The sequence below is a fragment of the Streptomyces sp. M-16 genome (assembly GCF_052114405.1).
Taxonomy (GTDB): Bacteria; Actinomycetota; Actinomycetes; order Streptomycetales; family Streptomycetaceae; genus Streptomyces.
Genome location: NZ_JBFRER010000001.1, coordinates 114,909 through 172,345, shown reverse-complemented (window position 1 = coordinate 172,345; position 57,437 = coordinate 114,909). Strand labels below are relative to the sequence as shown.

Below are 57,437 nucleotides of genomic sequence, written 5' to 3'. Positions count from 1 at the left end.
GGTGTTGCGGATGCGCGACCGCAGCCGTTGCTCGGGGTCGGCGCCTTCGGCCTCGACGAGCGGCATCATGCTCACCCCCGTCTCGAAGCCCGAGAGGCCGAGGACGAGCAGGGGGAAGGCCAGCAGGGCCGGGCCCACGACGTCACCGAGGCCGCCTCCGCCCTCGACGAGCGCGTCCGTCCACGCGGACCAGGCGCCGGGGGTGGTGAACACCTCGACCGTACCGATTCCGATGACCACCGCGTTGAGCAGCAGGAAGACCGCGACGAGGGGAATCGCCACGCTCACCGCCTCGCTGAAGCCCAGCAGGAAGACCCCGCCCAGCAACAGGAGCAGGGCCACGGTGATGGCGACCTCGTGGCCGTGCAGGGCGTGCGGGAAGAAGGGGTTCTCCACGATGTGCACGGAAGCGTCCGCCGCGGACAGGGTGATCGTGATGATCCAGGAGGTGGCCACGAAGCCGAGGAGGACCAGGACGAACACCTTGCCGCGCCAGAACGGCAGGAGGTCCTCCAGCATCGCCACCGATCCGGCGCCGTGGGGGCTCTCACCCGTCACCCGCCGGTACATGGGCAGCATGCCGAGCAGCGTGAGACCCACGATCAGGAGGGTCGCGAGGGGTGACACGGCGCCCGCCGCGAGCGCGGCGATGGCCGGCACGTAGGCGAGGCTGGAGAAGTAGTCGACGCCCGTGAGGCACATCACCTTCCACCAGGCGTGCGATTCGCCGTGTCCTTCGCCTGACGCCGACCCGACGGGCTGCACCCGGTGGCGGAGCATCCACCGTCCCAGGCCGCCGTCGGCCTGCGGCCGGAGTGCCGGACTGTCCACCACTTCCGGTATGAGCAGTTCGTCTGTGTCCTTCATGTCCCCCAACAACCTTTCCCGCCCGGCGTTCCGGGCCCGACCGTCGCTGCGCTCGCGGTTCGGCAGCGATCAACGAGTATGAGGGCTGCCGCAGGCCCTCCGAGCCATGATCCGGTCAAGGGCGTCCCATGGTGGCGACCGCGCCGGAACCCCGGCGGGTGACGACGTGCCGGCTGGCGTAGTCTCGGGGGTTTCCACGGCTCCCCACTCGAACGGCCCGTCACCTGTGAGCACCTCCCCCGGCACCGAGCACGCGACGGTACGGCCCCCGGGCCGTGGCGGTGGCGGTGGAGCGGGCGGGGACGACGGCCCGGCCCGGAGGCCGGCCGGATTCCTGGCTCCGCGGGGGGTCGTCGATCTGCGGGGCCGCAACGGCCGGGACGTCACGCTGTCCTACCCGTCCGACGCGGCGGTCGTCGTGGCCGGGCTCCCCGGCAGCGGGAAGAGCACCCTGCTGCGCGCCTGGTCCTCGGCCGCCCTCGTCGTCGATCCCCGTGCCACCCGTACCTCCTACGAGGCGCGGCTGCCCGGCTGGCTCCCGTACGCGGTGTACCGGCCGTGGGCGCGGCTGGGTCACCTGCGCCGGCTGCGTTCGGAGATACGGGGCGGCGGGCCCCTCCTCGTCCACGACTGCGGCAGCAGGCCCTGGATGCGTCGATGGCTGGCCCGGACGGCCCTGCGGGCCGGGCGTCCCCTGCACATGGTGGTGCTCGACGTCGGGCCCCGGGAGGCGCTGCTCGGCCAGCACTCCCGCCGGCGCGTGACCTCGCGGAGGGTCTTCGGAGTCCATCGGCGGGGACTTGCGAGGCTGCTGGCCCGCGTCGAGCGCGAGGGCCTGCCCGCGGCTTCCGGCATCGGTTCCATGGTCCTGTTCGACCGCGGGCTGAGGGACCGCGTCACCGAGGTGCGGTTCGGGGGCGGCCGGACCTGACGGTTCCGGGGCGGCCGGACCTGACGGTCCGGAAGTCCGTTCCGGTGACGCCCCGATCACCCTCCCGCGGCCCTCCTGACCACCTCGTGGAGGTCCTGCACGGCATCGGCGGTGCACAGAGCGGCGGCCGCGACGCAGGCGGTGGCCGCGGCCCCGCGCCAACCGCCGCCCTTCGGCGGGGGTGCGAGCAGTGCGGCCACGCGCCGGGGGACGGGCCCCGGCGTCCCGCGCCGCGGGGAGCGGCCGAGCAGCCCCAGGGCCGCCGCGGGCAGTCGGCGCCGACCGCCCGAGTTCTTGGCCGCCAGCGCGGCCTTCCCCACGGTGACGGCGACCCGGCGCCGGTCCCCGGTCGCCTCGGCGGCGGCCTCGTCGGCCCAGCGTTCCAGCGTGTACGCGACCTGTTCCGCGAGCGGTCGCAGCAACGGGTTCAGGGTGACGGCCAGCTGGACGGCCGCGGTGTACAGGTAGTGGTGGGCGCGCAGGTGGGCGCGCTCGTGGGCGAGGAGGACCTCGCGCTCGGCGGCGTCGAGGGRCGCCAGCATGCCCGTGGACACCACGATCCGGCCGGGCAGCCCCGGCATCGCGAACGCGTCCGCGGCCGGCTCCTCCAGGACGACGAGCGGGTCCTGCCCGGGAAAACAGGCTGCCTCCAGGACGGCCGCGCACACCGCCCGCACCCGCCGGTACACGAAGCGGGAACCCGCCACCACGACGACCGGTAGGAGCAGTGCGGCGACGACGGCGACGGCGACCGAGGCGGGATCGTCGCGCTGGAGCACGGCCGGTGACAGCTCGGCCAGTCGGGCGACGACCGGGATGCGGACCAGGCCCGCCAGGGCCAGGAGCCCGAGCACGGTGGTACTGCCCGTGGCGAACACCAACGCGCCCCCCGCCAGGAGCAGCGTGGCCGGACGCGGGTGCAGGCGGTCGTCCAGCCACCGGGCCCCGGGAGCGGCGAGCAGCGGGAGGAGCAGGGGGAGGTAGACGGCGAGGTGCACGGCGGGACCCGCGCCTACCGGTCCGCGTCGAGGTCGCCGCCCAGCAGGCGGCGCAGCAAGGCCTCGTCCCCGCTGGAGAGGTCGTCGACGAAGCGCGTGAGCACCCGCTCGCGGTCGGGCACCTCTTCCATGGCCTGGTGCATCTTCCGGGCGGCGAATCCCGGTTCGTCCGTGGCGGGGGCGTAGGCGTAGGCGCGGCCGTGCGCCCGCCGGGTGAGCACGTGCTTGTCGTACAGGCGGGTCAGGATCGTCACCACCGTGCTGTACGCCAGGTCACCGCCCATGCCCTCCAGCACCTGACGGGGCGTGAGCGGACCGGGGGCCGACCTGAGTACGGCCACGACCTCGGCCTCGCGTTTGCCGTTGGCCAGGCGACGGTCCCCCTCGTGCGCGGTACCGGCGTGTTCGTGCCCGTCCAATGTTGGCCGCCTCCTCGGTCATCCTCTACAGTCACCCTCGTCTTCTACGCGCGCGTAGAAGACGAGGGTCTTCCCCGAGTGTGCCACGAGCTCCCTTCACCCATGACCCCCGCCGTCCCCTGCGGCGTGACGACAGGAATCCCGTGCACTCACCACCAGGACGCCCCCGGCGACCCGCGCAGGCCGCGCGGTCCGCCCACGGCATCGGGCACCGGCCCTCTCCAGCCTCCGCCGCTCCATCCAGCCAACCCCAGGGACGGACCAATTGAGCACCATCGGCATCGGTCAGGCAGCCATCCTCGGCGTCGTCGAGGGGGTGACCGAGTTCCTGCCGGTCTCCTCCACCGGGCATCTGAAGATCACCGAAGGCCTGATGGGCATTCCGGTGGACGACAAGGCCGTCGTCGCGTTCACCGCCGTCATCCAGGTCGGGGCCATCGCCGCGGTGCTGGTGTACTTCTTCAAGGACATCGTGCGGATCGTGAGCGCGTGGGGGCGCGGCCTGACCAACCGGGAGGAGCGCTACCACCACGACTACAAGTTCGCCTGGTGGGTGATCTTCGCCACCGTCCCCATCGTGGTCGTGGGCCTGGCCGCCAAACCGCTCATCGAGAGCACCCTGGCCTCCCTGTGGGTGGTGGCCGGCTCCCTGATCGTGGGCAGCGGCCTGATGTGGGCGGCCGACCAGATGGGCCGGCACAAGCGCGGCGAGGACGACACCGGCTTCAAGGACGCCATGCTGGTGGGCTGCTCCCAGATCCTCGCCCTCCTCTTCCCCGGCTTCTCCCGCTCCGGCGCCACCATGTCGACCGGCCTGATCCTCGACCTCGAACGCGTCGCCGCGACCCGCCTCTCCTTCTTCCTCGGCATCCCCGCCCTGACCGGCGCGGGTCTGTACGAGCTCAAGGACGCCGTCGGCGCCGGCGTCGACATGCTCCCGCTGGCCGTCGGGACCGTGGTGTCCTTCGCGGTCGCCTACGCCTCGATCGCCTGGCTGCTGAAGTTCGTGGCCAAGCACTCCTTCAACGCCTTCGTCGTCTACCGGATCGTCATCGGCGTCCTGCTCTTCGGCCTCCTCGGCACCGGCGTCCTGGCCGCCTGACGGCGTGCGCCGCTGGTCGGCCCGGCTCTCGCTCCCGATCCGGGCGGCCTACTCCCCCTGGGCGGTCTCGACGCCCCGGTGCAGCCAGACGGCACCGGAGAGGGCGGACGTCCCGGCCGTCGTGCACAGCATGGCCACGGCCAGGAGCACCGGGGCGACCCACCGGACGGGCGCGTGGCCGAGCAGGGCCCTCACCCGGGCGGGGACCGGCCCGGTGACCGCTCCCGCGGCGAGTACGGATCCCCCGGGGCGCCGGCCGCCACGGGTGGCGGCCAGGGCCGCGCGCCCCACCGCGCGCGCCGTGAGCGTGCGGCTGCCGGTGACCCGGGCGGCGCACTCGTCGGCGGCGCGTTCGGCCGCGAACCGCACCTGGGGCACGACGGCGGCCAGTGCCGGGTGGCACCATCCGGCCAGCTGGGCGACGGCGAGGAAGAGGTGGTGGCGCGCGGCGAGGTGGGCGCGTTCGTGGGCCAGGAGCGCTTCGCGCTCGCGCGGGTCCAGGGAGCGCAGCATGCCGCTGGTGACCACGATCCGGCCCGGACCCGTCAGGCCCGGAAGGGCGTAGGCGTCCGGGCGGGAGTCCTCCAGTACGCACAGCCCTCCGACCTGCGGAAGGTGCGCGACGTCCCCGTGGGCGCCGCGCAGGCGCTTCGCCTCGGACAGCCCGCGCCGGACCACGGTCACGCCGGTGACCGCGACGATCCCGGCGGACAGCGCCGAGAGGCCGAGGGCCAGGGGCGCGGGACCGGCCTGGAGCGGCCGGATCAGGTGCAGGAGGGCGGCCAGGGGCGCGATCGCCAGGGCGAGGGGCAGCAGCAGGACGCCCAGGCAGGCCACGACCGCGACGGCGAGCGCGGCGGTGGCCGCGGTGACCGTCCAGAGCGCCGCCTCGGGCCTCACCCGGGCCGCCGCCCGCCGGGCGAGCGGCGGCAGGATCCAGGGCAGTACGAGGGGGACGAGAAGGAGGACGATCACTGTCCGCCTCCCTCCAGCAGCCGCCTGAGCTCCGCCTCGTCGTCGGAGCTGAGCCCTTCGACGAACCGGGCCAGGACGACGCTGCGGTCGCCGTCCTGATCGAGCTCGCGGTGCATCCGGCGAGCCGTCATGCCGTGCGCGTCCTCCAGCGGGAAGTACAGGAAGCCCCGCCCGCCCGGACTGCGGTCGATGACGCCCTTCTCGTACAGCCGGGCGAGCAGCGTCGCCACCGTGGTCCGGGCCAGGGGCTGCGGTATCGCCGCCCTGACCTGCGCCGCCGACTGCGGTTGACCCGCGGCCCACAGGGCGGCCAGAACGCTTGACTCCAGCTCGCCGGCCGGCCGGCGTTCGCTCGCGCTGTCCACCACGGAAGTTTCCTCTCACGGAGTCGTCTACGGCAGGGTAGACCGACTACTGTTCTGTAGACGTCGAGATGGGCCGGCCGCCCCCTCGGCGGTCCGGAAACCTTTCGCCCACGGCGGTGAGCCCCACCCCGACCACCATTATCGATGGGACCGTGCCGATGCCCCTCACCCAGCTCGCCGCACCCGCGCCGGTGCACCTCGCCGTGAACCTCCTCGACGCCCAGTCCCTGCTCGCCGCGTTCGGGACGGTCGGCATCGCGGTCGTCCTGTTCGCCGAGACCGGCCTGCTGATCGGGTTCTTCCTGCCCGGCGACTCGCTGCTCTTCACGGCCGGGCTGCTGTGCGCCGGCTCGGCCACCACCACCGGGCACCTCTCGCTGCCCTGGGTCCTGCTCGCCTCGGCCGCCGGCGCCCTCGCGGGCGCCCAGACCGGCTACCTGCTGGGCCGGAAGGCGGGCCCCGCCTTCCTGACCCGGACCGGGTCCCGCAAGATCGGCGAGGGCGCCGCCCGTGCGGCCGAGATCCTCCAGCGCTACGGGTACGCGAAGGCCATCGTGCTGGCCCGGTTCCTGCCCATCGTGCGGACCGTGCTGAACCCCCTGGCCGGGATCCTGAACGTACCGGCGCGCACCTTCGCCGTCTGGCAGGTCCTGGGAGGTCTGCTGTGGACGACCGGCCTCGTCCTGGCCGGGTACGCGCTCGGCTCCTCCGTACCCGACGTGGACCGCTACCTCCTGCCGATCATCGCGCTCATCGTCGCCGTCTCCCTCGTCCCCGTCGGCCTGGAGCTGCGGCGCTCCCGCCGCGCGGGCCGCGCCGGCGGAAGCGTGTGACACCCGCCCGACGGAAGGAGCGGCGATGCGGATCGTCATAGAGGACGTCCCGGACCAGCTCGGCGGCGAGATCGCCCTCGGCATCGTCGAGCTCGTCGCCCGCCACACCCCTGTCACGCACGGCAGCCAGGGCATCACCGTCCACATGCAGTGCGACTGGACCCCCGAACGCGCGGCCCACCTGCTGCGGGACCTGCCCCTGCGGGCCATCGGGGTCGTGCGGCACGTCGTCGAGGGCTCGGGCTGGGCCGACGTCGAAACGCTGCGCGGCCAGGACGGCGACGGCCTCTGGAAGGGCTTCACCACCACGCTCACGAGCGCGGTCGCCCGCGGCGCCCGCCGAGGGCTGTGGCCCTCCGGCATCCGGATCCCGCTGACCCCGACCACCCACCCCGACGGCGACCGGCGCATCCGGGGCTACGCGATGCCGTGCGAGGCCGTCACCGTGTTCGCCCGGGCCCTGGAGTCCACGGAGCCGACGACCGCCCGGGGCGACGTGCCGTAGGGGACGCACCGGGCGGACAGCACGCCTCCGCCCGCGGGGGGGCCGCAGGACCGGGGCGTCCCCCGTCACCGGGCCGAGGGTTTGTAGACGAATCCGGACAACGGTGAGTGGAGCTTCCAGCCGAGCGCTTCGTAGAGCGCCCGGCCCTGGACGGTCGCGCCCAGGATGCCCACGGTCGCTCCGCTCTCGACGGCCGCGTCGGTGAGGGTGGCCATCACCACCGTCCCGAGGCCGAGGCGCTGGTGAGCCGGTTCGGTGACGATCTGGTCGAAGACGCAGGCGGTACCGGCCAGACCCGTCCGGCCGCACGCGGCGAGTTCCCCGTCGGCGCTCAGGACGCGCACCAGGGTGACGCCGTCGGCGGTCTCGACGGTGACGGCGTACCCGTCCGGCGCACGCACGGGCGACGGGCGCAGGTCGACGGTCATCAGGAAGCAGGGATCGGTGGGCTCCCATTCGGACGGGAACCAGGGTTCCATGTCGCCCGGTGGGAGAAACGCCTTGACGCACGTGCCGGGCTCGGTGATCGTGCCGATGAGCCCGCGGGCGGCTGCGGCGTCGGCGTCGAACAGGACGTGACGGACCGTCCGGGCCGGCTGACCGATCTCCATCCGCAGCCCCCAGGGCACGTCCACCGGCTTGGACGCCCGCCGGGCCACGGCCCACCCTTCTACCCACGACCGTGCGGTCTCCCACTGATCGCCCGCCACCGCCGACCCCTTGGACCCGGCCACCGAGGGCCCGGCCGGCTCCGCGAGCATGTCGTCGACGATCCGCAGGCGGGTCTCCGGGAAGCGCTCCGCGATCGCCCCGCTCATCATGGCCACGCCCTCCGGATCGGGCACCGCGCACCGTTCGCGGCTCTCCGCGTCCGGCCATCGCGCGTAGGCCACCCACGTACCGTCGTCCGCCCGGTGCAGGCGCGAGCCGTAACTGCCGCACCGGGCGTGGATCGCGGCCGTCACCCGCCGCCAACCGTCCACGAACTGCTGCTCCTTGCCCTCGTGGAGCCGCCACCGGTAGACCACTGCGAACATGCGGAATCCCCCCTCGTCCCGTAACACTTCGTCACGTTTCGGCAGACCATATGCGATCGTCCGCACCGCGGGACCCGGGAGCAGCGCCGCCCCGGTGATCATCGACGGCGACGGGTGAGGCAGAATCCGGAGCGCCGGACGAGCCGGCCGAACGACGAACAGGAGCGGGTCCGTTGACCGAGGGCGGGCGTGAACAGGCCGAGGCGTTCCTGCGACCCGGGGAGCGGCTCATCGCCTGGTGCTCCTACGAACTGGGGCCGGGCGTGCCGGCCCCTCCCGCGTCGCTGCTCCCGCCGCCCGAGCCCTCCGAACTCCAGCGGCGGATCGAGGGAAGGCTGCCCGGGCCCCTGAAGCAGCTGGTCAAGGCGCGCGTGCTCGATCCCCGCCGGTCGAGGCCGGCCGCGGCGGCGGACGCGATCGACCGGATGCCGGACGCGGTGGACAACCTCGGCAACCGGTTGATGCACGGAACGAGCATGGAGGGCGGCTGGCAGAGCGCCGCCGGACGCTTCGTCATCTCCCGGGCCGCCGCGCGCGGCTCGGTCACGGGCGTGCTGGCCGTCACGGACCGGCGCTGGTACGCCCTGAGCGACGTCTCACAGCTGTGGCAGATGACGCCGGTGATGAAGCAGTACTGGGAAACGCCCCGATCGGCCGTCTCCGCCCTGCGCGCCAAGCCGACGGGCGTGCTCCAGAAGGGACGCATGGACATCGAGTTCACGGACGGCTCCTGGGTCGCCCTCGTCGCCTCGGTGTCCCGCGACGCGGCACCCTTCGTCGCGGCCTCCGCCCGCTATCCGGGCTGAGCGAGCCTCTGGTCCCGGGCCTGCCGGACGGGCCTGGTGGTGGTCCCGGCGGCCGTTGCGACCCGGCTGGTGATCCGTGCTTGGACCGGCTCCGGAGCAGCCCGTGGGGTCCCGACGGTGCGGGAGGGCGGAGCACCGTTCACGCGGACGCCGGGGGCGGCGCGGGCGTCGGGGCGGGCCGCGGGGCGGGGGCGAGTCTGAGTGTGAGGACGTAGGAGACCACCACCGCGACGATCACGAGCGGCATCACGGTGATCCCCTCGGTTCCCATCAGGATGGTGGCCAGCAGCACGGAGGTCATCGGCAGTTTCAGCATCGCCACGCACATCGCCCCGACGCCCATCGCGAAACCTGACGTCACGTCCAGCCCGGGGAGGTGGGCCAGGGCCAGACCGACCACCGCTCCCAAGAACATCGACGGGAAGATCGGGCCGCCGCGGAAGGCCCCGAGGGCGAGGCCGTAGGCGACGGCCTTGCACACGAGCAGGACCACCAGGGTCACCGCCGCGTATCCGGCCTGGTCCGACAGCAGCGGGCCGAGGGCGCTCTGCCCCGAGTAGAGCACCTCGGAGGCCTCCCGGCCGGTCGTCTCGGCGTACACCAGGGCGGCCACGCCCATGAGCGCACCGGCCAGCACGGTGAGCGGCAGCCGTCGGCGCTCGACCCGGGCCTCCAGGAGCAGGGACGTCCGGTGGAGCGCCGCGCCGAGCAGGGCCCCGGCCACCCCGATGGCCAGTGCCCAGCCGAAGCCCGCGAGATCGGGCCGGGCGGCCCGCGGTACGTGACCGAGGACCAGCGAGAAGGTGCCGAGGCCGGTCCACGACCCCAGGCCGGTGAAGATCAGTGCGCCCACGCCGGCCGCGAGCAGGCCCGGTACCAGGACGATCCCCATCATCGCGCCGCCGATGCCGGACACCTCCATCAGGAGGAACGCCCCGAGCAGGGGCGAGCCCAGCAGCGTGCTGACGGCCGCGAAACTCCCCGCGGCCCCCAGGACGGCGGTGGTGCCGGCGTCGAGGCCGCGCTTCACGGCGCGGACGGCGAACACCGCCAGGCCGCCGCCGAGCGCGATGAGCGGCGCCTCGGGCCCCAGCACCACGCCCGCGCCCAGCGACAGGATCGCCGCGAGCGCGATGCCGGGCAGCTCCGCCGCCGTGGGCGGCCCCTTCGTGACCAGGCCCTCGGCCGGCCTGTGGCCGCCCTCCCCCGGCAGGCAGCGGATGGTCAGGGCCACCAGCAGGCCGCCCACGGCGAGGAGCGGGATCGGCCACCACGAGGGCGTTCCGTCGAAGCCCAGCCCCCTCGGCAGGTCGGTGTAGGTCAGCGACTGCAGCGCGGACACGAGCGCGAGGAACCCGAAGGCCACCGCGGAGACCGGGATGCCGAGGAGCGCCGTCATGACCAGCAGCACCACGTACCCGCGGGTGCGGACCAGGGCGTAGGCGTCCGGCGGTGGCGCGGGGGGCGGCCCGGCGGGTACGGTCGACATGCGCATCGTCTCCTCAGCTCAGGGATCCACCCGGACACGTCGGGCGACAGGCCTCCCGGTGGTCGTATCACGGCACCGGGTCGTGTCGGGCGCGTACGGTCCGCGACGTCCCGGCGAGTCACCGAACGTCATTCCGACGGCACGCTCCGGCCCCGCGCGCGCCGGGTGTGCGGGGCCCGCGCGCACCGCCGCGGACCAGGGCCGAAGCCCGCCGGTCCCCGGCTCGCCGGGCGCGCCGGGTGGCGCTGACCGATAGTGAATCCAAAGGACCACCCTGACCCGGGGATGCTCATGGACCGCTATCCGCCCATCGCCGAGCACGGTCTCATAGGTGATCTTCAGACCGCCGCGCTCGTGACCTCAAGCGGCGTCGTCGACTGGTTCGCGGCGCCCCGCTTCGACTCCCCCAGCATCTTCGCCGCCCTGCTGGACCACGATCGCGGCGGCTACTTCCGGATCTCTTCGGCGGACCCGGAGGCCCGCTGCAAACAGCTGTACTACCCGGACACCGCCGTCCTGGTCACCCGCTTCATGTCCCCCGACGGGGTGGGTGAGGTGCTCGACTGGATGCCGCCGCACACCGGCCGCTCCCCGGCGGTCCGGCACACCCTGATCCGCACCGTCCGCACCGTGCGCGGCACCGTCCGCTTCGACATGGAGTGCCGCCCCCGGTTCGACTACGGCCGGGCCTCCCACCGGCTGGAGCTGGGCCCCGATGCCGCCGCCTTCCGGGCCCCGGGCGTCTGCGCGCACCTCCAGAGCACCTTCCCGGTGGAGCGTGACGGCGACGACGTACGGGGTTCCGTCACGCTGGAGGTGGGCGAAGCTGCAGCGGTCGTCCTCACCGTCCGCGGAGCCGACGCGCAGACCCCGCCGCCGCTCTCCGTCGACGGGATCACCCACCAGCTCTGGGAGGCCGCCGACTTCTGGCAGAGCTGGGTCCGCGGGTCCAACTACCGCGGCCGGTGGCCCGACATGGTCAACCGCTCCGCCATCACCCTCAAGCTCCTCACGTACGCGCCCAGCGGCGCCCCGGTCGCCGCCGCCACCATGGGCCTGCCCGAACAGGTCGGCGGCGAACGCAACTGGGACTACCGCTACACCTGGGTCCGCGACGGCTCGCTCTCCGTACGCGCCCTGCTCGACCTCGGGTTCGTCGAGGAGGCCACCGACTTCACGCACTGGCTCGGTGACCGGCTGCGCGAGTCCGCCGGCAAGAACGGCGAACCGCTCCAGATCATGTACCGGGTCGACGGCGAACCGCTGTTGACCGAGGAGGTCCTCGGTCACCTGGAGGGTTACCGGGGCTCGGCGCCGGTACGGCTGGGCAACGCGGCCGCCGACCAGTTGCAGCTGGACATCTACGGAGAGGCGCTCTACGCCCTGTCCGAGGGACACGAGATCGCCGTGCAGGCCGGCTACCAGGGCTGGAAGGTGCTCTCCCGGACGCTGGACTGGCTGGCCGGTTCCTGGGACCGCCCCGACGAGGGGATCTGGGAGACGCGCGGCGGCCGCCAGGACTTCACCTACAGCCGGATCATGTGCTGGGCCGCCTTCGACCGGGGCCTGCGGCTGGCGGAGGAGTTCCGCCGGCCCGCCGACACCGAGCGCTGGACGCGGACCCGCGACGACATCCTGTACCAGGTCATGGAGCGCGGCTGGAACGACTCCACTCGGGCCTACGTCCAGCACTACGGCAGCGATGCCGTCCTGGACGCCTCCCTCCTGCTCATGCCCCGGGTCGGCTTCGTGGCGCCCAGGGACCCGTCCTGGCTCTCCACCCTGGACGCCATGGACCGCACCCTGGTCTCCGACAGCCTCGTCTACCGCTACGACCCGGCCGCTTCCCCGGACGGCCTGCGCGGCTCCGAGGGCACCTTCAGCCTTTGCACCTTCCTGTACGTGGACGCGCTCGCCCGCGCCGGCCGCCTGCGGCCCGCCCGGTACACGTTCGAGAAGATGCACACCTACGCCAACCACATCGGTCTCTTCGCCGAGGAGGTGGGCCCCAGCGGTGAGCAACTGGGCAACTTCCCACAGGCGTTCACCCACCTGTCGCTCATCATGGCGGCGAGCACCCTCGACGAGGCGCTGGACCGCCGGCGCGGCTGAGACCACGGCGGGGACTACGCCCGGGACCGCGGCGGGGACGGCGCGGCGGGGGTAAGGAGGATCGCGGTGTCACCGTCGCCCGGCGTCGGCGGTCCGGCCTCCGTGGCGGCGGCGAGCCGTCCGTCCGGTCGCACCAGGAACAGCGTGTCGTGTCCGGCCGGGACGCCCCTGTCGGCCGGCACGACGACGATGCGGGCGCCGTCGGCGAACCGGTGGGCCACTTCCGGCCGGTTGAGGCCGGGTCCGAACAGCGCCCGGCTGCCCGCGTACGGGGCGATGACGCCGTGGCTGCGGGTGGGCGGTGCCAGGCGGTGGACGGGTCCCTCCACTGTCTCCTTGAGCGTCATGAACGCGAGGGCGTTGAAGTCGTCCTCGTCGGTGAGCAGCAGGACGTCCGTGATGCCTTCGAGTGCGGCGCCGGAGCCGGTGGCGGCGGCGAGCAGTTCGCCCGGGGCCAGGTCGAGGCCGGCGTCGGTGATGCCGCGCCGCTGGCCTTCGAGGCCGGCCCACATGAGCACGTCCAGGCCCGCGGAGCGCAGCGCGCGCCCGAGCTCGATCACCCAGGGGTCGCCGCCGACCAGGAGCGGCCGGGAGCGGGCCGGGCGGCGGACGTCGAGCCGGCGGGCCGCGGGAACCGCCGTCAGGCCGTACACCGTGACGGTGGCGACGATCACCACGAAGGTCGCGGGAAGGATCTTCTGTGCGCCGCCGATACCGGCCCCGACGAGGGCGACGGAGAAGGTGGAGGCGGTGGCCGCGGCGACGATGCCGCGGGGGGCCATCCAGCCGATGAACCAGCGCTCGCGGTAGGGGACGTCGGTGCGGGCGGTGGAGAGCAGCGCCACCAGCGGCCGGACGACGAGGACGAGCGCGGCGACCAGGCCCAGGGCGGGCAGCGCCACGTGGCGCAGGGACTGCGGGGTGACGGTGGCCGAGATGGAGATGAACAGCAGGCCGATGATGAGCGAGACCAGGGTCTCGAAGAAGGACCGGCGGGCGGGCATGTCCAGGCCGGGCAGGTTGGCCAGTGCGATCCCCATGACCACGGCGGCGATCAGGCCGGTGTCGTCCCGGTAGGCGTCGCAGGCCGCGGCCACCGAGACCACGGCGGCGAGCTGCACCGTGGTGGCGAGCACCTCGTCGAGGGTGAGGCGGCGCAGGAGCAGCCAGAGCAGGACCGTTCCGACGGCGCCGCCCGCGAGCCCGACCGCGACGCTGCCGCAGAACATGGCGAGCTGGTGGGGGAAGCCGTACTGTCCGCTGGCCAGGACGCCGTGGAAGACCAGCGCTCCGAGGATGCCCCCGAGCGGGTCGATCAGGGAGCCCTCCCAGACGAGGACGCGCTGCAGGCGCTCCGTCGGGCGGACGAACCTCAGCAGGGGCCCGACGACGGTCGGCCCGCTCACGACGAGGATCGCGCCCAGCATCACGGCGGCGCCCGCCGACATGCCGAGGACGGGGACGGCGATCAGGGCCGCGGCCACCGCGGTGACGAGGGCGCCGAGCCAGACCAGCCGGACCACGACCGTGCGGGTGTGGCCCTTGAGGTGGCGGAGGTCGAGTCCCAGGCCGGCGTCGTAGAGGATGACCGCGACGGCGAGGGAGACGAGCGGTGAGAACGCGGGCCCGAGCAGCTTCTCGGGGTTGACGTCGTCGGTCAGCGTGCCCGCGATGAACCCGGTCGGCAGCAGCAGGAGGATCGCCGGGAGGCGCAGCAGGCTCGCGACCACCTGGCAGCCCACGGCGAGGGCCAGGACCAGTCCGATGCCGAGCAGGATCTGACTCGTTGTCATGACGGGCCTTCCGCGGAGGCGTTCACAGCCGAGGAGCGCGCGGGCGTTCCCACCCCGCGCGGTACACGTGCGCCGAGGTGCGGTCCCACCACGTCGCGGGCCATTGTGACGTGCCGCGACGGCGGGAACGGCTCGGTGGGGAAGTGGGCGGGGAGCGTGTCGGTCACCTCGCCACACCTTCACCCCGTTCTACGGTAGGACCCGCGATCCCGGCTCCCCCGCGTCGGGTGACCGCGGCGGCCGGTGCGCTCCCGCCCGCCCGCCCCGCCCCCCGGCAGCAGTCCGCCCCTGCCGGGACACACCCCCTCGGATGCGAACCGTATGAGCGACCCGCACGAGCCGGAGCCCGCACCGCGACCGGCGGTGCACCCCGAGACCCGCTGGCCGATGGCCGCGGCCGTCATCGTCTCGGCGGTACTGACCCTCCTGCTGCCCGACGATCTGAGACTGGGACCCCGGTGGGCGATTCCCCTGGCCGAGGGGCTGCTCCTGGTGGCGCTGGTCTCGGCCGACCCCGTCCGGATCAGCCGCCGCTCGGACGCCCTGCGCGCGGTGTCGATCGCCCTGGTCGTCGTGATGGCGTGCGGGGCCTCGTGGTCGACCGTCCAGCTGATCGACGATCTCATCCACGGCGGGAAGGAGACCTCGTCCGCCTCGGCCCTCCTCCTGGCCGGCGGCATCGTCTGGGTCACCACCGTGCTCGCGTTCTCCCTGCTGTACTTCGAACTCGACAGCGGCGGGCCCTCCGCCCGGGCCCACCGCATGCCCGGCACCCCGGCACTCGCCTTTCCCCAGCACCTCAGCCCCGAGGTGCGCGCGGCGGACTGGCGCCCCCGGTACATCGACTACCTCTACCTCGGTTTCACCAACTCGACCGCGTTCAGCCCCACCGACGTCATGCCGCTCGCCCCCTGGGCCAAGAGCGTCATGACCGTCCAGTCCGTCATCTCCCTGGCCATCCTGGGTCTCGTCATCGCCCGCGCGGTCAACGTCCTCGTCTGACGGACGGCCGGACCCCCGCGGCCGGGCGCCGTCCGCGTGTCCGGGCGTCAGCCGCCACCGGCCGTCCCACCCGGCTCGGGGCCGCCGCGCCGCAGGTCGGCGTCGGTGAGTTCCTCCAGCTCGCCGTGGGTGTCCAGCCAGTACAGGAGGAAGACGGCCGGGCCGACGAGCACCAGGGCCACCAGCGTCACGAACACGAGCCACGTCAGGGTGGAGGGGGCGCCCGCCGCGTCGGAGACGGTCAGCGAGGTGGGGACGAGGTACGGGCGCTGGGCCAGGCCCCAGGCGATGACGGCTCCCGCGACGACCGCCACCGCCGTGAACCGGACCCGGATGTCCGGCGTGCGGGTCAGCAGCCACGCGGTGGCGCAGGTGGCCGCCCCGGCCACGAGGGTGAAGACGAGCCCCGCGCCGTGGGTGAGGCCGTGCCACACGTACGGGGCGTCCGTGCGGGTGACGAACAGCGTGATCACGGCCAGTACGGCGACCGCGGCGAGTGCCGCCAGGGCCCGCGCCCGGAAGTAGCCGACCAGCTCGGGCGCGTCGAAGCGGCGCGCGTCACCGGCGAGGAACACCGCGCCGAGGAAGGCCGTGGCGGTGACCGCCAGCAGTCCGAACAGGAGGGAGGTCGGGTTGACCCAGACGTGCGCCTCGGCTTCCGTGCCGGGCGCCGCCCGCCCGGAGGCGATCCCGCCGGCGGCCGCGCCGAGGAAGAAGGGCGTGACGAGCGAGGACAGGGCGAACAGGGCTCCGAGCAGCCGCTGTCGGCTGAGCCGCCGGGCGGCCTTGCGGAAGGCGAAGGAGGCGCCGCGCAGGACCATGCCGACGGCGGACAGGGCGAGCGGGAGCCACATCGCCGAGAACACGGTCTGGAAGAACGTCGGGAATCCCGTCCACATGATGACGAGGACGAAGATCAGCCAGACGTTGTTGACCTCCCACACCGGGGACATCGCGTGGTCGATGAGCCACCGCGGCCGCTTGCCGCGTTCGGCCCCTCCTGCGACCAGGTCCCAGAAGCCGGCCCCGTAGTCGGTGCCGCCCGCGCACGCGTACGCCGCCACGGCGAGCAGCAGGACGAGGGCGATGAGCCCGGCGGTCACGACCGGCCGTCCTCGGACGGGGCGGATCCTGCGGCGGGGGGCGGGCCGCCCGCCGGGACGGAGGGACGGGGCCCGTACGGGGTGTCCGTCTCCGGCGCCCCCGCCGGGCCCCCGGCCGCCTGCCGCGCGTCGGCGAGCCGCCATCGGGTGCGCATTTTCAGGAGGACGGCGAGGAAGGAGCCGAAGACGAACACGTACACCGCGACCACCAGGCCGAACATGATCCACAAACTGGTTGAGCGGGTCGCGGTCACCGCCTCGGCGACCCGCATGTTCTGGTACACGATCCAGGGCTGGCGCCCCACCTCGGTGGCGACCCAGCCGCATTCCACGGCCACCACCGACGCGACGCCCGCGCAGGCGGCGCCGCGGTAGAACCACGGGGAGGCCGGCAGGCGGCGGTGCCTGAACCAGACCAGCGCGTACCAGAGGGCGAGCAGGACCAGCACGGATCCGATCACGACCATGAGGTCGAAGGCCCAGTGGGCGATGGTCGCCTGGGTGGCCGTGGGCCGGTCGCTCTCGGGGACGGAGGAGAGTCCGATCACCTTGGTGGCCGGGCTGAAGCCGGCCAGGATGGAGTCGAGCTGGGGGATCTTGATGCCGCCGGAGACCGATCCGTCCGGGTGCAGGCGGCCGAACATGTACTCGGGCACGTGGGTGCCGGTCTCCCAGACGATCTCCAGGGCGGCGAACTTCACGGGCTGCTTGTGGAACACCGACCGGGCGATGGAGTCGCCCAGCACGAACTGGATCGGAGTGGCCACGGCGGCGATGGTGAAGGGGACGGCGAAGCCGAGCCGGTGGTAGTGGTCCCGGCGGCCGCGCAGCCAGCCGACCGCGTAGACCCCGGCCACCACGTACCCGGCGGTCAGCAGCATGGCCACGACGAAGTGCCAGTACTGCGGCCCGAACATCGGGGTGAAGACGGCCTTCCAGATGTTGACGTCGACCGGGTTGCCCTCGGGGTCGAGGGAGAAGCCCTGCGGCGTGTTCATCCAGGAGTTGGCGGCCAGGATGCCGAACGCCCCCATCAGCGCGGCGGCCGGGAGCGGAAGCCCGAGCAGGAAGTGCGTACGGGGCTTCAGCCGGCGCCAGCCGTAGAGGTAGATGGCGATGAGCACCGCTTCGAGGAAGAACGCCCACGCCTCGACACCGAACCCGATGCCGAACACGTCACCCCACCTGCCCATCAGGCCGGGCCAGAGCAGGCCGAACTCGAAGGAGAGGACGGTGCCGGTGACGATGCCGACGGCGAACTGCACCGCCATGACGGCCGACCAGCGCCGGGCCAGCAACAGGGCGGTGGGGTCGTTGTGGCGCAGGCCGCGGTAGTGCATCACCAGGGTGATGAACGGCAGGGCCACGCCCATGGGCACCAGGATGATGTGGGAGGCGAGGGTGAAGGCCATGAGTTCCCTGGCCGGGAGCAGCTGGGCCGGGGCGTCGGCGAGCAGGTGGACCGTGGTGTGCATGCGTGCCTTCGCTGCTAGTGCCGTGACCGGCGCACGGGCGAGGGAGGATCAGCCGCCGGTGGCGAATCCGGGGAACAGGGTCATTCCGCCGTCGACGTAGAGGGTGGCGCCGACCACGTAGTCCATGAGGTCGGACGAGAGGGCGACGACGGCGTGCGCGATGTCCTCGGGGTCGCCGATGCGCTTGTACGGGATCAGTTTCAGCAGCTCCTCGCGCGCCTGCGGGGTCTCCCAGGCGTCGCGGTTGATGGGCGTCCTGATGGCCCCGGGGGCGACCGCGTTCACCCGGATCCGGTGCGGTGCGAGCTCCTGGGCCAGGGTCTCCATCATCATCTGCACGCCGCCCTTGGAGGAGGCGTAGTTGACGTGTCCGGCCCACGGGATGATCTGGTGCACCGAACTCATGCAGATGATCTTCCCGGCCGCGCAGGACACCTCGGGAACCACGCCGCGCCGCATGAACTCCTTCGTCGCCTCGCGGGCGCACAGGAACTGGCCGGTGAGGTTGACGTCCAGCACCTTCTGCCACTGGGCGAGGGTCATCTCGGTGAACGGGGCGTCCCGTTGCAGGCCGGCGTTGGCGACCATGATGTCGATCGTGCCGAACTCCCGCACCATCCGGTCCACCATGGCGACGACCTGGTCCTCCTGGGACACGTCCGCCTCGTAGGCCTCCGCGCGCACCCCGTACGAGGCGATCTCGCGGACGACCTCCTCCGCGGAGTCGCGGTCGGCCACGTAGTTCACTACCACGTCGGCACCGGCCTTGCCGAGCCCGATGGCCGTCGCCTTGCCGATGCCCGAGTTGGCGCCGGTGACCAGCGCCTTCTGTCCCTTGAGCAGATGGGGCGGAATCACACCCTGCGGTGCGCCCACGGTGGAATCCACGTCGTGCTGCCTCCTCGATGCGCGGCTCCGGGCGACCGGACCGACCGATGGCCCACACAAGCAGCGGCAGCGGCAGCGGGCCCGCCCGGCGGGCCCCGGTTGGGCCGTTCGGCCGAGGATCTTCCTCCGGTCGGCCCAGGAGGCGTGGGGGTCAGTTCAGCCGGGCCAGGAGGTGGTCGCCGACCCGCAGCGCGTTGGCGATGGCCGTCAGGGACGGGTTGACCGCGCCGATGCTCGGGAAGAAGCTCGTGTCGACCACGTAGAGGTTGTCGAGGTCGTGGGCCTTGCAGTCGGTGTCCAGGGCGGAGGCGGCCGGGTCCGTGCCGAACCGGACGGTGCCCGCCTGGTGCGCGGTGGCCCCGATCGGCATGCCCTTGTGGAGGTAGATGCTGTGCGGCAGCAGGTGCCGCTCGTGCATGCCCAGGTGCCCGAGCATGCCCTGGAGCTTGTGCCGCAGCCGCTCCAGCCCCTCCGTGTTGTTCTTCTCGTCGAGTGCGAGGTGGATGGCGCCGTCGCGGTCCAGGGTGACCCGGTTGTCGGGCATCGGGAGGTCCTCGCCGCACAGCCAGAAGTCGACGGCGTGGTGCGCCAGCACCTCGAACGGCATGTCCGGGATGACCGCTCCGGCCCAGCGCGGGGCTTCGCCGTGGATCTGCTCGGCGTCCGACTTGCCCAGCATCTGGATGCCGCCCAGCGGGTGGTCCCAGTCGTCCGCGCCCAGGTACCAGTCGTGCAGCGCGAGGGTCTTCTGGAACTGCGTGTCGTTGGGTTCCTTCGACACCGCCATCAGGGCCAGGTTGTTGTGCCGCATGTAGTGGCGGCCCACGACGTCGGAGCTGTTGGCCAGTCCCCGTGGGTGGCGGTCGTTGGCCGAGGCCAGGAGCAGGGCCGCGGAATTGACCGCCCCGCAGGAGACGACCACGATGTCCGCGGAGAACCGGGTCTCGGAGCCGTCGGCGCCCCTGACGACGACGGAGGTAACGCTGCGGCCGGCGGCGTCGGTCTCCAGCCGGACCACGTGGGCGTGGGTGAGCAGTTCGACGTTGGAGTACTCCAGGGCGGGCTCCACGCAGATCACCTGGGCGTCGGACTTGCCGCGCACCAGACAGGGGAAGCCGTCCACCCGGTTGCAGCGGATGCAGACGCTGGAGGGAACGGCCCGCCCGTCGGCGTCCTGAACGAGGTCGACCCCGATGGGCAGGTGGAAGGGGTGCAGCCCCTTCCTCTCCAGGTCGTCGTTCAACTGCTGGATGCGCGGCTCGTGTTCGACGGGCGGATAGGCGTACTGCGCGCTCACCGGCCCCTCTCCGGGATCCTCCCCGTGCCGCCCGTGCACGCGGTAGAGGTGCTCGGCCTGCGTGTAGTACGGCTCCAGGTCCTCGTACCGCAGGGGCCAGGCGGGCGACATGCCACCGTGGTGGCGGAGCTCGCCGAAGTCCTCGGGCCGCAGCCGGAAGAGGGCGGCTCCGTAGAACTTCGTGTTCCCGCCGACGTAGTAGTTGACCTCGGGAGGGAACGCTTCGCCGTGCTGGTCGAACCAGAACTCCGGGGCCCGGTACTTGCCCTTGACGAACACCGCGGTGGAATCCCAGTTGTCCCGCTCCCGGGGCAGGTAGCCGCCGCGTTCGAGGAGCAGGACGCGTTTGCCGGACGGCGCCAGCCGGTGGGCGAGGGTACCGCCGCCCGCGCCGGTCCCGATGATGATGACGTCGTAGTGGGGAGAGTCGCCCACGTCGACCACCGTCCTTGGGGTCGCGGCCCTGCCATCGCGCCAGAACCTGTCGCTCCGCGGTGCGGAGTCCGGGCGTGTCCGCCCATTCGAACGTAGCCGCCCTTCCCCCGCACGGCGACCCGGCCGGGCGGGCACCGGCGCGCGCCGCGGTCACAGCACGGCGATCGGGTTCACGGGGGACCCGGTGGCGCCCGGCAGCCGCAGCGGGGCGACCACGCACAGGAAGCTCCAGCGGCCGGCCCGTTCACAGGCCGTGACCAGCTCCTCGAAGCTCAGGTAGTCCATCAGGTGCATGCCCATCGCCTGCACCGCCAGGACGTGCACGGGGAAGGCGACGTCCGCCACCGCGCCGGGGGCGGTGTCGTTGTTGCCGTCGCCCCCCAGGACGGCGACCTCGCGCTCCGCCAGGAACGACAGGGCATCCGGGTGCAGGCCCGCCCTCGCCCGCGCCGCCTCCCACGCCCCGAGTTCCGCGCGGCGGCGCCGGTGCCCCACCCGGACGAGCAGCAGGTCCCCGGGGCCGACCCGGACGCCCTGGGCGGCCTCGGCGGCCGTCAGGTCCCCGGCCGTCACGTTCTCCCCCGGCTCCAGCCAGGGCACGCCCCGCGACCGGGGGACGTCCAGCAGCACGCCCCGTCCCACGATGCCGTCGCGGACCGCGTCGAGGGAGAGCGAGCGGGCGCCCGCCGCCGCCGTGTCCCCGGCCGGGACCCCGTCGTACAGCTCGCCGTCGAAGATCACGTGGTTGAGCGCGTCGAGGTGGCTGTCCGCGTCCCCGTGGACGTTCATGGCGAAGCGGTCGAGGGCGAAGTGCAGACCGTCCGCGGTGGCCTCCCCGGGGGCGGGCCCGGTCACCCGGTACTCGGCGGGCTCGGGATCGTCCGGACCCGGCCGGGTCTCGATCGGCGCGGCGAGGGACACCGTGTGACCGAGCCGGACCTCGGCGGCGGCCGCCGCGACGCGTGCGGGGGTCAGGTGGCGCAGGGCCCCGCGCCGGCCGTCCGGATCCCGGCCCGCCGGATCCCGGCCGGCCGGGTCCGCCGCGCGCAGCCGCTCGTACAGTGCCCGGAAGTCCTGCGCGCTCATGCGCCGGCCGGCCGGGGGTTCGTGGTGCCGGGCCATCGGATCGCCGCCTTCCCGCCGACGCTGGGGGTGTGCCGGGTACGTCGCCGCCGTCGGTCCCGTTCAGCCGGCGCTCCCCCAGGGGCTCAGGCCCCAGCGGAGCTCGTGCCGGGCCCCCGGTTCCAGGACCGTCAGGTCGGTGCCGGTGCGGAAGGCGTCCGCCGGGCAGGACATGGCMTCCACGGCGACACCGCGGCGCCGCTCGGGCTCCGGCAGGGTGTCACCGGTGTACACCTGCACGCACCGGGTGCCCTCGCCGAGCCATACATCGGTGCCGTGCCGCCCCGAGGGGTGTGCCAGCCGGACCACGGCCCGGCCGTCCCCGTCGCGGTCGAGTCCGGTGAAGGCGGTGTCCAGGTGCTGCGGGCCGATGGGGCGGGGGGTGCGGAAGTCGTACTCCGTACCCTCGACGGGCTCCTCGCCGATCGGCAGACCCACGTCGTCGGTGCGCAGCCGGAAGCGGGCGGGCACGGTGAGCAGCGCCGCGTCGACCAGGCCGGTGCCGACCGTCAGGTAGGGGTGCTGCCCCACCCCGTACGGCGCTCTCGTGGTGCCGGTGTTGGTGGCGCGGACCAGGACCTCCAGCCCGTCGTCCGTGAGCCGGTAGTCGGCGGTCACCTCCAGCAGGAAGGGGTACCCGGGCTGGGGGTGGAGCGTGGTGCCGGCCCGCAGCGCGTCGCCGGAGCGGTCGAGCAGGCGCCAGGGGGTCCAGCGCAGCAGTCCGTGGATCGCGTTGTGGTGCTCCGGTTCGCTGAGCGGGAGTTGCAGGTCCTTGCCGTCGAACCGGTAGCGGCCGCCGCCCACCCGGTTGGGCCAGGGCACCAGCAGCTGCCCGCGCCCGGCGGTGACCGGGGCGTCGGCGGCGAACCCGTCCAGCAGGGGCCGGCCGTCCGCCTCGTAGTGGCGCAGGGCGCCGCCGAGTTCGGCCACGACGGCGCTCTGGCCGCCGTGGCGCAGCTCCCACTGCTCACCTGTCGGGCCAGAGGCCCCGGGGGTCTGCGCGGACACGGGCGGCTCCTCGGCGGGTGGATCGGATACTTCCAATCTCGGTCAGCGGCCCACGCCGCGCACGTCGGGGCCCTCGGCACGGGCCGGCCGCCGGCCCCTCCCCGGGCCCGGAGCCCCGCGGTACCTGCGCGGATGCGAGCGGACCGAATCAAGGAGGGGAAAACCCTGTCTGACTCCCGCTCCCGATGGCAGTCTCTACTCCTCGGAAGCGTCGTCCTGGGGGGATCACACGTGATGGAGCCGGGCACGGGCATGGGCCTGCGGGGCCGGAGCGGCATCCTGTCGCTCGTCGACGCGTGCCTGAAGGAGGACCCGGCCGCCGAACGGCCCCTGACCATGCTCCTCGGGCCGGCGGGCAGCGGAGCCAGCGAGGCGCACAGCGCGCTCATGGAGCACTTCGGGCCCGACTACCCCTTCGCCTTCGTCAATTTCGGCGGGGCCCAGTCCCTGCTGCCGCGCTACGCCCTCGGGCTCCTGGCCCGCCAGCTCGAACGCAAGCTGCCCCGCTACGGGCGCTCCCACTTCCCGCTGCTCAGCCTGGGTCTGCTCGCCTCCGACCAGGAGCTGCGCATGCGCAGCCTCGCCGAGGGCCGGCGCGCGGTGCAGCGCCAGCTCGACCGGTTCCAGGAGGAGAACGAGGCCCGGCACGGCGACTACCTGGCCGCCTTCTTCGAGGTGGGGATGGGTGCGGTCGGGATGCCCGAAGGCGCCTCGACCGCCGCCCTCGCCCTCTTCCAGGACGCCCTGCGGCGCGGCCGCCGCACCGTGCCCGGCCTGTTCGGCGGCAGGCTGGGCAGCCGGCTGACCTCCGGGGCCCACTGGTACGGACGCCACCCCATGACCCGCAGCGCGGACCCGATGGAAGCCCTCGTGGAGCTCAATCTCTGGCGTCACGAGGGCGACGAGAACGAGCAGGAGCGGCTCGACCTCGTCCTGTTCTCCGCGTTCCTGGAGGACCTCAGACGCAACTCGGCCCGCAGTTTCATGCCCCGCTCCTACCTGCTGCTCCTCGACAACTCCCACACCGGGTACGGCCGCCGCTTCCTCGATCTGCTGCTGCGCTCCCGGCACGACGAGACGGTCGTGGCCGGCCATGCCAGCGACCCGCTGACCGTCGTCGCCAGCTCCAACCGCTGGCTGCCCCGCTGGGGCCCGGCCACCGGCGACTCCTGGCCCTGGCAGCTGCGCGGTCCCGACCGGGCGTCCCTGTCCGACTGGAACGCCCACCGGCCCACCCGCGACAGCGAGGACACCTGGTGGTACCCGTTGCGCCTGCGCGACCTCAACCTGGACGAGGTGCGGATCCGGATAGAGCTCCAGCTCGGCGGGAACGGCGACCTGGCCCCGCTGACCCGCCTCACCTCCTTCGTGCACCGGCTGACCGGAGGGCTGCCGCGCGCCGTCCACCAGGTACTGGACGTACTGCGCCAGGCCGGGCCGCCCCCCGACTCGGGGCCCGGGCAGGACCGCTGGCTGCGCACCCTGCCCGACCGGCCCTTGCGCTCCGGGGAGGAGTCCGCCACCCTCGCCGACACGGCCCTCGGCCACCTCCTGCGCGATTTCGACGACACCCAGCGCGCCGCGCTCGCCGAATGCGCCGCCGCCCGGGACTTCTCCGTCGCCACGCGGCTGCTCAGCCCCGACGACTCCCTGTTCGGGGAGGTCCGCTCCCGCTGGCTGCTGACCGGGCCCGTCGCCGTCGTCCCCGTACTGCACCCGTGGCTGCGCCGGCTGCTCCTGTGGCGGCTGGCCGCGCGCCCCGACGGGTGGGACGCGGCGCACGAACTCCTCGCCGAGTACTACCGCGGCGAGGGGAAGCCGGTGCAGCAGATGTACCACCAGCTGGCCCGCGGGCGGACCGAGGAGGTCGCCGCGCACCTGACGCGGCGCTTCACCGCCGTACCGGCCGCGCAGTGGATCTCCGAGTTCGACGCGATCACCGCCGCGCCGAACCGCCTCCCCACCGGCAGCGGCCCCGTGGAGCTCCTCGCCGGACTCGTCCCGCGCCGGCCCGGACGGGTGATGGACACCGAGTCGGTGATCCACACCCTGGTGACCACCCGCTGGGTGTGGAGCGATCCGCTCGCCGACCCGGCCATGCGCCTCAACGATCTGATCGCCGACGGCTGCGCGCAGCTGTCCCAACTGCGGAGGAACGACATCGTGGCCCTCTACGACGAGGCGGAGCGCTACCGTCACTGGCGCGATCCCCAGACCGCGGGCTGGGAGGGCTGAGCGCGTGCCCAGACTCGAATGGCCCCTGCACGTCGTGCGCCGCGTCGCCCTCGCCACCGCCGCCGCGGTCGCGCTGGTCGCGGCGCTCTGGCTGGGGGTCGGCTGGCTCCAGGAGCACCAGGCCCGATGCGCCGACGGGGTCGTCGAACAGGGCCCGGACGACGAATGCGTCGGAGTGACCGACGGCGCCTACGTGTTCGCCCCGCACCTCGACGCGGTCACCCGCAAGATCGAGGAGGAGAACCGCCGGATCCTCGCCAACGCGGACAAGGAACCGTACGTCAGCGTCGCCTACTTCACCTCCTTCACCAGCACGCCCGACGACAGCAACTCGGCCGAGGGCGTCCGGCACGAGCTCCAGGGCGCCTACCTCGCCCAGTTCCGCCACAACCAGGGCGACCTCGCGGCCACTCCCAAGATCCGTCTGCTGATCGCCAATCCGGGCAGCAAGTCCACCCAGTGGAAGCACACGGTCGACGAGCTGATCGCCCGTAAGGACTCCCCGGACCGGCTCGTCGCGGTGGCCGGCCTCGGCCCCAGCAACAACGAGAACCTCGCGGCCATAAGGCGTCTGTCCGAACACGGCATCGCCATGGTCGGCGCCACCCTGACCGCGACGAACATCCAGGGGATCAACGGCTTCGTCCGGATCGCGCCCACGAACGAGGACGAGGCGTACGCGGCAGCGGGCTACCTCAAGCGGCGCGGCGTCGCCACCGCGGTCGTGATCCAGGACGTGGCGGAGGGGGACCTCTACGCCTCCACCCTCGGCACGGCCTTCACCAAGGCCTTCCAGGACGGCGACAAGCACCGGCTCGTCGCCGAGCGGATGACCTACGACTCCTCCGTCAACAGCGCCTGGCAGAACGAACTGCGCTACATGCCCGGCCAGTTGTGCCAGCAGCGCCCCCAGCTGGTGTACTTCGCGGGCCGCGGACAGCACCTCACCCACTTCCTCGACGCGCTCGCCAACCGCAGCTGCACCGATCAGCAGTTCACGGTGTTCACGGGGGACGACACGACCAACCTGAGCGCCGAACAGCTCGCCCACGCCGCCGACACGCACATCGAGGTGCTCTACACCGGCCTCTCCCACCCCGACATGTACCGTTCGGCGCCCCAGGCGGTGTCCGCGCCGTCCGCGAGGAACTTCCAGCCGGGCGGGCTGCTCGACCAGTGGTTCCCGCGCGACACCCGGGACGACGGCGGGGCCCTGATGGGGCACGACGCGGTGCTCGCCGCGGCGCACGGCATCCAGATGGCGGCCCGCTGGCAGGGTCAGGTCGTCGGCGACGCGGTGGCCCGGATGTTCCACCAGATGGACGGCACCCAGCAGGTGGCCGGGGCCGGCGGGTTCATCTCCTTCCAGAACAACGGCAATCCGCGCAACAAGGCCGTCCCCGTCCTGCGCCTCGACGGCAAGGGGCACGTGGAGTTCGTCGAGGTCTCCGCGGCGGACGGCAAACCACCGCAGGAGCAGTGAGGAAGGGGACCCCCCTGCCCCCCTGCGGCAGGTCAGGATGGGGAAAATTGCTCCTTCGGGGTAGTTTGGGATCATAGGTGGTGGTTACCGTGGTCAGCATTCCCCGGGTCGATCCCTCCAACGCCGAACAGGCCCGCGCCTGGGACGGGCAGGAGGGCGCGTACTGGGCGGAGCACGCCGACCGTTTCGACCGCGCGGTGCGCGCCTACCGCCCGGACTTCCTCGCCGCGGCCGACGTGTCCGCCGCCGACCACGTGCTGGACGTCGGCTGCGGCACCGGTGAGATCACCCGTGACGCCGCGCGGATGGCACCCGGCGGCCGGGCCCTGGGCGTGGACCTGTCGGCCGCGATGCTGCGGGTGGCACGGGAGCGAGCGGCGGCCGAAGGGCTGCACAACGCCGACTTCGTCCGGGCCGACGCCCAGGTCCATCCCTTCCCCGCCGCCGCCTTCGACGTGGCCGTGAGCCGCTCGGGGACGATGTTCTTCGCCGATCCGGTCGCCGCGTTCCGCAACATCGGCGGCGCGCTGCGCCCCGCGGGGCGCTTCGTGCAGTCGGTCTGGCAACCCCTGAGCCGCAACGAGTGGTTCCTCTCCTTCACCCGGGCACTGGCCGCGGGACGCCCGTTGCCCGCGCCCGCTCCCGGTTCCCCCGGGCCGTTCGCGCTGTCGGACCCGGACCGGATCCGGACCGTCCTCGGCGCCGCCGGCTTCACGGAGGTCCGGCTGGAAGCCCACGAAGAGCCGATGTGGTTCGGCGAAGACGCCGACGATGCGGAGCGGTTCACGCTCGGCATGCTCGGCTGGATGCTCGAAGACCTCGACGCCGAAGACCGCAGGCGCGCCGTCGACGGCTTGAGGGCCACCCTCGCCGCCCACGCGACCGACGACGGCGTCCTCTACGCCTCGGCGGCCTGGACCGTCCGGGCGGTCCGCCCGTGACGGTCCCGCTCAGCCCTGCGGCGCACCGGAAGCGCACGCGGGGCACAGCCCGCGATAGGTGACCTCGGCCCCGGACACCGTGAAGCCGAACCGCTGCTCCCGCGGGAGGCCCGCCAGCGGATCGACGGTCATGTGGACGTCACGGATGGTGCCGCAGCCCGAACACACCAGGTGCTGGTGCGGGTGGTGGGCATTGGGGTCGTACCGCTTGGCCCGGCCGTCGGTGGAGACCTCCGCGACCTCGCCGAGGGCGACCAGCTCGCCCAGGGTGTTGTAGACGGTCGCGCGGGCGATCTCGGGCAGCCGCCGGGCGGCGCGGGCGTGCACCTCGTCGGCCGTGAGGTGCACGTGCTCGCCGTCGAGGACCTCCGCGACGACGCGCCGCTGGGACGTCATCCGCCAGCCACGCCCGCGCAGTCGCTCCAGCAGGTCACTCATATCGATTCACCTGTTCAGGCTCGGGGGAAGCAGCAGTTTACCGATCCGCATGTCCGGATTCCGTCTTTCGGCTTCGCGTGCTCGTTGTGCGGGGCCCCTGCGTGTTCCCGTGCGGCGCGGTCTGTGGTGCGCGACCATACGGACGCAGCCAGCGGGGGGAAACACCGACACAGGAAAGAAGGACGGACGTGTCCGGCAGCGAAAGCGAGAACCCAGTCATCCCCGCCCCGACCCCTTCCCCGACCCGCCCACGGTCGAACCGGGACTGGTGGCCGGACCAACTGGACCTCCAGGTTCTCCATCAGAACTCGCCCCTGTCCGATCCGATGGGTGAGGAATTCGACTACGCACGCGAGTTCTCGACCCTGGACGTCGACGCGCTGAAGCGGGACGTCTTCGAGGTGATGACGGACTCGCAGGACTGGTGGCCCGCCGACTACGGCCACTACGGACCGCTCTTCATCCGGATGAGCTGGCACTCCGCCGGCACGTACCGCATCGAGGACGGCAGGGGCGGGGGCGGGGCCGGGGCCCAGCGCTTCGCCCCCCTCAACAGCTGGCCGRACAACGCGAGCCTCGACAAGGCGCGGCGCCTGCTCTGGCCGGTCAAGCAGAAATACGGCCGAAAGATCTCGTGGGCCGACCTCCTGGTGTTCGCCGGAAACTGCGCCATCGAATCCATGGGACTCAAGACGTTCGGTTTCGGATTCGGCCGGGAGGACATCTGGGAACCCGAGGAGGTCTTCTGGGGACCCGAGGACACCTGGCTCGGAGACGAGCGTTACAGCGGCGACAGGCAACTCTCCGGTCCTTTCGGCGCCGTACAGATGGGACTGATCTACGTCAATCCGGAAGGGCCCGACGGCAACCCGGATCCGATCGCCGCCGCCCGGGACATCCGCGAGACGTTCAAGCGCATGGCCATGAACGACGAGGAGACGGCCGCGCTCATCATCGGCGGCCACACCTTCGGCAAGTGCCACGGTGCGGTCGACCCCGGGTGCATCGGCCCGGAACCCGAGGCCGGCCCCCTGGAGCAGCAGGGCCTCGGGTGGCGGAACACCTGCGGCAGCGGCAAGGGCGCCGACGCGATCACCAGCGGGCTGGAGGGCGCGTGGACCACCGCGCCGACGAAGTGGGACAACGGGTACCTCGACAACCTGTTCCGGTACGACTGGGAGCTGACGAGGAGCCCGGCCGGGGCCCATCAGTGGACGCCCACGGATCCGGCGGCCCGGGACACCGTGCCCGACGCCCATGACCCGTCGAAGCGGCACGCCCCGATGATGCTGACGACGGACCTCTCGCTGAAGCTGGATCCGGTCTACGGGCCGATCGCGAAGCGCTTCCACGAGAACCCGGAGCAGCTCGCGGACGCGTTCGCCAAGGCCTGGTACAAGCTGCTGCACCGCGACATGGGGCCGCTGTCCCGCTACCTCGGCCCCTGGATTCCCGAGCCGCAGCTGTGGCAGGACCCGGTCCCCGAGGTCGACCACGAGCTGGTCTCGGACGCCGACGTCGCCGCCCTCAAGGAGAGGATCCTCGCCTCGGGACTCTCCCTCCCCCAACTGGTCACCACCGCTTGGGCGTCGGCGGCCAGCTTCCGCGGCACCGACAAGCGCGGCGGGGCCAACGGCGCGCGGATCCGGCTCGCGCCGCAGAAGGACTGGGAGGTCAACGACCTGCCCGAGGTGGCCGAGGTGGTGCGGACCCTCGACGGTATCCGGCAGGACTTCAACGGTGGGCAGGCCGGCGGGAAGAAGGTCTCGCTCGCCGACCTGATCGTCCTGGGCGGGTGCGCGGCCGTCGAGCGGGCGGCGAAGAACGCCGGGCACGACATCACGGTGCCGTTCGCACCGGGACGCACGGACGCCTCGCAGGAGCAGACCGACGTGGAGTCGTTCGGTGTGCTCGAACCGAGGGCGGACGGGTTCCGCAACTACCTCCGGGCGGGAGAGAAGCTGTCGCCGGAGACGCTCCTGCTGGACCGCGCCGCCCTGTTGACCCTGACCGCACCCGAGATGACGGTCCTGACCGGCGGCATGCGGGTCCTGAACACCGGCTTCAAGGGGTCCGCGCACGGCGTCCTCACCGACCGGCCGGAGGCGCTGACCAACGACTTCTTCGTCAACCTGCTGGACATGGGTACGGAATGGAAGGTGTCGGACTCGACGGAGAACGTGTTCGAAGGGCGCAATCGCGCCACGGGCGAGGTCAAGTGGACCGCCACCGCCGTCGACCTCGTCTTCGGTTCGCACGCCCAGCTCCGGGCCGTCGCGGAGGTCTACGCGTCCGCGGACGCCGGAGAGAAGTTCGTGCGTGACTTCGTGGCGGCGTGGGACAAGGTGATGAACCTCGACCGGTTCGACCTCGCCTGAGCCCCGTGCCCGAGGCCGGCGCCCGAGCCCGGACGACACCCCCGGGCTCGGGCACCCGCCGGGACGGGCCGCGTACAACTCGGTGACGCCGCCGCTGTGCCCTGCCGCGCGTGCGCCCCTCGCCCGTACGCGGCAGGCGACACTGGGTCCATGAGTGATCACCGCTTCACCCCCGACGACACCGGCTCCCCCAGCGCCCCGGCCGCTGCCCGGACCCCGCACCACCTCCGCTACGAGAGGCCGCCCGGGGCCGCCCGGACCGGCCCCGAGGGCCACGGTACGGGCGCTCCGCGCGAGCTCACCGTGGTGACCTGTGCCTGCGGCCTGACGACCCCGGCGATGCCGGACGCCGACGCCCGACTCCTCTACGAGGAGCACCGCAACGTGATCCGTGACAGGACGAGCTGAGCACCGGTTCGGCGACCGACTGCGCCTGACGGGACAGGGGTCGAGGTGGCGGGGGGCAGACGCGGCCGCGGGCAAGGCCGCTGACCCCACGTCATCTTCCATCGCAAGACCGGTCTGTCCATCATCCGGTCGCACCCTTGCCCGGACGGCGACTTCGGGTGAGTATCCCTATCAATCCGATGGGAAAGGTGGGGATTCGGCGACCGGCCGATACCGCCCGACAACGTTCCGGAGTAGCCGACATGACCACCGCCATCTCCCCTGGCACCGCTGTCCTCCCAGCCCCCGCGCCACGCGGCGGCATCCCGGCCTGCCGGTGACGCCCGTGCCGACGACACCGGGTACCGCGGGCCGGCGGTCAGCCGACGAGCGGCGCCGCGCACTCCTGCGTACCGCCCGCGACGTGGCGGACGACCTCTCCGCGGACGCCATCACCCGCGACCAGGCGGGCAAGCCGCCGCACGACGAGGTGGCCCGGCTGCGCGAGGCCGGGCTGCCGGCGGCCCTCACCCCGCACGCGTCGGACCACGGGGCGGACTGGCGTACCGGATGCACCGTCATACGGAAGATCTCCACCGCGGACAGCTCCGTCGGCGAGGTGCTCGCCCGCCACTACGTCCACGCGTGGAGCGGACGCTTCTACGCGAGTCACCAGCACGCGACCACCCTCGAAGAGGAGTCGGTTCGCGAGCGCTGGCTGTGGACCGGCGCGGTACGCACTCCCGTGCCCGGCGACGACACCGATGGAACCGACCTCACACTGAGGCCGCGCGACACCGGCTACGTGCTGAGCGGGCGCCGGTTCGTGGAGACGGCGGTGGCCGTCGCCGACCAGATCGTGCTCGACGCCACCTGCCCCGTGACCGGTGACGTCCTGGTCGTACGGGTCCCGTCCCACGCGCGGGGCATGACCCTCGAACCCGCCCACGACCGCCTCGGGCAGCGCGTGGGCGGCGCCGGTGAGGTCGTCCTCGACCGGGTCGCCGTCACACCGGGACAGGTGCTGGGCCGCCGGCCGCACGACGAGGAGTCGGCCCCGCCCTTCACCGCGCTCGCCGAGCCGGCGCTCCGGCTCGCCCTGTGCCACGTCGGCCTCGGCATCGTCGAGGGTGCGCTCACGGAAGCACGCGACCTCAGCAGGGGCGGTCGCGCGTACCGGCTGCCCGGTGCGGACCCGGACCTCTTCCTGACGTACGGGGAACTCGCCTCCGCCGCCCAGACGGCGACCGCCGTGGTCGACCGGGCGACGGAGGTGATGGCCCGGGCCCTCGACCCGGGCGCGCAGCTCGATGCCGAGGAGCCCGCGGGGGTCTGCGCCCTGGTCGCCACGGCCGAGACGGTGACGTCGAAGGCCGCCCTGCACGTCACCGCGCGCGTGCTGGAGCTCGCGGACGCCCCCGGCCTGGACCGCTTCTGGCGCAACGCACGCGTACTGACCGCGCACCATCCCGCCGCGCACCGCCTGCGCTCCATCGGCGAGCACTACCTCAACGGCTCCCACCGCGCGGTGGCGGCCGCCTTCCACTGACGGCGGGGACCTCCAGACACGGACCCACCCGGTCCCCGGCCGCCGGGCACGAGCACCCACCGGCAGCCGGGGGCGGCCCGCCCGCGGCGGACGTCGGCCCAAGCCGTACGGGATAATGGCCGCATGCGGATCTCAGCCAGGGCGGACTACGCGGTACGTGCCGCGCTGCAGCTCGCCGCGTCACAGGACGGCGGGCCGGTGAAGGCCGAAGCCATCGCCGACGCCCAGGACATCCCGCACAAGTTCCTCGAAGGCATCCTCAACGACATGCGCCGAGGTGGTCTGGTGGTCAGCCGGCGCGGCGGCAACGGCGGCTACCGGCTGGCCAGGTCCGCCCGGTCCATCAGCATCGCGGATGTCATCCGCGTCGTGGACGGACCGCTCGTCTCGGTACGCGGGGTCCGCCCCCCGGACCTCTCCTACACCGGCCCGGCCGAGGCGCTGCTCCCCCTGTGGATCGCGCTCCGGGCCAATGTGCGCGAGATCCTCGACGGTGTGTCGCTCGCCGACGTCGCGTCCTGCGACCTGCCGGCCGACGTATCCGCGCTGACCCGGGCCCCCGACGCCTGGACCAATCCCTGATCCTCCCGGCCATCCGCCCCACCCCGAGGTTTCTCGCACCGCGAGCGGGCATCGGCGCGGCCGCCATCGAACAGGGCTCCGCGGCGCTCACGGGGTCCGCCGCCTCGGCCGGGCGGGGTACGACCCCGCGTGCCGGCCGATGACGTCCCGAGCAGGTCCACACCGATGACGCCCGGGTCGCCGAGCGGGTCGCCCGCCGGCGGGGCCGCCGGCTCACCCACGCCGGCCCGGTCGGTCCAGGTGCCGCGCCAGGACCGGAACGACGTGTGGGCGCGCGGCGTGAACGCGCCGCTGGGACTCAAGGCCGCCGAGATGTACACGCGTTCGCCGGGTGGGGACGCCGCGCCGTCCCTCGCCCCGGTCATCCCTGTGATCAGGAACTCATCCGCTTGGCCGGACCGGCCGCAGGCGGTAGCGTCACGCCGACATCTGCACATAGCGACGACGGCGAGACGGAAGTCCGGTGTGAATCCGGCATGGTCGCGCCACTGTGTGCCGCGTCCGCACTCCCCCGGGGGTGTCGGCCGCGGCGAGTCAGACCCTCGGACCGTCGTTCCGCACCACCACATGGGACGCGTTGTTCCCCGAGGAGGTTCCACCATGGCCGAGGCCGTCGCTTCCGCTGCCGTACCCGCCCCTGCCCTCTCGCCCTCTGCTCCGCTGCCCGTGCGCGCGGTCCTGCCCTGGGCGCTCTTCGTCGGTCTCCTGATGCTCGTGGCCCTGTACTTCGTCGGCGCCGAGCAGGGCGCGACCGCCGTGTTCTCCGGCGAGGGCGTGCACGAGTGGGTGCACGACGGCCGACACCTGCTCGGCTTCCCCTGCCACTGAGAGGCACACGCACCATGTACGCCTCCACTGTCAGAGGTCTGCTGGTCCGCGGCATGCTCGCGGGCCTGATCGCCGGTCTGTTCGCCTTCGCCGTCGCCTACGTGGTCGGTGAGCCCCCGGTCCGGGGCTCCATCGCCGTCGAAGAGGCCACGGCCGCACACGACGCCGCGGGCGCCGCGGCCGGCCACGCCGGTCACGGCGGCGGCGCCGCCCCCGCCGCCGCCGAGGAAGAGGAAGAGCTCGTCAGCCGGCCCGTGCAGTCCACCGTCGGTCTCGCCACCGGCGTGCTGGTCTACGGGGTCGCGCTGGGCGGCATCGCCTCTCTCGCGTTCTCCTTCGTCCTGGGCCGCGTCGGCGGGTTCAGCCCCCGCGCGACGGCGGCGCTCACGGCCGCGGGTGCCTTCACCACGGTCTACCTCGTGCCGTTCCTGAAGTACCCGGCCAGCCCGCCGGCCGTCGGCAATCCCGACACGATCGGCCAACGCACCACGCTGTTCTTCCTGATGATCCTGCTCAGCGTCCTGCTCGGCGTGGGCGCGATCATCCTGGGGCGGCGGCTGGCACCGCGCCTGGGCAACTGGAACGCGACGCTGACGGCCGGCGGCGGCTTCGTCGCCGCCACGGCGCTGGCCTTCCTGGTGCTCCCGGACAACACCGACGCCGTGAAGCCCGAGTTCCCCGCGGCCCTGCTGTGGGAGTTCCGGGTCGCGTCGGTGACCGTCCAGGTCGTGATGTGGGTCGTGTTCGGGATCGTCTTCGGCGTCCTCGCCCAGCGACTCCTGGCCCACCGCACCGATTCCGCCGGCGACGGGGCGACGGCGCCGCAGCCGGCGTCGGCCCTCGGCTGATCGACGTACCGCACCCACCCCAGAGCCCTGCCGCCCCGCACGTCCGGGGCGGCAGGGCTCTGGGTCTCCTGCCGCCGGGGCGTCGAGCGGTGGGTGCGGCAGGCACCACCGTCCGCCGCCCCGAGTACACCCGGACCTGCGGGAACACCCCCGACGCCACGGGCAGCCCATGCCCTATCCTTCTTGCAACCTGTTTGCAATAACTGAAGAAATGCAGGAAGAGGGGTTCTGTGGTGGGCTCTCCGGTGGTGCTCGGGATCGAGTCGTCGTGTGACGAGACGGGCGCGGGGATCGTGCGGGACGGCAAACTGCTCGCGCACGTGGTGGCGTCGAGCATGGACGAGCACGCCCGCTTCGGTGGCGTCGTGCCCGAGATCGCCGCCCGCGCGCACCTGCACGCCTTCAACCCGGTCGTCCGGCAGGCCCTCGACCGGGCCGGACTGCGGATGGGCCAGATCGATGCCGTCGCCGTCACCACGGGGCCCGGACTGTCGGGCGCGCTACAGGTGGGGCTGGCCGGGGCGAAGACGCTGGCGTACGCGGCCGGGGTACCGCTGTACGGCGTCCATCACCTGGCGGGACATGTCGCCGCCGACACCCTGGAGCACGGTCCGCTGCCCGACCCGTGCGTGGTGCTGATCGTCTCCGGCGGCCACACCTCGCTGTTGCTCGTGCGGGATCTCGTACGCGAGCCGATCCTGCATCTCGGGGACACCCTCGACGACGCGGCCGGCGAGTGCTTCGACAAGGTCGCCCGGATCCTGGGCCTGCCGTATCCGGGCGGGCCGGCCATCGACCGGGCCGCCCGCGACGGCGACCCGAAGGCCGTGACCTTCCCGCGCCCGCTGACCCGGCCAGGGGACGAGCCGTACGCGTTCTCCTTCTCCGGCCTCAAGACGGCCGCGGCCCGCTGGGCCGAGAGGCACCGCCTGCGCGGGGAAGAGCCGCCGGTCGCCGACGGAGCCGCCGCGCTGCAGGAGGCGGTGGCGGACGTGCTGACCCGCAAGGCCCTCGCGGCCTGCCGCGCGTACGACGTGAAGACGCTGATCGTGGTCGGCGGCGTGGCCGCGAATTCACGGGTCAGGGCCCTGGCGGAACGGCGGTGCGCCTCGGCCGGCATCGAACTGCGCGTTCCCCCCATGACCCTGTGCACGGACAACGGCGCCATGATCGCGGCCGTGGGTGATCTCCTGGTCCGCTCCGGGGCGGAGCCGGCGCCGCTGAACGTCTCCATCGACCCGTCCGCACCGCTGGAGTACGCCTCCCTGACTCCGCTGCCCGCCCCGCCGGCCGGGCCGAACACTCTCCTCACCGGCCCGGAGTCGTAGGCGCCCCCGCGTGATGAGGCCTCCTGCCCGACGGGTGGCCCCATCGGACGCCGTACCGACCGCCTAGACGGTCGTGGCGTCGAGCCGTTCCGTGAGCGCCCCGTACAGCTCGGGGCGGCGGGTGCGCATGAGGCCGAACTCCAGCCAGTCGCGGCGCTGGTCGAGGTCGAGGTCGGCGACGAGGACGGCCTCGCGGTCGCGCGGGGCGCGCAGCACGATCCGGCCGTAGGGGTCGGAGATGAACGAGGAGCCGTAGAAGGTGGACCGGCCCTCGGTCCCGATCCGGTTGGGCACGATCATGAACAGGGCGTTGGCGAGGCCGTTGGCGCTGATGGCGTGCTCCCACATGGGACGGGTGTCGAAGTCCGGGAGGTCCACCTCGGAACCGATCGCGGTCGGGTGGACCAGGATCTCGGCGCCGGCCAGGGAGTAGGCGCGGGCCAGCTCGGGGAACCACTCGTCCCAGCAGGTCGGGAACCCGAAGCGGGCCCCCTCGTGCTCGACGACGGGGAAGCCGCCGTCGCCGGGGCGGAAGCACAGGTCCTCGCGGTAGCCGGGGAACGCCGGGATGTGGTTCTTGCGGGTCCGCGCGAGCAGCTTCCCGTCGGGGCCGACACAGACGGCGGTGTTGTAGCCCAGCCCGCCGTCCTCGGCCCGCTCGTACAGGGAAGCGTGGACGGTGACGCCCAGCTCGGTGGCCAGTTCGGTCGCGAGGCCGGTGGTGGGGCCGGTCTCGACGTCTTCGAGGTAGCGGGCGGCGCCGTCGGCCATCGGGTCGTCCGTGTTGCAGAAGTACGGGCTGCGCGTCAGCTCCGGCAGGCACACGACCGAGGCGCCCTGGGCGGCGGCCAGGCGTACGCCCTCCCGCAGGTGGTCGTCGTGCTGCGCCGGGTCGGCGTGCCAGCGCATCTGGACGAGGCCGACGCGCAGCCGCTCGCGCTCGGCGGGCCGGGTGCGGCCGGGGGAACCGAGCGGGGAGCCGTAGGAGGTCAGGAGCGCGAACGCGTTCACGAGCGGACTGCTTTCGTATCGAGGGGCGACGGTCGCTGACTGAAATTACAGTCAGCCTGCTGGTGCGAAAAGGAGCCCCCTCAGGGGCTTCGACGACAGGTGCGCGGCGGGGCGGGCCGGATCGGTGCGCGGCACGGCGGACAGGCCGGACGCGCCCCTGCCGGAACGTTCCGGCATGTCATGAATGTAGACCCTGCCGGAACGTTCCGGCAAGGTTGGATCCGGACGTCTAGAATGCGGAAAGTGATCACCCCGACCCCCCGCACCGTGACGCTGCTCGACGTCGCCCGCGCCGCGGGCGTCTCCAAGAGCACGGTCTCCGACGCCCTCCAAGGCTCCGGCCGGGTCGCGGAAGCCACCCGGGACCGGGTCCGCGCGGTCGCGGACGAACTGGGATACCGCCCCAACAGCGCCGCCCAGCGCCTGCGCCGCGCCGGCACCGGGGCCATCGGCCTCCACCTGCCCAGGACCGCGACCCGGCTCGACTACTACATGGCCCTGGCCTTCGGAGCCGTCGAGCGCGCCCAGCAGGAGGGCCTCGACATGGTCCTGCTGGCCCCGGCCGGCGGCGCCGCCGGCCGCCTGGCCTCGCGCGTCGACGGCCTGCTCGTCATCGACCCCGAGACCGACGACACCGCCGTCCCGGGGCTGCTCGAAGCGGGCGTCCCCGTCGTCACCGGCGAGCGCTACCCGGGCCCCTCCCCCACTCCCACCGGCGCCGTCGTCTGCGACAACGCCGCCTCCCTCACCGCCCTCCTCGACCACGTGCGGGACCGCGGCGCCCGCCGCCCGACCCTCCTGGCCCCCGAAGGCACGTCCGCCTGGGCCGAAGCGCTACGGGCGACCGCCGCCTCGTGGGGTACCGCGCACGGCACCGAAGTCGTCCTGCGCACCGTGCCGTTCGCCGCCACCCCCACCGACACCGAGGCGGCCACCCTCGGCCTCCTCCGTACCGACCCCTCGATCGACGCCGTCATCTGCGCCCCCGACGGCGCGGCCCCCGGAGTCCTGCGGGCCGCGTCAGCCCTCGGCCGCGGCGTGGGGGCCGACCTCCTGGTCGCGTCCTGCGTCGACGGACCCGCACCGCGCAACGCCAACCCGCCCGTCACCGCCGTCGACCTCCGACCGGCCGCGTACGGGCACGCGTGCGCGGAACTCCTCTGCGACATCCTCGCCGGACGCACCGCCCCCGACACCGTCCGGCGCCACGCATGGGACCTGGTCACCAGAACGTCGACCACCGGTCTCTGAAGCGAGGGCCGCGCGGGGCGGGCCGTCCGGCGCCCCGGCCGACGGGAGTGAATCGTCATTTAAGATTCAAGTCGGCCGTAGGGCTGTGGCTCGTCACCCGCGCGGCGGCCGCGGAGCGGTCGGACCCGCCGGCCGAGGAGGGACACCCGTGTCAGGACCCCGGTCCGAACGGGGACCGCATGACGCCGATCACCAAGATCCCGGGCATCGCGTGACCGCCGAAGTGTGTCTCGGCGGCGTGCGGCGCCCAGCCCACCCGCCGACGAACAGAAGACCCCCAGGGAGAAGTGAGGTATGCCGGTGCTTTGCGTCGGAGGCATGATCGGAATCGGCAAGACGAGCGTCGCCGAACTGCTCGCCAAGGAGCTGGGCAGCGAAGTCTTCTACGAGAGCGTCGACGACAATCCGATCCTCCCGCTCTTCTACACGGCGAGCCCCGAGGAGATCCAGGCGAACCGGTACCCCTTCCTGCTCCAGCTCTACTTCCTCCAGACGCGGTTCGCCGCGATCAAGGAGGCGTACAAGCAGGGCGACAACGTCCTCGACCGGTCCATCTACGAGGACTGGTACTTCGCCAAGGTCAACCACGACCTCGGCCGGATCAGCTCCCTCGAAATGCGGGTGTACGAGGGGCTGCTCAACGAGATGATGCGCGAGATCGACGGCCTGCCGTACCGCAAGGCGCCCGATCTCATGGTGTACCTCAAGGCCGACTTCGAGACGGTGCTGCACCGCATCGGGCTGCGGGGCCGCGATTTCGAACAGGACGAGAGCCTCGTCGAGTACTACCGGACGCTGTGGTCGGGCTACGACGACTGGGTGCACAAGCACTACTCGGCCAGCGAGGTCCTCGTCATCGACATGAACCACACGGACGTGGTGCACAACCCCGAGGACGCGGCCCGAGTGGTGCGGGAGGTCAAGGAGGCCCTCGGGCACCGGGGCTGAGGGCCGCCCGGCGGCCGGCCTCGGCCCGCCCCGCGGCCCGGAACCGGTCGATGACGTCCACGATGTCCGCCAGCCCGTAGGCCTGGGGCCGGCCCTCACCGCCGCGGCCCGCGTCCCCGGAGGTCTCGTCGACGCCGTCGAGCATGTGGACGGTACGGTCCATGGAACCCAGGGCCTGGAGACCCGCGGCCTCGGTCCGGGCGAGGAGCGGCAGGACCTCGTCCGGCCGGGTGGCGCCGACCACCTGGGCGGCCTGGGCGAGCACCACGATGCCCGATACGTCGTGGGCCACGAAGTCGTGGAGATCGCGAGCGAGTTGGAGGCGCTGGGTGCAGCGGGCGTCACGCACCGCGCGCAGCCTGCGGGACTCCAGCGTGCGCCGGTAACCCCCCACGGCGGCGGCCCCGATGGCGCCGAGTGCGAAGAAGGTACTCTGCGCGGCGGCTTCCGGGACGGTCGGCGGCAGCCGGAGGCGCAGGACGACCGTCGACTCCAGCAGCGCGGTCACCGAGCCGAGCACGACGGCCTGCCGGGCGGGAGCACGCCGGGCCAGCAGCAGGACCAGCGCCAGCAGGGCGGCCGCCTCGATCAGGGCGAGGTGGCCACCGGGGCGTTGTTGCGTCTCGGGGGGCGGGGGGAACTGCGCGGCGGTCCCCAGGGCGGACGTCACGGCCACGGCCACGGCGGTGGCCGCGAGCGGGACCCGGGCGGGAAAGCCGGTCAGCGCGAGGACCGCGGAGACCGCCACCGTCATGGGCAGGACCGCCCTCCAGCCGGCCGAGGGGACGGCGAGCAGGGCGACGGTCAGGACGCCCGCTCCCAGTACCGCGCAGAGGATGCTCGGAGCGGCGCTTCGCAGCCGGTGTCGCTTGTCGTTGGGCATTGGGCATTGGGCATTGGGCATTGGGCCGAGTCCAGGAGGGCCGGGCCCCGGAGGTGCCTGCACGGTGTCGTCGCCCACGAGGCGCCGGCCGGCGCCTTCGCGGACGTCCCACGGTCGAGGGTCATCCGCTCGTCGGCCGACAGCGGTCGAAGGCCGGCCCGCTGGCACGCTGTCCCCGCGAGCGCGTAGCCTGCCCGTCGGACCGGTCCGGGACGTCGCCGTGGCCGGCGACCCGACCGTCCGGCACGGCCTGCCACTGCCGTCTCGGCGTATCAGTGCCGGGCGTCCGCGCGGGGGCGTTCCAGGGTGAAGGTGTCCACCGGGGTCAGCTCTCCGTAGGGGCCGTCGAAGGTGTAGTACGTGACGTGCATCCTGGTGCGTCCGGTGCCGCGCGTGCCCGGGTCGACGTCGAAGGCGGCGAAGCCATGGGGGTGGACGCGGTCCTGGACGGCGCGCCAGGGGGCGTCCTCCGTGAGGTAGACCGCCTTGCGGTGGCGACCCTCGGGTTCCTTGCCCACGTCGACCACGACGCGGCCCTTGGGCTCCTCGAACAGGTCGTCCTGTGTGGTGGCGAAGTTGCCGCCGCCCCCGATGATCATATGCACGGTGCCCTTGGCGGTGTCGGCGACGTCGGTCATGGTGGAGACCGGGATCGGGGTGCGGGTGTCGTTCGGCAGGGTGCCGCGGACCGGCAGCGAGCGCTCGTAGTAGTGCTCGTGACCGCAGAGCACCAGATCGACCCCGTACGCGTCGAAGAGCGGGCCCCATTCCTCGCGGACTCCGAGGTCGCTGCCGCCGCTACGGTGGCTGGAGATCATCGGGTGGTGCATGAAGACGACGATCCAGTCGATACCGGTGCCGGCCCGCGCCGACTTCAACTCCCTTTCCAGCCAGCGACCTTGTGCGCCACCGGAGTATCCGCGCAGATAGATGTCGCCGGTGTCCACGATCGCCACGTCGTCGTTGGCCAGACTGATGAAACGGACCGCGCCGAGCGGCTGTTGCTGATGAACCAGTCGGCCCAGGTCGCGACGCGGTCCTCGCCGATGGCACCGGCCACGCCCGCGTAGCGGCCGGTCCGCGTGCTCAGTGCTCAGCCGGCTGCGGTGCCGAACCACTCGGACAAGCGCCCGAGGAGTTCCTGCTGGTCCTCGCCGGCCCATGCCACGTGTCCGTCGGGCCGCAGCAGTACGGCGGGCACGTCGAGTTCCTCGCTGACGTCGATGACGTGGTCGACCCGGTCCTCCCAGCCGGCGACCGAGAGGCGGCCGGTCTGGTCGAGCAGAAGACCTCGGCCGGTGTGCATCCGTTCGTAGAGGCGGCCGTGCTTCAGTTGCACGTCGCGCATCCGTCGGCCGAGCAGTTCGTGGCCCTCACCGAAGTCGTAGCGGACCCCGATGGCGGTGATCTTCTCGATCAGGTGCCGGTTCACCTCCTCGATGTCCATCAGCTCCGCCAGCAGGCGGCGCACCGCCTGGGGGCCCGGCTCGGTCGACATCAGCTGGATCTGCGCGCGGGTGTTGTCCAGCACCTCGGCGGCGACCGGGTGCCGTTCGGCGTGGTAACTGTCGAGCAGTCCTTCCGGGGCCCGGCCTTCAACCTCGGCGGCCAGTTTCCAGCCGAGGTTGAAGGCGTCCTGGATGCCGAGGTTGAGTCCCTGCCCGCCGGTCGGCGGGTGGATGTGCGCCGCGTCCCCGGCGAGGAACACCCGGTCGACGCGGTAGCGCTCGGCCTGCCGGGTGGCGTCGCCGAAGCGGGACAGCCAGCGCGGTGAGTGCGCGCCGAAGTCGGTTCCGGCAATCGTCCGGAGCTGCTGCCTGAACTCCTCCAGGGTCGGCGTGGCGGTACGGTCCTCGGCCACTCCCCCGGCGGGGACGATGACTCGGTACACACCGTCCCCGAGGGGCATGGTGCCGAATCGCTGCTGGGTCTTGCGGACTTCCGCCATCACCGCGGCCAGTTCATCCGGCGGTGTGGTCAGCTCCATCTCGCCCAGCAGCGTCTCGACCCTGGAGGGCTCACCGGGGAAGCCGACACCGAGCAGCCTGCGCACCGTACTGCGCCCACCGTCACAGCCGACGACGAAGCGCGCACGCAGCCGGCTGCCGTCGGCCAGCTCGACGCTCACCCCCTGGTCGTCCTGGCTCAGCCCGACCACCTCGCAGCCGCGCCGGATCTCGGCACCGGCCTCGGTGGCGTGCTCGGTCAGCAGACGCTCGGTGACCTGCTGCGGGATCGCCAGGACATACGAGTGGGCCGTATCCATCTGCTCCGGCCACGTCTTGCCGAGACCGGCGAACAAGCCACCGACCGTGAACTGCCGGCCGAGCGGCAGGAACCGCTCCAGCAGACCACGCTGCTCCATGACCTCGATGCTGCGCACGTGCAGGCCCTGCGCGCGGGACTGCCGGGTCGGCTCCGCCTCCTTTTCCAGCACGAGCACCCGCACCCCGTGCAGCCGCAGTTCGCCGGCCAGCATCAGGCCGGTCGGTCCCGCGCCGGCCACGATCACATCAATCATCACATTGCCCATTTCCGCGTGTCCTGGCTCCACGAGCCATCGGCTCACGCATTTCGTCACTGTCATTTCCGTGGCTGCTGAACATGGCCGGCGCATTCCGCCGTGCCGGTCCAGGAGCTGACTCCCGGCCTGGGTGATCAATCCGATGTTCGGCGCAGGACCAGGCAGAGGAACCCGAAGCTGTCCCGGTACCCGTGCAGCCACTGCGAACGCTGAGCGGTGGCCGTCTCCAGCACCTGTGCGCCGGCCGGATGAGCAGGGTGGTCCAGAGCCCATGAGGCCAGCGAGCCCCAGCAGGCCCACTCGTAGGCGTCCAGTTCACCGCGGGTACTGACATGGCCGTGGACGGGGGTCCATCCGTCGGCGACGACGCGGTCCACCGTGGTCGCCAGGTCGTCGAGGTCACCGAACATCTCGACGGCCGCTGGGGAAGGGGTACGGTCCCAGAACGGCTCACCGATCAGGACGCGGCCGCCAGGGGCCAGGTGCGTGCGGGCTGCCGCGAGGGTGGGGAGAAGACCACCGAAGGCATGCGTGGCGCCGACACTGATCACCAAGTCGAACGGCCGTGCAGAGACGAAGTCCGCGGCCTCCTGGTGGTGGAGGAGCAAGCGCTCGTCGACCCCGAGTCCACTCGCTGCCCGGCGGGCCTGCGTCAGGGCGACTTCGGAGACGTCGACGCCCTCGGCGTGCAGGTGCGGGCGCGTCGCAAGGGCGCGCAGAAGCCATTCCGCCGTGCCGCATCCGAGGTCGAGCACCCGCTCGTCGCCCCGCGGGAGGCCGCGTTCGAGTAGCCGGCTGACCGAGTCGTCGTCGAGCGGAGCTTTGATCGGGTGGTCGGCATGGGCAATGCCGGAGATCTGTTCGCGGCTCAGCGGTGCAGCGTGCGCCGTGTCGGGGAGCAGCTGGGGTATCACCACCCGGGGTGCGCCGGCTCGGGCGGCGGTGGTCGTGGTGCCTGCGCCGCCGCGGTGGACGCCGGCGGCGACGCGGGCGAACAGGGCCTGGTTGTCGGTCATGTCGGACGGGGCCGCCAATCCCGCCAGCGGCGCGATGTCGCCGCGCGACCCGTCCGCCATGAACAGCACACACATGTCGTGTTCCTCATTTCCGTGGATACCGGTCCCGGCCGGCGATGGCGCGCCAGGATCCCCTACGTGCTACCGCCGTCGGCCACTCAGCCCGGCCGGCCGGGGCCGGGCCTCGGTCCCACGAGCGGGGCGGGGCGGAGCGCCTCGGGCACCGGTGCTGACGCCTGGGGGAGCGCCTACTCATCGATCGCCTGGTAGAGGGTGGTCCAGAAGTCGTGCATCAGGTGGACCGAGTTGGGGACGGAGGTGCCGACCTGGGTGAGGAGGATGCCGACTACGTTGTTGACGGGGTCGGCGTACGTGGAGGTGCCGGCGCCGCCGTCCCAGCCGAACTGGCCGACGGGCGCGTAGTCGCCGCGGTAGGTCCGTACCGCCATCCCGAAGCCCCAGCCTCCGTGCTGCCCCTGGCCGAAGGAGATGTGGACGTTGTGGGTGGCCAGCTGGGTGCGGGCGGCGTTCTGCGCGGGGGCGAGACGGTTGGTGGTCATCAGCTGCACCGCCTGCCCGGACAGGATCCGCTCGCCGCGGTGCTTGCCGCCGTTCAGCAGCATCTTGAAGTAGGCGTGGTAGTCGTCCGCGGTGGAGACGAGACCGCCCCCGCCGCCCTGGAACGCCGGAGGATTGTTCCACCGGCCGCCCTTGGACTCGTCCCACACCTGGAACTCGCCGGACGCCGGGTCGGGCGCGTAGAGGACCGGCATGCGGTCGACCTTCTCGTCGGGGACGTGGAAGCCGGTGTCCTTCATCCCGAGCGGGCCGAAGACGCGCTCGCGCAGCACCTCGTCGAAGGTCTTGCCGGTCACCCGGGAGACCAGCACGCCGGCCAGGTCGCTGGCGATGTGGTACTGCCAGTGGTCGCCGGGCTGGTGCATCAGCGGCAGCGCGCCCAGGCGGCGCAGCCACTCGTCCTGGTCGGGCATCGGCGTGGGCAGGTTGGGCGTCAGGCCTTGCGCGAAGACCTCGTTCATGATCGGCGTGCCGATGGAGGTCATGTCCATACCGAGACCGAAGCTGGAGGTCAGTACGTCCCGGACGGTGACCGGACGGCGTGCCGGGACCGTCTCGTCGAGGGGGCCGTCGAATGCCTTCAGCACCTGGCGGTCGGCCAGTTCCGGCAGCCACCGGTCCACCGGGTCGTCCAGCCGCAGCCGGCACTCGTCCAGGAGCACCATCGCCGCCGATATCGAGAGCGGCTTGGAGGCGGAGGCCATCCGGAAGATGGCGTCCCGGCGCATCGGTGCGCCGCCGTCGTGCTGCATCGTGCCGAGCGTCTCGACGTGCGTCTCGTCGTCCTTGCTGAACAGCGCGACGACGCCGGGGATCCTGCCGGACTCCACGTGCCGTGCCAGCACGTCGTGGATCTTGCGCTGCGCTGATGCGGTGAACTGGGACATGGTGGGGTGCTCCCTGGTCGGGTTGAGGTGTCGGGGGGAGAGAGAAGACGATGGATGAGGAGGAGGAGGGGGGCGTGGTCAGTTGGCGGGCAGGTCGAGCTGGTATTCGTGGGTGCTGCGGTGGAAGCGGAAGCCCAGCCGGCGGTTCACGGCGAGCATGTGCGTGTTGTCCTGAGCGTTGTCGGTCTCGATCTCCCCGATTCCGGGGTGCTCGGCACGGAGCCTGCGCACCATCTCGGCCTTGACCCACAGCCCGAGCCCGTGGCCGCGGTGAGCGTGCACCACGACGGTGTCGTACTGCAGGGCCCGGCGGGTCTCCCCGGCCCGGATGACGATCTCGGTGTAGCCGGCCACCTCCCCCTTGCACAGCGCGGCGGTCGTCAGCAGCAGGTCACCGCGGTCGGCCAGTACTTCGGCCATGGCGCGGACCCGGTCGGCGGTCCAGGTCTGGCTGCCGTAGTCCATGTCGCCGGTGGGCATGTCGTTCATGGCGTTCTTGGCCGCGGCGAACGCCTCGGCCAGCTCGTCGGGAACCGTGCCGGTCCAGCCGGCCAGCTCGTAGCCGGGGTGCTCGGTGTCGGCGTCGGCGGCGTCGGCGTGCGCGACGTCCAGAAGCAGGTGGTCGAGTGCCAGTACGCGCCGGAAGCCGCGCGCGGCGCAGAAGGCGCCACTCGGTCCGTCACCGGGTGCGGCGGCCACCAGGCTGCGACGCTGCTCGGCCTGTGCTGCTCTCACGGCTGTGGCCAGCAGGTGCGAGCCCACTCCCGAGCGCCGCCCGTCCGGGGCGACGTGCAGCTCCAGCTCCGCCAGGTGGCTTTGACCGGGCGAGGTGAACAGCCGCAGCCCGGCCACACCGAGCACCGCGCCGTCGGCTGCGGTAGCCAGCCACAGCAGCCGGCGGTCGTCGCGTCCGGTGACGGTGAGTTGGGCGTGGACCTGCTCGAACGTGGGCCGGGGCTCCTCGGGCAGATCGCTGGCGAGCGAGGCCGCCACGACCGCATGCCAGGCGGCGGCGTCTTCGGTCGAGACCTCGGTGAGACGGTGGGCGGTGATCATGTGGGACTCCTCGGTGGGGATGGTTCGCATTCCTGTGGGCGCGGGCTGGGGGCCGGTTGAGCCGGTCCGGCCCTGACGTGTCATCGCGTACGTTCAGGTCATCGCGTCCTCCCAGTCGGTGTGGCGCACGAGCGGCCAGTCGATGTCGATGCGCGCCGCTGTGGCCAGGTAGTTGGTGAACACGCTGAGCGCCACGTGGGCGATGACCTCGACGACGTGGCCGTCGGAGAGGCCGGCGTGCCGGGCTCTCGCCAGCTGCGCATCGGAAACGGCTCCGTGGTCCCGGACCACCACGGCGGCCAGGTCCAGGACAGCCGCGGCCCAGGGGTCCTCGGCCGCGCCCCGCCGGGCGCGGGTGGCCTCGGCCGTAGTCAGCCCGGCCACTTTGGTCCCGCGGAACGCATGCACGGACAGGCAGTAGTCGGATCGGTTCTCCTGCGCCACCAGCAACGCGATGCGCTCGCGCACACCCGCCGACAAGGTCCCCTGCGCGCTCAGGGCGGTGACGACGTCCACGTATCCCTTCAGTACGGCCGGGTTGTTGGCCATCACCTTGGCCAGGTTGGGGATGACTCCCAGGGCCTGGTGCGTGGCGGTGAACAGGGTCGCGGCTTCACCGAACGCCTTTTCCGGATCGATGGTGTGGAGTGCTGGCATGCCGGTAACCCTGCCGGTGGATCTTGATACATTCCCGATGCTTCTTCGATGCACGCGCTGGTGACCCCCGGAGTGACGGTATGCGGTTCACGATCCTCGGCCCGGTGGAGACCCTGGCCCCCGGTCCGGAGTCGCCCGGGCTGGCGCCCCGTCATCGAGCGGTACTCGCCTACCTGTTGCTGCACGCAGGGGTCGCGATCAGTACGGACCGCCTGATCGACGCGATGTGGGGGCCGCTGCCGCCGGACTCTGCCCGCGCGCAGATCCAGACCACGATCGCCGCGATCCGACGGATGCTGCGCGCTTCAGGGGCCGACCGGATGCTGTCCACCCGCCCGGCCGGGTACGTGATCGCTCCGGAGCCGGGACAACTCGATCTGCACGAGTTCACCAGCCTGATCGCCAAGGCGCCGGCCACCTCTGACGACCCGCTGGACACCGTGGCCCGGATACGTACCGCGTTGGCGCTGTGGCGGGGAGAGCCTCTGGCCGACGTCACCGCCCCTTACGTCCAGAGCGCCAGAGCGCGCCTGAACGGGCAGCGGCTGACCGCCGTCGAGCGCTTGGCCGACCTGGAACTGTCCCTGGGCCGGCACGACGACCTCATCGACGAACTGACCGCCCACGCGGCGGCCAACCCCTTGCGGGAGCGGTTGCGCTGCCAGCTGATGCTCGCCCTGCACCGCGCAGGACGCCAATCCGACGCGCTGCACGTGGCCAGAGATTTCCGGGCGGCCCTGGCAGAGGAGCAGGGACTCGACCCCAGCCCCGCGTTCGGCAAGCTCGAACAGGACATCCTGCGAGACGAGCCCGCCCTGCGGCCACCGGCTGCCGCGCCGGCGAAAACGCGGCGGGTCAACTTTCTGCCCTTCGACGTCCCGGATTTCACCGGCCGCGAGGGGGAGCTCGACGGGCTGACCCGCCTGTGGACGAGCAACACCAGCGGGAGCGTGACGATCGCGGCGATCGACGGGATGGCCGGGGTCGGCAAGACGACGCTCGCGGTCCATGCGGGGCACCGCCTCGCGGACCGCTTCCCGGACGGGCAGCTGTTCGTCGACCTCCAGGCGCACACCGCCGGTCAGGAGCCGCTCGACGTCGGTGCCGCGCTCGAGATCCTCCTGGGCCAACTCGGCGTGCCCGCAGCACACGTCCCCGCATCGGTCGCCGACCGCGCCGCGCTGTGGCGCTCCGAACTCTCCGGTCGGCGCGTGGTGGCCGTGCTGGACAACGCCCTCGGCGCCGACCAGGTGCGCCAGCTGCTGCCCGGCGCCTCCCACACCCACACCCTCGTCCTCGTCACCAGTCGCCGACGGCTGACCGACCTGGACGGAGCACACGCCCTGTCGGTGGAAGTGCTGCCTGCCGCGGACTCCGTGGAGTTGTTCACGGCGATCGTGGGGGACCGGGCGGCCGCCGAACCACTCGCCGTCCTCGACGTGCTCCAGTTGTGCGGCTTCCTGCCGCTGGCCGTCCGCATCGCCGCCGCCCGGCTGCACCATCGTCCCCGCTGGACCGTCGAATATCTGGCCGCCCGACTCCGCGACCAGCGCCGCAGACTGTCCGAGCTGGCCACGTCGGAGCGCGGCGTGGCCGCGGCGTTCACGCTGTCCTACCAGCAGCTGACTGCCGGTCAGCAGCGCATGTTCCGGCTCCTGGGGCTGCAGCCGGGCCGTGACATCGGCCCCGAGGCCGCCGCCGCGCTGGCCGGCCTTCCGAGCGAGGAAGCCGAGACGCTCCTGGAAGACCTCCTGGACGCCCACGTCCTGGCCCAGCACCAGCCGGGCCGCTACACCTTCCACGACCTGCTGCGCGAGCACGCCCTGGCCACCGCGGCCGCCCAGGAACCCTCCGACGTCCAGCGCGACGCCGTCGGACGACTGTTCCACCACTACCTCCACACCGCGAGCACGGCCGTCGACCACCTCTACCCCGAGGGCAAGAGCCGCAGACCACGCATCCCMGCACCGGCCACGGAAGCCTCGTTCCTGCTGGACGAGGCCGAGGCCGTCGGGTGGCTGGACGCAGAGCGCGCGAACCTCATGGCGGTCGCCCGGCACACCGCCGACCACGACTGGCGCCCCTACACCAGCCAGCTGGCCGCCACCTTGCACCGGTACCTGCTGGGCCACGCCCACCAAGCCGACGCACTGGACCTCCACGGCCTCGCGCTCCGGACGAGCCGACGAAGCGGTGACACGGCCGCCGAGGCACGCACGCTCCTCGACCTCGGCGAGGTGCACTACTGGTGGCACGGCGCCTACGAGCGAGCGGCCGAGTGCTACCTGCGCGCCCTGAACCTCTCGCGCGACGCCGGGGACCAGGGCGCCACGGCCCGCGCCCTGCAGAACCTCGGCACGCTCCACTCCCGGCGCCGGGAGTACGACCGGGCCCACGACCACTGTCTGCAGTCCCTGGCGCTCTTCCGTGAACTCGGCGATCGCGCCGGCGAAGCCAGATCACTGACCGAACTCGGCATCGTCCACGAGCGCCGAGGACGATTCGAGGACGCCCACGAGCACCACCGCCAGGCGCTCCAGCTGCATCGCGAGAACGGATCGCGCATCGGGGAGATCGTCGTCCTGAACAACATCGGCCTGCTGTACCAACGGCAGGGCCACCATGACCAGGCCCGGCACCATCATCACGACGCCCTGGAGCTGAGCCGCAGCTTCGGCTTCCCCGGCGACGCGGCCGAATCCCTCAACGCCCTGGCGGAAGCCGCCCGTTCCCTGGGCGACCTCGCGCGGGCCTCGGCCGAACACGACGCAGCGCTGACCCTCGCCCGCGAGTTCAGCTACCGCCCCGAACAGGCCCGCGCCCACGCCGGCCTGGCGCACGTCCACCGCGACCTCGGCCGAATCGACGCCGCCCACGACCACGCCCGAGAGGCCCTTGACCTGTACACCGCCCTCGCCGTGCCCGAGGCCGAAGAGATCCGCACCTTCATCACCGGGCTGCCGCCGACCGCGGACGGGCCCGAACCGCCGGAGACGGCGGGCCGGGAGGCGGTTCGGCGACCGTGACGCGGGGATGAGCCCGAGCCGCTCGGCCCGCCGGGGCCGGCCGAACCGTGACCCGCCCGGCCAACAGCGGTTCGACGACCGGGGCGTGGGCGAGGTGCCGATGGCCGTGGGTCGCCGCCCGTCGTGGGCCGTGTGCGGTGTTCGCGTGGGCCTGGCCGGCGAGCCGACGCGGCGGTGGCGGCGGTACGCCGAGTGTGGGCGTTCCTCCGGTGTCCGGGGACCGGGTTCACTCCGGCCCGACAGTTGGCATACTTCGTCCCCGTGGACCAGTTGATCGCAGCAGACCCGACCCACATCGGCCCCTACCGTCTGATCGCCCGGCTGGGTGAGGGCGGCATGGGCCTGGTGTATCTGGGCCGTTCCGAGGGCGGCCGCACCGTCGCGGTGAAGGTCGTTCAGGCCGAGCACGCCGGGCACCCCGAGTTCCGCAGGCGCTTCGCCCGCGAGGTGGCCGCCGCCCGGCGGGTGGGCGGGGACTGGACGGCAGCGGTCCTCGACGCCGACCCGGAGGCCGCCGTGCCGTGGGTGGCGACGCAGTACATCCCGGGGCCGGACCTGCGCACGGTGGTCGCCGAGGATTTCGGGCCGCTGCCCGAGTACTCGGTGCACACCCTCGCCAACCGGCTGGCCGTCGCCCTGCGGGCCGTGCACGAGGCGGGCCTGATCCACCGTGACCTGAAGCCGTCCAACGTACTGGTCACCATCGACGGCCCCCGTGTCATCGACTTCGGCATCGCGCGGGCGATGGACAGCCTCACCGGGGACAGCCTGCACACCCGCACCGGCATGCTCATCGGCTCCCCCGGCTTCATGTCTCCGGAACAGGTCCGCGGCCGCGAACTCACCCCCGCCAGCGACGTCTTCTGCCTCGGTGCCGTCCTCGTGTACGCCTCCACCGGGCGGCTCCTCTTCGGCGCCGCCGACTCCGGGCTGAACGCCCACCTCTTCCGGGTCGCCGAGGAGGAACCGGACCTCACCGGCGTTCCGCAGCCGCTGACCGGCCTCGTACGCGCCTGCCTGGAGAAGGACCCGGCCGCCCGGCCCACCCCCCAGGAGGTCGCCGACCGGACGGCGGTCGAACAGGCCGGGGAGTGGCTGCCGGGCACGGTACTGGCGCAACTCGGCCGCCGCGCCGCCAGGTTGCTGGACTGGGCCCCCGAGACACCCGCTGCGGAGCCCGCCGCGCCGCCGGACCCCCGCCTCCCCTCCGTGCCGCGCCAGCACCAGCCGGTGCCCGCGCCGCCGCCCCCGTACGCGCCCCCGGCCCCGGCCGCGGCGCGGTCCGTCCCCGCGCAGGACTTCGGGCCGCCCCCGGCCGCCCTTCCCGACCCGGCCGCCCCGCACCCCGGGCGTTGGTGGGGGCTGGGCGTGATCGCCCTGACGCAGTTGCTGGTACTGCTCGACGTGATGGGTTTCAGCTCCGCCCTGCCGACCGTCCAGGCCGATCTCGGCTTCGCCGGCGACGGACTGAACCCGGTCACCGCCTACGCACTCGCCTTTGCCGGGCTGCTGCTGCCCGGCGGGTATCTCTGCGACCTCGTTGGCGCCAAGCGGACCCTGATCACCGGCATGGTCGGCTTCGCGGTGGCCTCCGTGCTCTGTGGCTCGGCCGGCGACCCCGGCCTGCTGATCGCGGCGCGCGCCCTGCAGGGCGCGTTCGCCGCCCTGCTCACACCGTCCGCGCTGTCCCTGGTGTCCACCGGTTTCACCGACCCGAGGGAACGCGCCCGGGCCTTCGGGATCTACGGGGCGGTCGCGGCCGGCGGCGGGGCGCTCGGGCTGCTCGCGGGTGGCTGGCTCGCGGAGCTGGCGTCCTGGCGGATGTCGCAGTACGCCACCGTTCCGCTGGCGGCGCTCGCGCTGACCGGCGCGGCCACCCTGCTGCCGGGCCGCCCGCCCGGCGGCGGCGCCCGCCCCGACCCGCTCGGCGTGCTGCTCGGTTCCGCCGGACTCGCCGCCCTGGTCTACGGCATGGACGAGGCCGGGCGGCTCGGCTGGACCACCCCCCTGGCCCTGGGCCTCCTCGCGGTGGGCGTCCTCCTGCTCGCGGCCTTCCTGTGGCGGCGGACCACGACGTCCGGCGCCCCGTCGGCCGGGTACCCCGGCGAGGACCGCGACCGCCTCGGCTGCGTCCTGGCGATGGGCCTGACCGGAGCCGGGTTCCTGGCGCTGCTCCCCACGCTCACCGGCTACATGCAGTACGTCTTCGGCTACGCCCCGGGCATGACCGGGGTGATGCTCCTGCCGCTGGCCGCCTCGGCCGTCCTCGCCGCCACGCAGGTCTCGGCGCGTCTCCAGGACCGCACCGCGCCCCGCGTGCTGATCGTGTCGGGACTGGTCACTGCCGCCGCCGGGACGCTGCTCCTCGCCGCCCTCGACTCCGGCAGCGCGTACGGGCCCCATGTGGTGCCCGGCATGGTCCTCGCCGGTTTCGGCAGCGGTCTGGCCTCCGGACCGCTCTTCGCCACCGCCACTTCCGGCGTCGCCCCGCGGCACTCCGGCACGGCCTCGGCGGTCGTCGTCATGGCCCAGCAGGTGGGCGAGTCGATCGGTGCGGCACTGCTCGTGACCCTCGTCAGCGCCCGGCTGGCCGATTCGTCGGAGGAGAACCAGTCCGAGCAGCTGATGCACGGCTACACCGACACCCTCTGGTGGGCGGCCGGCGCCCTGCTGCTGGCGGCCCTGGTCGCCGGCCTGCTGGTCAGGGCCCGGGCACCCAGAACGGCCGGCGTCAACGCCCGGTGACCGGGCTCTGTGGTTTCAGGCCAGGGCTCGGCTGCGCGGGAGCCGTGACCCGAAGGGGTTCCGTCCTCGATGGCCGACACACAGGACGACCCCGCCGCCGAGCCCGGACCTGGCGGCGAGTGGGCCTTCGGGACGGGGCCGGCCGCCGACCCGGCCCACTGGCCACCCGGCAGCCCGTTGATGGAGGAGTGCATCGCCAAGGACGGACTGACTCGCCCGCACTGCGCGCCGGCCCCCGCCACGTCGCCGACTGGGACGTCGATGCGCGAGACCTCCCTGATCTGCCGGGTCTCCGACGGAGGCAGCCCACCGGCAGGCTGACGCCCGGGCGGGCTCGGCCTTGCGCCGAGCCCGCCACTGCGGCTCCACTACTGAGCCGGACCCCTGTCACGCCGTCAGCGCTGCAGTGTCAGCAGACCCGGCCGGTAGGGCAGGAGGCCGTAGTCGACGCCGTCGGAGCTGGGGCTGCGTCCCTGGTAGAGCAGCTGCAGGTGGCAGGGATCGACGGTCATGGTCTGATCGGCGGTGGTGCGGATCAGTTCGCCATGGCTGATGTCGTTGGTCCAAGTGGCACCGCTGTTGGCCTTGCCGGCGAAGGGGTTGCTCTCGGTGGCGGCCTGCGGGGTCCACGAACCGTTCAGGCTGGAGGCCGTGAACGAGCGGAAGTAGCGCTGCTCGTTCGCACCCCGAGCCTCGACGATCATGAGGTACTGGTTCTGGCCCTGGACCTTGTAGACCTGCGGCGCCTCGAACAGGTTCTTCACCGTGTCGCTCATGACCGTCGTGGACGAGGAGCCGAAGCTGCCCGGGAAGTTCCCGATCGGCATGCTCGCCCGGTAGATCTTGCCGTTGTCACCTGCGAAGAACAGGTACATGTTCTGGTCGTCACCGATGACCGTCTGGTCGATGGGTGCTGCTCCGGCGCCGATGCTTCCGGAGAAGAGCTCCTGCGGTGAAGACCAGCCGTTCGGGTTGGTGGGGTCGCTCGACGTCCGGTAGGAGAACGCGGTCGCACCCCACTGGTAGGTGAGCACCCAGATGTTCTTCGGCGCGAAGTAGAACAGCGTCGGCGCGACGGTGCCGCTCGACATCGTGTTCTGGCCGGTCGAGGCCATGTCCGACCAGTTGGTGAACGGGCTGAAGTTCATCGAGCCCCAGTTGTTCCCCGTGTCGTGGGTCGTCGCGTAGACGAGTTGCTTGCCGTTGTAGGGGACGACGGTGAAGTCCTTGAGCGAGGCCCACCCGGCCTTGGGCTGCGCCAGCGCGCCCGTCGATGCCCAGCGGTAGGACGACGGAAGACCACACGAGCCGGGGTTGCCGGCGCCGACCCGGGCGAGCTGCCACTGCTGGTTGGTGCCGCCCCAGTCGTCGTACTGGACGATGTTCGCGTTGTCGGCGGTGGAGCCGCCTTGTACTTCGAGGGCCTTGTTGCTGTGGCGCGCGATGAGCCTCACGTAGCCGTCCGAGCTGTCGGCCAGCCGCCACTGCTGGTTGGTGCCGTTCGCGTCGGCCCACTGGACGATCGCGGCGCCGTTCGCGGTGGACCCGTTCTGGACGTCCAGCACCTTGCCGGAGAGGCGGGACTTGATGCGGTAGTAACCGCCGCCGGAGTCGACGAACTGCCACTGCTGCTGGTTCTGGTCGTTCCTGGTCCACTGGGTGATGCGGGCGCCGTCGTTGGTCGCCAGGTTGTAGACGTCCAGGGCCTTGCCGCTGTTGCGGTTGACGAGCGCATACGAGGCATTGGGGTCGACGGTCGCCGCGGCGGCGGGCGGGGCGCCGAGGAGAGTGGCCCCGAGCAGCAAGGACGACAGAACCGCGAGTACGAGACTCAGGATCAGGGGTGGATGGCGAAACCGCATCAGAAGAGCTCCTTCGGGGGGTGGGGGCGGGGCGGCCCCGACGCACCGCGGAGCGGCCGCGTCGGGAAGTCAGGGACGAGGTAGGTGTCAAGTCGGCCGCACATGCCGAAGCGTTGGTGCTCCGGGCGCTCCAGCCGTGACACTGCGCCGTGGTCGAGGTGGGAGAGGTCTCCGGCCTTCAGCCGTTCCAGCTGACGGCCGGTCGTGACGGCTGCGGCGAGGGCGCCGTCGCGCCATCGGATCCGCCAGGCGTCCAGGAGGTCGCTCTTGAGGCGGTGGGCCGCGATGTGGAACTCCTGCAGGCCGCCTTCGCGCAAGGCCAGGAAACCCTCCAGTGCCAGGTCGCGGCGGCGGCGGGCTGCCGCGGAACGGTCGCCGCTCAGGCCGGCCGCCCTGCCGTAGGCGTGGGGATCGGCCAGCACGGGCGCGGGGAAGGTGAAGACGGCGTCGCCCGCCTCGGGGAGTCCGCCGTTCTGCATGAGCACCACGAGGCGCAGGCCTCCGTCGTTGACGAGGCGGTGGACCGTGCCGGGGGTGAACCAGACGACGTCGCCGGGGAGCAGTGCGGTCTCGTCGAAACCGGAGGTGGTGAGGGTCTGTACGCTGCCCGCGCCGTCGATGACGACGTAGGCCTCGGAGCAGACGAGGTGCATGTGGGGCGTGCCGCCGCACAGCCCGTCGGCGGCCTCCCAGTCGTAGACGGTCAACCCGGAGATCCCCACGCCGCCGGGGAGAAGGGTCACCACGGGTGTTCCGCGATGTGGCGGGACAGGCGCCCGGCGGTCCATGCGCCGTCGGCCACGACGATCCGGTAGCGGCGCGACAGGGTGTCGCCGGGGGCCAGTGGCAGCTCCTTGCCGAACGCCAGGGACGGGTTGACGGCGGGGATGGGTTCACTGCGGACGAACCAGTGGCAGGGGGCGTCGGGGTCGTCCAGGAACAGGAGCGTGGAGGAGCGGTCGACCTCGTCGTGCGCGCCGATGAAGGCCAGCCAGTCGCCCTGCTCGCCCATCGCGGGGCCGATCACTTCGCCGCCGGCGAACGCGCGCGGGCCGCGCCAGAACAGGCCGGAGTATCCGGCGAGCTCTCTGCCCTGCGTGCCGGGGCTGCCGAACACCAGACCGCTGTCGCGGACGTTGGTCAGCGAGGTGGTGACGTCCAGGGTCCAGAAGTCGGCCCCTACGTCGTGTGCGGTCAGCGTCCGGTGCTCGTCGATCCAGTACTCCCCCGCCATCGTGATCCAGGCCAGGGCTTCGGTGATCACGGCGCGGCCGGGGCCCGTTCCGGCGGACACGGCGAGGCTGTGCATCGTGCCGAGGTTCGGCAGGTCCACGTAGCCCTGGCCGCGCAGGTAGGTGCCGCCGCCCCAGAAGTTCTGCCCCGACACCCACGACGCCGTGATCTGGATGCCCTTGTGCCAGCGGTGGTCGTGTGGCCGGTACCCGGTGACCACGTCGCCGGCGAGCGTGCGCACCGGATGCAGGTAGGGCTTCGGCGCCTCGAAGGGGTCGATGACCGACCGGTGCACGTACCGGAAGAGGTCGACGTCGCGAGCCCGGACGGTCAGCGAGTCCTCGTTCTCGAGGAGTTCGAACGTCACCGGAACACCCCCGGGCGCCCTCCGTTGAGCGAGCCGTAGAACGGGTCGGCCGCTTCGATCTCTCCGCGCCGGACCGGCAGGCCGGTGATCGCGGCCTTGTACAAGGCGGTGACCAGTTCCATGGTGGGCCTGCCGAGATCGGGCCGGATGCCCGCCTCGTAGTCGTCCAGGAAGGCCGCGAGCTGGGCGGTGTGCGAGCTGGGCACGTCGTCCGGCGGGTCCCACTTCACGCCCGGCGATCTCGTCGTGAAGGTCCAGTCCGCGTTGGAGTAGCCGTACAGGTGCCGCAGCTCGACCGTGGCGTCGGTGAGATCGAAGCGCAGGTAGCTCTCCTCGCGGGGGGAAAGGACGCTGTTGACGACCGTCGCGACGGCTCCGTTGTCGAACCGGACCAGGGCTGCGGACACGTCCTCGGTCTGGACTTCGCGCGCGAGGCGGCCGGCCATCGCGCGTACCTCGGTCCATTCGCCGAGCACCGCGAGCATCAGGTCCATCTGGTGGATGCCGTGGCCCAGGGTCGGGCCACCGCCCTCGCTCTCCCAGGTGCCGCGCCAGGGCACGTCGTAGTAGGCGTCGTCGCGGTACCACGCCGTGACGCACTGCGCGACGAGCGGACGGCCCAGGGTCCCGGCCGTGATCCGGTCGCGCAGGTACCGGGACCCCGAGCCGTACCTGTGCTGGAACACCGCGCCCGCGTGGGCGGGCCCTTCGGCGGCACGAATCCGGTCGAGCTCGGCCAGCGACAGGGCCACCGGCTTCTCGCACCACACCCACGCCTGCGCCTCCAGGCAGGCCACGGCCTGTTCGGCGTGCAGGAACGGAGGCGTGCACAGGTGCACGAGGTCCGGGCTCTGCTCCCCCAGCATGGTGTGCAGGTCGGTGTAGACCGCGCGGATGCCGTGTTCGGCCGCGAACGCCTGGGCGCGCGCGGCGTCCACGTCGACGGCTGCCACGATCCGGGCCCGGTGCGCCTGCGCGCGGAGGGCGGGAACGTGGCAGATGCCCGCGATCCCGCCCGTTCCGACGATCGCCGTCCTGATCATCCGCCCAACACCTCCTTGATCGAGTGGTAGGCGGGCTTGGGCAGCAGGTTCTCGTCGTAGGGCAGCGCCGCGCCCTCGCCGGGGAAGACCGAGGGGATCCACGAGTACCTGTCCGTGTAGTCCCAGATGGTGACTCCGACGCACTTCTTGACCGCCATGCAGGCCTTGACGTAGTCGGCGTACCAGGTGGCCTGTGTGGCGAGCTTTTCCGGGGTCGCGGGGAGGGCCATCCGGATGTCGAGCTCGGTGATCGCGACGTCGACCCCGAGGCCGGCGAAGCGCTCCATGTTCTGCTGGACGTAGCCGGGGAAGCCGTACTGGAGCGCCAGGTGGCCCTGGATGCCGAAGCCGTCCACCGGGACCCCGTCGGCCTTCATCTGCTTGATCAGGGTGTAGTAGGCGTCGCTCTTGGGGCCTGTGCCGTCGACGTTGTAGTCGTTGAGGTACAGCTTGGCGTGCCGGTCGGCCTCGTGGGCCCAGCGCAGGGCGTCGGAGATGTAGCCGGGGCCGAGCGTCTTGTAGAAGAGCGATTCACGGTAGGTGCCGTCCTCGTTGAAGGCCTCGTTGACGACGTCCCAGTGGATCACTTGACCCTTGAAGTGCCGGACCTCCGTCTGGATGTGGTTCTTGAGGACGGCACGCAGCTCGTCGGCACTCCAGGTGCCCTCGGTGAGCCATGCGGGGAGCTGGTTGTGCCAGATGAGGGTGTGGCCGCGGACCTTCTGGTGGTGGGCCTTGGCGAACGCGACGACCTTGTCGGCGTCGGTGAAGTCGAAGACGCCGCGCACGG

50 protein-coding genes (2 of these 50 cut by a window edge) are annotated in these 57,437 nt (G+C 72.4%); 22 read left to right on the top strand and 28 right to left on the bottom strand.

Features of this window, described 5'->3' with window-relative positions:
• Positions 1-867: the start of an amino acid transporter gene (locus AB4039_RS00730; RefSeq protein WP_266845963.1), read on the bottom strand. It extends 1,116 nt beyond the left edge of the window; only the first 867 of its 1,983 coding nucleotides appear in the window; it begins with the start codon at positions 865-867; the stop codon falls past the left edge of the window.
• Positions 868-1,093: 226 nt separating this feature from the next.
• On the opposite strand from AB4039_RS00730, the gene AB4039_RS00725 reads away from it, so the two are divergent.
• The gene (locus AB4039_RS00725) at positions 1,094-1,798 is read left to right on the top strand and encodes an AAA family ATPase (protein ID WP_266845962.1); all 705 of its coding nucleotides are present in this window, start codon (positions 1,094-1,096) and stop codon (positions 1,796-1,798) included.
• Between the two features lie 56 nt (positions 1,799-1,854).
• Here AB4039_RS00725 and AB4039_RS00720 read toward each other — a convergent pair whose 3' ends face one another.
• Together AB4039_RS00720 and AB4039_RS00715 are read right to left on the bottom strand one after the other, a co-directional pair.
• Entirely contained in the window at positions 1,855-2,796 is a 942-nt protein-coding gene (locus tag AB4039_RS00720) for a M56 family metallopeptidase (RefSeq protein ID WP_442269712.1), read from the bottom strand.
• 14 nt (positions 2,797-2,810) lie between these two features.
• A complete protein-coding gene (locus tag AB4039_RS00715; RefSeq protein WP_266845960.1) occupies positions 2,811-3,215 on the bottom strand; it encodes a BlaI/MecI/CopY family transcriptional regulator in 405 nt (134 codons plus the stop codon).
• A 265-nt stretch (positions 3,216-3,480) separates the two neighbouring features.
• Between AB4039_RS00715 and AB4039_RS00710 the strand changes: the two genes are divergently transcribed.
• Complete coding sequence (locus AB4039_RS00710) at positions 3,481-4,317, top strand: undecaprenyl-diphosphate phosphatase (protein ID WP_266845959.1); 837 nt, start codon at positions 3,481-3,483, stop codon at positions 4,315-4,317.
• Between the two features lie 48 nt (positions 4,318-4,365).
• On the opposite strand, the gene AB4039_RS00705 is transcribed toward AB4039_RS00710, so the two are convergent.
• Positions 4,366-5,292 carry a M56 family metallopeptidase gene (locus AB4039_RS00705; RefSeq protein WP_266845958.1) on the bottom strand — a complete coding sequence of 309 codons (927 nt, stop codon included), beginning with the start codon at positions 5,290-5,292 and terminating at the stop codon, positions 4,366-4,368.
• A complete protein-coding gene (locus AB4039_RS00700) occupies positions 5,289-5,660 on the bottom strand; it encodes a BlaI/MecI/CopY family transcriptional regulator (RefSeq protein ID WP_266845957.1) in 372 nt (123 codons plus the stop codon). Before AB4039_RS00700 ends, AB4039_RS00705 begins: the two co-directional genes overlap by 4 nt.
• A gap of 155 nt (positions 5,661-5,815) precedes the next feature.
• Here AB4039_RS00700 and AB4039_RS00695 point away from each other — a divergent pair, with 155 nt between their 5' ends.
• Together AB4039_RS00695 and AB4039_RS00690 are read left to right on the top strand one after the other, a co-directional pair.
• A complete protein-coding gene (locus AB4039_RS00695) occupies positions 5,816-6,490 on the top strand; it encodes a DedA family protein (RefSeq protein ID WP_442269752.1) in 675 nt (224 codons plus the stop codon).
• A 25-nt stretch (positions 6,491-6,515) separates the two neighbouring features.
• Positions 6,516-6,995 carry a hypothetical protein gene (locus tag AB4039_RS00690; RefSeq protein WP_266845956.1) on the top strand — a complete coding sequence of 160 codons (480 nt, stop codon included), beginning with the start codon at positions 6,516-6,518 and terminating at the stop codon, positions 6,993-6,995.
• Positions 6,996-7,060: 65 nt separating this feature from the next.
• Here AB4039_RS00690 and AB4039_RS00685 read toward each other — a convergent pair whose 3' ends face one another.
• Complete coding sequence (locus AB4039_RS00685) at positions 7,061-8,032, bottom strand: GNAT family N-acetyltransferase (protein WP_266845955.1); 972 nt, start codon at positions 8,030-8,032, stop codon at positions 7,061-7,063.
• A gap of 173 nt (positions 8,033-8,205) precedes the next feature.
• Here AB4039_RS00685 and AB4039_RS00680 point away from each other — a divergent pair, with 173 nt between their 5' ends.
• On the top strand, positions 8,206-8,838 hold the full coding sequence (locus AB4039_RS00680) for a hypothetical protein (protein ID WP_266845954.1): 633 nt from the start codon (positions 8,206-8,208) through the stop codon (positions 8,836-8,838).
• Positions 8,839-8,977: 139 nt separating this feature from the next.
• Here the strand turns inward: AB4039_RS00680 and AB4039_RS00675 are convergent, their stop codons facing one another.
• A complete protein-coding gene (locus tag AB4039_RS00675; RefSeq protein ID WP_442269711.1) occupies positions 8,978-10,327 on the bottom strand; it encodes a chloride channel protein in 1,350 nt (449 codons plus the stop codon).
• A gap of 291 nt (positions 10,328-10,618) precedes the next feature.
• On the opposite strand from AB4039_RS00675, the gene AB4039_RS00670 reads away from it, so the two are divergent.
• Positions 10,619-12,439 (top strand): glycoside hydrolase family 15 protein, encoded by a 1,821-nt coding sequence (locus tag AB4039_RS00670; RefSeq protein ID WP_442269710.1) that lies wholly within the window; start codon positions 10,619-10,621, stop codon positions 12,437-12,439.
• A gap of 14 nt (positions 12,440-12,453) precedes the next feature.
• Here AB4039_RS00670 and AB4039_RS00665 read toward each other — a convergent pair whose 3' ends face one another.
• Complete coding sequence (locus AB4039_RS00665) at positions 12,454-14,232, bottom strand: cation:proton antiporter (RefSeq protein WP_442269709.1); 1,779 nt, start codon at positions 14,230-14,232, stop codon at positions 12,454-12,456.
• Positions 14,233-14,553: 321 nt separating this feature from the next.
• On the opposite strand from AB4039_RS00665, the gene AB4039_RS00660 reads away from it, so the two are divergent.
• On the top strand, positions 14,554-15,234 hold the full coding sequence (locus AB4039_RS00660; RefSeq protein WP_266845950.1) for a DUF1345 domain-containing protein: 681 nt from the start codon (positions 14,554-14,556) through the stop codon (positions 15,232-15,234).
• Between the two features lie 47 nt (positions 15,235-15,281).
• Here AB4039_RS00660 and AB4039_RS00655 read toward each other — a convergent pair whose 3' ends face one another.
• The 6 genes from AB4039_RS00655 to AB4039_RS00630 all read right to left on the bottom strand — a co-directional run bounded on the left by AB4039_RS00655 (position 15,282) and on the right by AB4039_RS00630 (position 22,562).
• Positions 15,282-16,337 carry a cytochrome d ubiquinol oxidase subunit II gene (locus AB4039_RS00655; protein WP_442269708.1) on the bottom strand — a complete coding sequence of 352 codons (1,056 nt, stop codon included), beginning with the start codon at positions 16,335-16,337 and terminating at the stop codon, positions 15,282-15,284.
• On the bottom strand, positions 16,334-17,812 hold the full coding sequence (locus AB4039_RS00650) for a cytochrome ubiquinol oxidase subunit I (RefSeq protein ID WP_266845948.1): 1,479 nt from the start codon (positions 17,810-17,812) through the stop codon (positions 16,334-16,336). Before AB4039_RS00650 ends, AB4039_RS00655 begins: the two co-directional genes overlap by 4 nt.
• A gap of 48 nt (positions 17,813-17,860) precedes the next feature.
• Entirely contained in the window at positions 17,861-18,700 is an 840-nt protein-coding gene (locus AB4039_RS00645) for an SDR family oxidoreductase (RefSeq protein ID WP_442269707.1), read from the bottom strand.
• A gap of 151 nt (positions 18,701-18,851) precedes the next feature.
• Positions 18,852-20,432 carry a GMC family oxidoreductase gene (locus AB4039_RS00640; RefSeq protein ID WP_266845947.1) on the bottom strand — a complete coding sequence of 527 codons (1,581 nt, stop codon included), beginning with the start codon at positions 20,430-20,432 and terminating at the stop codon, positions 18,852-18,854.
• 150 nt (positions 20,433-20,582) lie between these two features.
• Positions 20,583-21,554: a cyclase family protein gene (locus AB4039_RS00635; protein ID WP_442269706.1), complete on the bottom strand. Its 972-nt coding sequence runs from the start codon at positions 21,552-21,554 to the stop codon at positions 20,583-20,585.
• A 63-nt stretch (positions 21,555-21,617) separates the two neighbouring features.
• Positions 21,618-22,562 carry an aldose 1-epimerase family protein gene (locus AB4039_RS00630; RefSeq protein ID WP_442269705.1) on the bottom strand — a complete coding sequence of 315 codons (945 nt, stop codon included), beginning with the start codon at positions 22,560-22,562 and terminating at the stop codon, positions 21,618-21,620.
• A 234-nt stretch (positions 22,563-22,796) separates the two neighbouring features.
• On the opposite strand from AB4039_RS00630, the gene AB4039_RS00625 reads away from it, so the two are divergent.
• The 3 genes from AB4039_RS00625 to AB4039_RS00615 all read left to right on the top strand — a co-directional run bounded on the left by AB4039_RS00625 (position 22,797) and on the right by AB4039_RS00615 (position 27,221).
• On the top strand, positions 22,797-24,797 hold the full coding sequence (locus AB4039_RS00625) for a hypothetical protein (protein ID WP_266845945.1): 2,001 nt from the start codon (positions 22,797-22,799) through the stop codon (positions 24,795-24,797).
• Between the two features lie 4 nt (positions 24,798-24,801).
• Positions 24,802-26,280, top strand: a complete 1,479-nt coding sequence (locus AB4039_RS00620; RefSeq protein ID WP_266845944.1) for a branched-chain amino acid ABC transporter substrate-binding protein — start codon at positions 24,802-24,804, stop codon at positions 26,278-26,280.
• A gap of 89 nt (positions 26,281-26,369) precedes the next feature.
• Positions 26,370-27,221: a class I SAM-dependent methyltransferase gene (locus AB4039_RS00615; protein WP_442269704.1), complete on the top strand. Its 852-nt coding sequence runs from the start codon at positions 26,370-26,372 to the stop codon at positions 27,219-27,221.
• A 9-nt stretch (positions 27,222-27,230) separates the two neighbouring features.
• Here AB4039_RS00615 and AB4039_RS00610 read toward each other — a convergent pair whose 3' ends face one another.
• The gene (locus tag AB4039_RS00610) at positions 27,231-27,659 is read right to left on the bottom strand and encodes a Fur family transcriptional regulator (RefSeq protein ID WP_442269703.1); all 429 of its coding nucleotides are present in this window, start codon (positions 27,657-27,659) and stop codon (positions 27,231-27,233) included.
• Between the two features lie 188 nt (positions 27,660-27,847).
• On the opposite strand from AB4039_RS00610, the gene katG reads away from it, so the two are divergent.
• From katG to tsaD, 7 genes are all read left to right on the top strand, one after another.
• The gene (gene katG / locus AB4039_RS00605; protein WP_442269702.1) at positions 27,848-30,037 is read left to right on the top strand and encodes a catalase/peroxidase HPI; all 2,190 of its coding nucleotides are present in this window, start codon (positions 27,848-27,850) and stop codon (positions 30,035-30,037) included.
• A 150-nt stretch (positions 30,038-30,187) separates the two neighbouring features.
• On the top strand, positions 30,188-30,445 hold the full coding sequence (locus tag AB4039_RS00600; RefSeq protein ID WP_266845940.1) for a hypothetical protein: 258 nt from the start codon (positions 30,188-30,190) through the stop codon (positions 30,443-30,445).
• A 325-nt stretch (positions 30,446-30,770) separates the two neighbouring features.
• Positions 30,771-31,973, top strand: a complete 1,203-nt coding sequence (locus AB4039_RS00595) for an acyl-CoA dehydrogenase (RefSeq protein ID WP_266845939.1) — start codon at positions 30,771-30,773, stop codon at positions 31,971-31,973.
• A gap of 123 nt (positions 31,974-32,096) precedes the next feature.
• Positions 32,097-32,555, top strand: a complete 459-nt coding sequence (locus tag AB4039_RS00590; RefSeq protein WP_266845938.1) for an Rrf2 family transcriptional regulator — start codon at positions 32,097-32,099, stop codon at positions 32,553-32,555.
• 600 nt (positions 32,556-33,155) lie between these two features.
• Positions 33,156-33,383 (top strand): CbtB domain-containing protein, encoded by a 228-nt coding sequence (locus tag AB4039_RS00585; RefSeq protein ID WP_266845937.1) that lies wholly within the window; start codon positions 33,156-33,158, stop codon positions 33,381-33,383.
• A gap of 14 nt (positions 33,384-33,397) precedes the next feature.
• Complete coding sequence (locus tag AB4039_RS00580; protein ID WP_266845936.1) at positions 33,398-34,231, top strand: CbtA family protein; 834 nt, start codon at positions 33,398-33,400, stop codon at positions 34,229-34,231.
• A gap of 233 nt (positions 34,232-34,464) precedes the next feature.
• Positions 34,465-35,559 (top strand): tRNA (adenosine(37)-N6)-threonylcarbamoyltransferase complex transferase subunit TsaD, encoded by a 1,095-nt coding sequence (gene tsaD / locus AB4039_RS00575; protein WP_442269751.1) that lies wholly within the window; start codon positions 34,465-34,467, stop codon positions 35,557-35,559.
• Positions 35,560-35,622: 63 nt separating this feature from the next.
• On the opposite strand, the gene AB4039_RS00570 is transcribed toward tsaD, so the two are convergent.
• Positions 35,623-36,570, bottom strand: a complete 948-nt coding sequence (locus tag AB4039_RS00570) for a nitrilase-related carbon-nitrogen hydrolase (RefSeq protein WP_266845935.1) — start codon at positions 36,568-36,570, stop codon at positions 35,623-35,625.
• A 243-nt stretch (positions 36,571-36,813) separates the two neighbouring features.
• Between AB4039_RS00570 and AB4039_RS00565 the strand changes: the two genes are divergently transcribed.
• The gene (locus AB4039_RS00565; RefSeq protein WP_442269701.1) at positions 36,814-37,821 is read left to right on the top strand and encodes a LacI family DNA-binding transcriptional regulator; all 1,008 of its coding nucleotides are present in this window, start codon (positions 36,814-36,816) and stop codon (positions 37,819-37,821) included.
• A 294-nt stretch (positions 37,822-38,115) separates the two neighbouring features.
• Positions 38,116-38,769, top strand: coding sequence for a deoxynucleoside kinase (locus AB4039_RS00560; RefSeq protein WP_266845933.1), 654 nt, complete (start codon positions 38,116-38,118; stop codon positions 38,767-38,769).
• On the opposite strand, the gene AB4039_RS00555 is transcribed toward AB4039_RS00560, so the two are convergent.
• The 7 genes from AB4039_RS00555 to AB4039_RS00525 form a co-directional block, all read right to left on the bottom strand.
• Positions 38,741-39,652, bottom strand: coding sequence for a histidine kinase (locus AB4039_RS00555; protein ID WP_442269700.1), 912 nt, complete (start codon positions 39,650-39,652; stop codon positions 38,741-38,743). The genes AB4039_RS00560 and AB4039_RS00555 overlap by 29 nt on opposite strands.
• Positions 39,653-39,924: 272 nt before the next feature.
• Positions 39,925-40,608, bottom strand: coding sequence for a metallophosphoesterase (locus AB4039_RS00550; RefSeq protein ID WP_266845931.1), 684 nt, complete (start codon positions 40,606-40,608; stop codon positions 39,925-39,927).
• A gap of 137 nt (positions 40,609-40,745) precedes the next feature.
• Complete coding sequence (rox, locus tag AB4039_RS00545; protein WP_442269750.1) at positions 40,746-42,173, bottom strand: rifampin monooxygenase; 1,428 nt, start codon at positions 42,171-42,173, stop codon at positions 40,746-40,748.
• Between the two features lie 137 nt (positions 42,174-42,310).
• The gene (locus AB4039_RS00540; RefSeq protein WP_442269749.1) at positions 42,311-43,048 is read right to left on the bottom strand and encodes an SAM-dependent methyltransferase; all 738 of its coding nucleotides are present in this window, start codon (positions 43,046-43,048) and stop codon (positions 42,311-42,313) included.
• A gap of 392 nt (positions 43,049-43,440) precedes the next feature.
• Positions 43,441-44,658, bottom strand: coding sequence for a serine hydrolase domain-containing protein (locus AB4039_RS00535; protein ID WP_442269699.1), 1,218 nt, complete (start codon positions 44,656-44,658; stop codon positions 43,441-43,443).
• A 78-nt stretch (positions 44,659-44,736) separates the two neighbouring features.
• Positions 44,737-45,714, bottom strand: coding sequence for a GNAT family N-acetyltransferase (locus AB4039_RS00530; RefSeq protein WP_266845929.1), 978 nt, complete (start codon positions 45,712-45,714; stop codon positions 44,737-44,739).
• A 93-nt stretch (positions 45,715-45,807) separates the two neighbouring features.
• Positions 45,808-46,371 (bottom strand): carboxymuconolactone decarboxylase family protein, encoded by a 564-nt coding sequence (locus tag AB4039_RS00525; RefSeq protein WP_266845928.1) that lies wholly within the window; start codon positions 46,369-46,371, stop codon positions 45,808-45,810.
• A gap of 80 nt (positions 46,372-46,451) precedes the next feature.
• On the opposite strand from AB4039_RS00525, the gene AB4039_RS00520 reads away from it, so the two are divergent.
• From AB4039_RS00520 to AB4039_RS00510, 3 genes are all read left to right on the top strand, one after another.
• The gene (locus tag AB4039_RS00520) at positions 46,452-49,397 is read left to right on the top strand and encodes a tetratricopeptide repeat protein (RefSeq protein WP_442269698.1); all 2,946 of its coding nucleotides are present in this window, start codon (positions 46,452-46,454) and stop codon (positions 49,395-49,397) included.
• A 261-nt stretch (positions 49,398-49,658) separates the two neighbouring features.
• Entirely contained in the window at positions 49,659-52,142 is a 2,484-nt protein-coding gene (locus AB4039_RS00515; RefSeq protein ID WP_442269697.1) for an MDR family MFS transporter, read from the top strand.
• Between the two features lie 69 nt (positions 52,143-52,211).
• Positions 52,212-52,463 carry a hypothetical protein gene (locus AB4039_RS00510; RefSeq protein WP_442269696.1) on the top strand — a complete coding sequence of 84 codons (252 nt, stop codon included), beginning with the start codon at positions 52,212-52,214 and terminating at the stop codon, positions 52,461-52,463.
• A 74-nt stretch (positions 52,464-52,537) separates the two neighbouring features.
• Here AB4039_RS00510 and AB4039_RS00505 read toward each other — a convergent pair whose 3' ends face one another.
• The 5 genes in view from AB4039_RS00505 to AB4039_RS00485 are tightly spaced (each overlapping or abutting the next) and all read right to left on the bottom strand, a layout consistent with a single transcriptional unit that may run on beyond the window.
• Entirely contained in the window at positions 52,538-54,004 is a 1,467-nt protein-coding gene (locus tag AB4039_RS00505) for a non-reducing end alpha-L-arabinofuranosidase family hydrolase (RefSeq protein ID WP_266845924.1), read from the bottom strand.
• A complete protein-coding gene (locus AB4039_RS00500) occupies positions 54,004-54,792 on the bottom strand; it encodes a cupin domain-containing protein (RefSeq protein ID WP_442269695.1) in 789 nt (262 codons plus the stop codon). The genes AB4039_RS00505 and AB4039_RS00500 overlap by 1 nt, the downstream gene beginning before the upstream one ends.
• Positions 54,744-55,604: a PmoA family protein gene (locus AB4039_RS00495; protein WP_442269694.1), complete on the bottom strand. Its 861-nt coding sequence runs from the start codon at positions 55,602-55,604 to the stop codon at positions 54,744-54,746. Before AB4039_RS00495 ends, AB4039_RS00500 begins: the two co-directional genes overlap by 49 nt.
• Positions 55,601-56,647 carry a Gfo/Idh/MocA family protein gene (locus tag AB4039_RS00490; RefSeq protein ID WP_442269693.1) on the bottom strand — a complete coding sequence of 349 codons (1,047 nt, stop codon included), beginning with the start codon at positions 56,645-56,647 and terminating at the stop codon, positions 55,601-55,603. The genes AB4039_RS00495 and AB4039_RS00490 overlap by 4 nt, the downstream gene beginning before the upstream one ends.
• Positions 56,644-57,437, bottom strand: the 3' portion of a protein-coding gene (locus AB4039_RS00485; RefSeq protein ID WP_442269692.1) for an endo-1,4-beta-xylanase. 265 nt of this gene lie beyond the right edge of the window; 794 of the gene's 1,059 nt are visible here — the last part of the coding sequence; the start codon falls outside the window, past its right edge; its stop codon occupies positions 56,644-56,646. Before AB4039_RS00485 ends, AB4039_RS00490 begins: the two co-directional genes overlap by 4 nt.

Bases quoted from the DNA above. Each gene is read 5' to 3' on its own strand.
- AB4039_RS00695 (WP_442269752.1), top strand. From the start codon at position 5,816: ATGCCCCTCACCCAGCTCGCCGCACCCGCGCCGGTGCACCTCGCCGTG.
- AB4039_RS00690 (WP_266845956.1), top strand. From the start codon at position 6,516: ATGCGGATCGTCATAGAGGACGTCCCGGACCAGCTCGGCGGCGAGATC.
- AB4039_RS00685 (WP_266845955.1), bottom strand. From the start codon at position 8,032: ATGTTCGCAGTGGTCTACCGGTGGCGGCTCCACGAGGGCAAGGAGCAG.
- AB4039_RS00675 (WP_442269711.1), bottom strand. From the start codon at position 10,327: ATGTCGACCGTACCCGCCGGGCCGCCCCCCGCGCCACCGCCGGACGCC.
- AB4039_RS00670 (WP_442269710.1), top strand. From the start codon at position 10,619: ATGGACCGCTATCCGCCCATCGCCGAGCACGGTCTCATAGGTGATCTT.
- AB4039_RS00665 (WP_442269709.1), bottom strand. From the start codon at position 14,232: ATGACAACGAGTCAGATCCTGCTCGGCATCGGACTGGTCCTGGCCCTC.
- AB4039_RS00660 (WP_266845950.1), top strand. From the start codon at position 14,554: ATGAGCGACCCGCACGAGCCGGAGCCCGCACCGCGACCGGCGGTGCAC.
- AB4039_RS00650 (WP_266845948.1), bottom strand. From the start codon at position 17,812: ATGCACACCACGGTCCACCTGCTCGCCGACGCCCCGGCCCAGCTGCTC.
- AB4039_RS00635 (WP_442269706.1), bottom strand. From the start codon at position 21,554: ATGGCCCGGCACCACGAACCCCCGGCCGGCCGGCGCATGAGCGCGCAG.
- AB4039_RS00625 (WP_266845945.1), top strand. From the start codon at position 22,797: ATGGAGCCGGGCACGGGCATGGGCCTGCGGGGCCGGAGCGGCATCCTG.
- AB4039_RS00610 (WP_442269703.1), bottom strand. From the start codon at position 27,659: ATGAGTGACCTGCTGGAGCGACTGCGCGGGCGTGGCTGGCGGATGACG.
- AB4039_RS00600 (WP_266845940.1), top strand. From the start codon at position 30,188: ATGAGTGATCACCGCTTCACCCCCGACGACACCGGCTCCCCCAGCGCC.
- AB4039_RS00590 (WP_266845938.1), top strand. From the start codon at position 32,097: ATGCGGATCTCAGCCAGGGCGGACTACGCGGTACGTGCCGCGCTGCAG.
- AB4039_RS00585 (WP_266845937.1), top strand. From the start codon at position 33,156: ATGGCCGAGGCCGTCGCTTCCGCTGCCGTACCCGCCCCTGCCCTCTCG.
- AB4039_RS00580 (WP_266845936.1), top strand. From the start codon at position 33,398: ATGTACGCCTCCACTGTCAGAGGTCTGCTGGTCCGCGGCATGCTCGCG.
- AB4039_RS00560 (WP_266845933.1), top strand. From the start codon at position 38,116: ATGCCGGTGCTTTGCGTCGGAGGCATGATCGGAATCGGCAAGACGAGC.
- AB4039_RS00555 (WP_442269700.1), bottom strand. From the start codon at position 39,652: ATGCCCAACGACAAGCGACACCGGCTGCGAAGCGCCGCTCCGAGCATC.
- rox (WP_442269750.1), bottom strand. From the start codon at position 42,173: ATGATTGATGTGATCGTGGCCGGCGCGGGACCGACCGGCCTGATGCTG.
- AB4039_RS00535 (WP_442269699.1), bottom strand. From the start codon at position 44,658: ATGTCCCAGTTCACCGCATCAGCGCAGCGCAAGATCCACGACGTGCTG.
- AB4039_RS00530 (WP_266845929.1), bottom strand. From the start codon at position 45,714: ATGATCACCGCCCACCGTCTCACCGAGGTCTCGACCGAAGACGCCGCC.
- AB4039_RS00525 (WP_266845928.1), bottom strand. From the start codon at position 46,371: ATGCCAGCACTCCACACCATCGATCCGGAAAAGGCGTTCGGTGAAGCC.
- AB4039_RS00510 (WP_442269696.1), top strand. From the start codon at position 52,212: ATGGCCGACACACAGGACGACCCCGCCGCCGAGCCCGGACCTGGCGGC.
- AB4039_RS00505 (WP_266845924.1), bottom strand. From the start codon at position 54,004: ATGCGGTTTCGCCATCCACCCCTGATCCTGAGTCTCGTACTCGCGGTT.
- AB4039_RS00500 (WP_442269695.1), bottom strand. From the start codon at position 54,792: ATGGACCGCCGGGCGCCTGTCCCGCCACATCGCGGAACACCCGTGGTG.
- AB4039_RS00490 (WP_442269693.1), bottom strand. From the start codon at position 56,647: ATGATCAGGACGGCGATCGTCGGAACGGGCGGGATCGCGGGCATCTGC.